Origin of the sequence: Thiocapsa sp. C2-2m, from assembly GCF_041903745.1 — a bacterium.
Taxonomy (GTDB): Bacteria; Pseudomonadota; Gammaproteobacteria; order Chromatiales; family Chromatiaceae; genus Thiocapsa; species Thiocapsa roseilacustris.
Genome location: NZ_JBBWVD010000001.1, coordinates 1 through 57,671 on the forward strand (window position 1 = coordinate 1; position 57,671 = coordinate 57,671).

Here is a 57,671-nt window from a genome sequence, read left to right on the forward strand (position 1 = left end):
CCCCTCCGCCGCCGCCGGAAGAGCCGCCGCCGCCCCCGCCCGAGCTGCTGCCGGGCGGCGTCGCGGATGACGCAATCTGACGGCTCAGGGTCTGGCCGAGCGAACGACTCATGCGCGAGAGATCTCCGGCGTTGCCGCGCCCTCGATACCAGTGTATGGCCCCTGCGGCGGCAGCCGCAGCCGCGGCGCCGACGGCCAGCGTGAACTTGCGGGTCCAGGCATCTTCGACATCCAGGGCCAGCGCATACGGCAAGAGCGCCTCGTAGCGTTCAGCATCCAGCATGGACGGCACATCGCTGCCCGGTCCGGGGAGCGCCTTCAACTCATCGCGCTCGGCGACACTCAGGTAGAGCTTCAAACCCTCGATCCGGTCGAGCAGCCGTCTCCCCTCGGTGGTCGGGGCCTTCAGCAGCCAAGCAAAGAGGCCATGGGCACCGACCGCGAGCCCGAACAAGACGAGCATGGCCGGTATCCCGTGTCCGCCCGCGACCATCCAGGCCAACACCCCGTAGAGCACGGAGAAGGCGATTCCTAAGCCGAGCTTGCCGCCGTTGACGAGAAAAAAGCGCGGGCTGTAGAGCTGCGCGAGGCTCTGCGTGTGTCCGCTCTGCGCCGGTCCGACCCGATCCGCCTGCTTGTTGGTCAGCACCAGCTGATCGCCCTTGGCGAAGAGCAGCCGGAGCAGGGTCGCTTGACTCGGCGTGAGTGCGGCCGGGTCGGCGCCGCGCAAACGCTCGAGACGCCACGCCTCGCGCCAACCGGCCTTTTCCTGATGGATCACCACATGGCCCTTCACGGCCATCTCGACCAGATCGGCGGCAAAGCAGCGGTGATCGTAGCCCATCCGACTCAGATAGCGCAGACCTGCGGGTGAATGTCCATCCGGGGGACGGTAGTGCGGAAAGATCGGGCCGGCCTGCGGATCGCGGCCGACGCGCCACCAGGTGGTCCCGTAATAGGCGAGCAGCAGATTCAGCCCGACCAGGGCGACCAGCACCCCGCGATTGTCGTACAGCAGCCAGCCGAGGCGCCGGGCATCCGTCGGCTCCGCGATCAGACCTTTCGGGAAGCCGGCAACGATGGTCAGACCCTCGGCAACACCCAGGGGTCGCGTCGTCGCAAAGCGGATCTCGTCGGGCGCGACGACCTCGGCGACCAGGTCTCGACCGACGGCGCCCTGAGGCCCGGTATAGCCCTCGGCCGTGAGGTCCGCGATCGGGACCTCGGCCGGAAGCCGCACCCTGGCGCTCGCCTCGAGGATCGGAAAGATCCAACCGGTGCCGGTGACATTCCAGTAGAGCTCGTCATGCCCCTCGAAGAAGCCGAGCTGACGGGTCGTGCGATAGCGAATGCGGTAGGTATAGGTCGCCGGGACCGCGAGAAAATCCTCGTTGCCGGTGTTGATCTCCACGCCGTTGGAGACGCGCTCGATGAAATGGGGCTCCGGCATGCCGTCGCGCTCCACGCCGAGCAGCTCGAAACCGACCCGGACCTGGTTGCCGAGCCGGTCGCGATAACGGGTCGGAAACTCGCGCACGATGCCGCGGCGGATCTCGCGGCCCTCGGCGCGAATCGCGATGGTCTCGGTCACCTCGAGACTGCCGTCGGGCTGAATCGAGAGATCGCTGTGGAAGGAGAGGATCTCCTCGGCGGCACCGGCCTGTGCGCTGACCCCGAGCAGGAGCAGGGGCAGGAGCATGAGGAGCCATCGCCTCCTCGGGGTAAAGCATCCCTGTATCCGGGGCAACGCGATGCACCCGGCAACCCGAACGGGAAGGCCCTCGATCATGTCTTGTCCTCAAGTCGCGGTGCCGCACGCTCGGACTCGCGGGCCAGATAGAATTCGGCCGATGCAAATCCGAACAGCCGGGCGATCAGCAGGTCCGGCACCTTTTGAATGCCGTCGTTCAGCTCGCGCACCGCGCCGTTGTAGAAACGGCGTGAGTATTGGAGATGCTCCTCGACATCGACGAGATCGCGCTGAAGGCGCAGGAAATTCTCGCTCGCCTTCAGATCCGGATAGGCCTCGTCGAGCAGAATCAGTCGACCGAGCGACTGCTCGAGTGCCGCCTCCAGGGTCGCCAGCTCGGCGGGACTTTCCGTCGCCACCGCACGGGTGCGCAGCGCCGCGACGGCCTCGAAGAGTGTCTGCTCATGCGCCGCATAGCCGCGTACCGCCTCGACCAACATGGGGATCAGGTCGTGACGCCGAGTGAGCTGAACGTCGATATCGCTCCAGGCCGCGCGGACGCGATTGCGCAGGCGCACCAAGCGATTGAAGACCCAGAGACCCCAGACGAGCGGGATCAGCAGGAGTGCCGTGAACCCGTAAACCATGTGCCGAGACTCCTCCCGAGAGCTGTCGACGATGTGCCGTCCCTAACAAGAATCAGGGTCGACCGGTCGCGCCCAGCTCGAACATCGGCTTGCTCTCCGGACCCACTTCGTGAAGTGCCGGATTGAGGCGCCGCAGATCGAGCGTCGGCTTGACCTTGAGCGACAACAACGACGGATCCAGGTATTTTTTCATCAGGCGCCGCCCCTTCCCTAAGTCGCGCGTCCCGCGCAGGGTCCGCACCTGATTCAAGGCCACCTGAGTCGGCTGAGTCCCGCCGTTGCGGCGGTAATAGGTAATCACCGCCTCGGTGTAGTTGAGCGTCTCGAGATAGGTCACCTGGCTGTTGGTGCGATCGACCACGCCTTCGCCGGCGTTGTAGGCCATGATGACCCGACCGTAGTCGTTGTTGTATTTGCGCAGGAGACGCTTGAGGTGACGCGTGCCGGTGTCGAGGTTGATCTTGGGATCGAAAAGATCGGCGAGAGAGGTGACCCCGTAGTCCGCCGCCGTCGGCGGCATCAACTGCATCAGCCCGACCGCGCCCGCGCGCGAGACGGCGTGGGCGTTGTAGTTCGACTCCGCCGCAACGACCGCGCGCACCAATTCCTCCTCCACACCATGTCGCCCGGCAACCGCCGGGATCATGGCGATGACCTCCGCACGGCTCGGACGCGGTCGATTCGGCGCGACCGGCAACGCCGGCTTGGCGGGAGCATCCTTCGCTGGCTTTAGGATGTCGGCCTCGATCTTGGCTGACTCCGTCCTGGCCTGCGGCGTCTCGGCTCCCTCCGTCGAGGTCAATTTACCGGCCAGGCTGGCCCAAGAGACGAGCGGCCAAAAGGCCAGCGCCAGAAACGCCAGGCGTCGGACCGGCTTTCGATCGGAACCGAAGGATGTCATGTCCCCTCCACCACTGAGGTTGGCAAGGCGGCGCCCGTCGAACCGGCATGAGCGACCCGGGACGCATGACCCGCAGGACGGAGCCGGTGTACCAGAAGGGGCTCCAGTAGATCCGCCACCTCCGCAATGCCGGTCGGCTCCACGGCAGGCGGTCGATCGGCGGTGCGCAACGCATGAATTGCCTCGGCGAGGTGTCCCGCCAGAAGATCCTCCCGCGTGATCTCGCGCGTCGGCATCCGCTCTGCCAGCCAGGGTATCAGGGCGGCTTCCTCCGGCCAATCGCCGCGCTTGACATAGAGCACGGGGATTCGGTTGACGGCGGCCTCGGCATAGCTGCCGTAGCCGGGCTTGCACAGCATGAGATCGCAGGAGGACATGACGTCGTCCGGCACCCGCAGTCCAACCGAAGAAATCCCGGTCGCATCGCGCCTCGGACCGCCGGGGAGATCTTGAGCCAGCCAATGGACCTGGTCCTGCTCGGGCCACATCGCGAGCGGATCGAACCCCTGGAATCCACCGAACTGCATCAGGGCGAAGGGGCGATCGGGGGGCACACCGCAGCGTGCGCGCAACGCATCCCGACGATCCGGATAACGGCTCGCGATGGGGCCGACATCGATCGCGTTCGGCAGCCAGGACATCGGCATCGAGGGGGCCGGTCGGATGAAGCGCTCGGCCGCGGCATAGACCGCCCGCATTCGCTCCATCACAGGTGCGGGGACCCGATCGGCCACCGGACTCTCGAGCAGGATGTCGTACCAGTTGAGCGAGCAGAGTGCTACCGCCGGGATACCCACCCGCCGCGCCGCATCCAGCGGCAGCCAGGGCACGTCGGCCAAGACCAGGTCAGGCGCCTCTCGGCGCAACAGTGAGGTCTCGTGCTCGAGTTGCCGTTCGTAGTCGGCCTCGAAATCCGCATATCGGATCAGGCTTTCCAACCAGCGGGTGCCGAGCGGACCGTCCATGAGCAGACCGATATCCGTCGCCTCCTGGATCTGCGTAAACCCGGGCGGCAGTCGGCTGCGCGCCAAGCTCGGATTAATGTCGCTCTGCAAGGTGATCCGCAGACCGGGCAAACGCCGCGCCAGCTCATGGACGACCGGCGCCGCCTGCGCCAAATGACCGTACCCGTGGGCGGTTACGGCAAGGAAGAGATGGGACATGAAAACGCCTCCGGTTCGCTTCGGGCTCGCGTCAGGACTCGCGGTGCTCGGACACCGCGGCGGGGCGGCCGAGCCGCTGCCCGAGTCGAACCTTGCTGCCCGGCACGAGCGACTCGTCCAACTGCACCCGACCCGGCTCGAAGAGCAGGATCACGGTCGAGCCCAGATTGAAGCGGCCCATCTCGGCGCCGCGCTCGAGCCGGACCGATCCGACGCCGGCACCCGAACCGGTGCCAGCATTCGAGGGCAGATCCCTGCCTCGTGCAGGCGTGACCTCGCCGGCCCAGACGGTCTCGATCCCGCCGACGAAGATGGCCCCGACCAGGACCATCGCCATGGCGCCGACATCGGTCTCGAATCGGCAGGCAACCCGCTCGTTGCGGGCGAACAGACGCGGCACCAGATCCGCGGTGACGTTGTTCACGCTGAACAGCCGTCCCGGGATGTGGTGCATCCAGGCGAGATCGCCGCCGAGCGGCATGTGGATCCGGTGGTAATCGCTCGGCGCGAGATAGATGGTCGCAAAGGTACCGCCGTCGAAGACCCGGGCGCGCTTGGGGTCTCCCCCGAGAAGCTCCTCGACGCTGTAATCCCGACCTTTCGCCTGGATCACACGGCACGCGGTGATCCGACCGCTCTGACTGATGGTGCCGTCGACGGGGCTCACGATCGCCAGCGGATCCGGATCGATCGGGCGTGCGTCCGGCATCAACGCGCGAGTAAAGAAGGCATTGAAATGCGCATAGGTCTTCGCATGCGGCTGAGCCGCCTCGGTCATATCGATCCGGTAGAGGCGCAGGAAGGTCGCGATCAACAGATCCTTGAGCGGACGCCACCGAACGCGCGCCAGCCGATACATGAGGGCCGACAACAGGTGCTGTGGAAGGACATGCTGAAGGGCGACGAAGAGCCGCGCCCCCAAGCCCAGGACTGTTTCCGTCATGGTGGTTCCGGCAACAAGGTGTCGGAGCCGGCATGGATGGCCTTCAGATCCACGGCCATTTGTGCGCCACCTTGGGTCTCGGGAAGGAAGGCGAGCAGGTATCCACCCGGCGCAACGACGAAGATCGCCGCCGTGTCCGACGCGCCGAGGCCGATGTCTGCGCGGAGACGTTCGATCTGCTCGGCCTCACCGCCCAATATTCTCAACGCGGGCATGAGACCGGAGAAATCCCGGTGAAGGTTCGAATCATCACCGGGGGTCACGAGCACGAGGCGGAGTTGTTTACGCAAGGCGCGCTCGTCGGCTACCCGGTTGTAGACATCGATCAGACGCTGGACGGCGAGTTGTCCCGATGCGCGCGACAGATCGCCGAAGGCGAGCAGGGTCCAGCCTTCCGATAGATCCTTGTGGCCGAACGGACGTCCGAGGGCCTCCCGAAGCTCGAAATCCGGCAGGCTCGCGGGCGGGCGGATCAGCAACCCGCCGATCACCGGAGGCGCATCGCTGCGGCGCTGGTACTGATTCCCCCACTGGTAGGCCAGGACGAACAGCGAGATGGCAGCGAGCATCAGGACCAGGCGGATCCAGATGGGGTGTCGGTTCCGCAGGAACATCTCAGGCAAACGCCTCGGGTGCAAACGCCGGATCCGCATCGGTCGACACGGGCTTCGCGTCTGGCGGGGGACTGCCTGGGTCGCATCGTGCGGACCGGCACAGCGGCGAGTGGACATCGCGGCGATGCGACCCCATTAGCTTCGTATTAGAGGCATTCGTGACCCCGATCACGCCTCTGATACGGTAGGGGTGTCCAAGCGCTGTAGGCTGGACAAGGCGCGCGCTCGGACGCTGGCGATTGGCGAAGACGTTGGTCGCGCCGCATCCACCAGACGCCACTCCGGTTCGGCCACCGGCGCTCCCTGCCAGCGGGGATGGTGGATGCGCTACGCTCATCCACCACGCACAATTGGTCGCGTAGGGTGGATAAGGCGCGCGCTCGGACGCTGGCGATTGGCGAAGACGTTGGTCGCGCCGCATCCACCAGACGCCACTCCGGTTCGGCCACCGGTGCTCCCCGCCACCGGGGATGGTGGATGCGCTACGCTCATCCACCACGCACAATTGGTCGCGTAGGGTGGATAAGGCGCGCGCTCGGACGCTGGCGATTGGCGCAGACGTTGGTCTCGCCGCATCCACCAGACGCCACTCCGGTTCGGCCTCCAGCGCCGGCGCCGGGCACGGTGGACTCCCGTCTCGCTCGTTGACCCTTCCGAATGGTCTCGAGCACAAACCATCAGGGCGGGGCGACACGGATAATGTCATGATTGGGGTGGGATCGAAACCAAGTGGCGATCGGGGTCGCGAAACTTCAAGATTCGGACCGGAGTGTGCGGTCAGTATAAGGGTCGCCTCGGCCGAGGCTCAAGCCAATGCGGCCCATGATCGATTCGATCTTCGAGCGGAACGTCGAAACCAAATCTCATGAGGTCACGATGGGTCATAAAATCGAGAAGACCGATCTCGAATGGCGCGAAACCCTGACGCCGGAGCAATTCCGTGTCTGCCGGGAAAAAGGCACCGAACCGGCCTTCACTGGACAATATCATGCATCCAAGGAGCCGGGCCTTTACCGCTGCATCTGCTGCGGCGAGCCTCTGTTCGACGCAAGCGCGAAATTCGATTCCGGCTCGGGCTGGCCGAGCTTTTGGCAGCCGTCCGCGCCGGATGCCGTCGCGACCGAGGACGACATGAGTTACGGAATGCGACGCACCGAGGTCATCTGCAACAGTTGCGGCGCCCATCTCGGGCATGTCTTTCCCGACGGGCCGAGACCGACAGGGCTCAGATACTGCATCAATTCGGTGTCCTTGGCGTTCGAGCCCGAAGCCTGATCGGGTCTTCGCCGCATCAGCGCGGACCGATGGCGTCGACGGCCGTGCCCCAAGCGAGCCGTCGTCTTCGACGATGGCGATTCCGACGATCTCACGGAGTCCCGCCGCAAAGGCCGGGGCGCCGAGGAGCAACGCTACAAGTGCACCCGCGAGGGCCGCACCCGAGAAGCGGTCGGTCCTCCGTCGTCTGCTCGGTAAGTAAGGCTCGGCGGGCCATCCGGTTAGCGGTCACTCGCCCGGTGGTCTTGCGCGGACCCGTTCGCAGGCGAGTCCCCGGAGGCTGCTTCCTTGGTGGATGCCTCGGGAACGGCCGGGTTGCCCGGATCCTCCGGAGTGAGCATGTCCGGAATGATTTCCCCTCCATTTGAGCCGGAGCCTGTTCCGAGCATGCCGGCCTTCGCACTTTTCCCGGGAAACTCGAATCGCATCTCCGGCCAGATCGCGAGCCCCTTCGCCGCCGACACCGTACCGCCGGTCGACTCGTTCATCGCGGTCCCACTCAATGCGGTACGCACGATCATGTCGCTCTGACCGGTGATCCCCGCAAGGCGTCCTGTTCCGCCCGTCAGCGTGAAGGTACCCGCGCAGGATCCTGGCTCGCCGTTGCAGTTAAATTCCGCATACACGTAATCGCCGGTCGGACTTTCGATGGTGCAGTAGCCCTGCCCATCGAGCTCATTGCTCAGAACATGGATGATTTGGGTCGATGGACAGGTAAAGAGCGCGGCATCCAGCAGCCCGTCCCCGTGCTCGATATACATGATGCCCTCGAACGTCCCGATGAACTGGAGTTTATCCACGGCGATCTGGAAGAGCTGACCGTTCGCCTCCCATGGCGCGAGGATCTTGGCTGTACCCTGATCGGCAACGGCGGCACGAACCAACGGCAGAGCCAGGAAGAGCAGGAGGGTCGACTGGATCAATTTGCGCATAAATGCCTCTGAGATGGGGGGTGCGAGCTCGTGCGAGTCGGTGCCGAGTCTAACAGCCCCCATCAAGGCGCGGGTCTGATAACATCGATCATCGAGGATTCAGGACGAGCGATGCGGAGAATCGAAGTGAGAATTGCGCGGGTACACGCTGTTCCAAAGGTAAGACCGTGATCCCCGGCGAGTATCCCGAGACCTTGCTGCTGGGCTGGCGCGAATGGGTTGCCCTGCCGGAGCTGGGGCTGAGCCTCGTCAAGGCCAAGGTTGACACTGGGGCGCGCACCTCCACCCTCCATGCCTTCTATGTCGACGGCTTCCATCGGGGTCGCGAGCGCTACGTGCGCTTCGGTGTTCATCCGCTGCAGAAGTGCACCGACGTGGTCATCCACTGCGAGGCGTCGGTCGTCGACCAACGGCGGGTCACCGACTCGGGCGGTCACCGCGAAGATCGCTACATCATCCGCAGCCGGCTCATGCTGGCCGGGCAGGATTGGCCGGTCGAGATGACCCTGACCAATCGCGAGACCATGCTGTTTCGGATGTTGCTCGGTCGCACCGCACTTGCCGGCCGTGCCCGGGTCGATCCGGCGCGCTCCTTTCTGACCGGGCGGGTGACACGGCCCCGGGAGCACTACGACTGAGGTCCTCAGGTCGGTATTCGCTGCGCCGGCGCCTCGCCCATCGCCTCCCAATCGAAACGGGGCAGGTGGTCGAAGACGCCGCGGATGCCCTCGTTCCAACTGTACGACAGCGACCGCAGAGCCGGCGAATCGGCGGTCAGCTTGAGTCGGTGGGTCAGGGTCAGACCGTCCTTGGCGTAGATGGCGACCTCGAACGGCGGCCCCACCGTCACGTTCGAGCGCGAGGTCGCGTCCAGGGAGACCACGCACAAACGCGCCCCATTCTCCAGCGACAGGTCCGGCTCGGCGATACGGTCGAGCGCCGGCTTGCCGTATTTTGTCTCGCCGATTTGCAGGTAGGGCGTCTGGGGCGAGGCGGCGAAATAGTTGCCCTGCGGATAGATCAGATAAAGACCGTGCGGCTGACCGGCGATCTGCCCCCCTAGAATGAGCGTGGTCTCCGCGCTCACGCCGCTTTGATGCAATGTCGGGGCATGATCGCGCTGCACCCCGACGCTGACCCGCCCGACATAGTCCGCCGCCTCGAAGAGATAACGTGCGCTCAGCAGATCGATCCGCGAGCGCTCAGGGTGCGGGTCCGTGATGGGTCCTGCGTCACGCGGCTGGTCGAGATCACGTCGGATGCGGTTCAGCACCTCCTGCGTGGTCGCCAGGTTGCCCGCGGACATGAGGATGAAGATCCGGTCCTGCGCAGGTTGGAAGACGTGCAGCTTGCTGAAGGTGGTGACATAGTCGACACCGGCATTGGTACGGGAGTCGGCGGCCATTACGAGGCCCTCGTCGAGGGCGAGTCCGAGGCAGTAGGTCATGATGATCGTGTCTGTGTGGTCGATATCGGGTGGTCAATGTCGGGTGGTCATGTCCGGGTGGTCGCGCGACCGCGATCGGTTGCGTGAGTCTTGGGCTTGCATGTGCGAGAGGATGCAGCGCACGGTCGAAGACCTGCATACGAGACAAGCGCCTCCGCAGCTCGTGAGCGGATAGACGTCGCCGCCCTTGTCCAGCATACTCCGAGCATGAGGTTTCGAGGTCGCTCCCCTATTGATCGGCGTCGCAAATCGTTCCGGCCGAGCCATCCCCGCCACCTGGTCTGCGAGTGAGTAGCATGAGTATCGATTGGAATGCCTACCCCTCCGAGGGTTTCTACGACGAGCTGGTCGCCGGCAACGGGCATCGGGCAATCGCCGGCCTGCTCGCCGATCTCGAGGCACTCGGCCCCGAGGAGCTGGTGGCCCGCCAGGAAGCCGCCGATGTCTCGATCAAGGAGATGGGGATCACCTTCACCGTCTATTCGGAGGAAGGCGGAGCCATCGACCGGACCTGGCCCTTCGACATCATCCCGCGGATCATTGCACAGTCCGAGTGGGAGCGTGTGGACGCGGGACTGCGCCAGCGCGTAAAGGCACTGAACCTCTTCATCGACGACATCTACCACGATCAAAAGGTCATCAAGGACGGCGTGTTTCCGGCCGAGGTCCTCGCCAAATCGGTGAACTTCCGCCCCCAGTGCGTCGGTGTCGACCCGCCCTTGGGGATCTGGGCGCATATCTGCGGCTCGGATCTGGTGCGCGACGCGGACGGGACCCTCTACGTCCTCGAAGACAACCTGCGTGTCCCCTCGGGTGTCTCCTACATGCTGGAGAATCGTCTGGTCACCAAACGCGTGCTGCCCGAGCTGTTCGAGCACTACGCACCGCTGCCGGTCGATGACTATCCGTCGGAGCTCTTCGACACCCTGGCGGCACTCTCGCCGCGCCCCGCGGACTATCCCGCAGTGGTCGTGCTGACCCCCGGCATCTACAACTCGGCCTATTTCGAGCACTCCTATCTGGCACAACAGATGGGTTGCGAGCTGGTGGAAGGGCGCGATCTCTTCGTCGACAAGGACGACTGCGTCTACATGCGCACTGTCGACGGGCTCGCCCGCGTCGACGTCGTTTATCGCCGCATCGACGACCTCTTCCTCGATCCCGAAGCCTTCCTGCCGGACTCCGCGCTCGGCGTGCCCGGACTCATGCGCGCATGGAAGGCCGGCAACGTCGCCCTGGCCAATGCGCCCGGCGCCGGGGTTGCGGACGACAAGGTCGTCTATGCCTTCGTGCCCGAGCTGATCCGCTATTATCTCGACGCCGATCCGATCATCCCGAACGTCCCGACCTACCGCTGCATGGAGGCGGACGCACTGGCCTATACGCTGGAAAACATGGAACGGATGGTGGTGAAACCCGCCAACGAGTCCGGCGGCTACGGGATGCTGGTGGGTCCCGCATCGACCAAGGCCGAGCGCGAGCACTTCGCCGAGCTGATCAAGAAGGATCCCCGCAACTACATCGCCCAGCCGGCGCTGAAGCTCTCGACCGTGCCAACGATTATCGGCAAGAAGCTCGAGCCGCGTCATGTGGATCTGCGCCCCTTCATCCTCTCGGCGGACCGCCAGCAGGTCACCATGGGCGGGCTGACACGGGTAGCGATGCGCAAAGGGTCTTTGGTCGTGAACTCATCCCAGGGCGGCGGCAGCAAAGACACCTGGATCGTGCCCGAGCCGCCGCAAGCCGACGAATGAGCGGCCGAGCCTTCGGCAGGGACCGAAGCGAATCCAATCGAGCATAGGGGTCGGAACACATGCTCTCGCGTGTTGCAGAAAACATCTACTGGATGGCCCGCTATGTCGAGCGGGCCGAGAACACCGCCCGTATCGTGACGGTCAACGCCAACCTCCTGCTCGACCTGCCCAAGGGCATCGCACCGGGCTGGCGGCCCTTGGTCGACATCACGGGTGCGAACCCGCTCTTCGAAGAGCACTACAAGGACTACAGCGAGCGCAACGTCGTGCGGTTTCTGCTCGCCGACGAGCGTAATTCGGGGTCGATCCTGGCGGCTCTGGTGGCGGCACGCGAGAACTGTCGCACCATACGCGACTTCGTCCCGCGCGAGGTCTGGGAGCTGCTGAACGAGATCTATCTCTTCGCCCGCGAGGATCTTCCCAAAGGGATGACGAAAGGCGGTCGACACGCCTATCTGAAGCGGGTTATCCAAGGCGCCCAAAACATCAACGGGCTGCTCTCGGGCACCATGCTGCACGATCAGGGTTACGATTTCTTACACTTGGGGCGCTTCCTGGAACGCGCGGACATGACCACCCGCATCATCGACGTGCGCTCGGCTAATCTGCTGCCCGAGGAGGCGACCGAGCTGCGACCCTTCGAAACCATACAATGGGTCAGCGTGCTGAAATCCATGACGGCCTACCAGGCCTATCGGCGCAGCGAGCAGATTCGCGTCCTGCGTGGACCTGTGTTGCGCTTTCTCTTTCAAAACGAGGTGTTTCCGCGCTCGGTCGTGCATAGCATCGAAGCGCTGCGGACCAGTCTTTCGAAGCTGCCGCGCAACGAATCGGCCTTGCGCGTGGCGGGACGGCTCAAGCGTAATCTCGAAGGGACCGAGCCGCGTCGACTCAATCAGCAACAACTGCATGCCTTTATCGACGACCTTCAGGTCGGGATCGGCGATCTGCACGAGGAGCTCGCACGGACCTGGTTCCCGCCGCCTCCGGAGACCCAGACCCAATCGCAAACGCAGGACTGAAGCTGAATCGCGTCCGCAGCGAGATGCGCGGTCGGTGTATCGGTTCGGTGTTGGATCAAAATACGGGGCTTGGTGCGACGCGATTCAGAAAGCGGGAAACCGGATGCCAACGTAAACCGATCGGCGGCAAGGTAGTGGTGCGGCTCCATCGGTTCGGATCGCGACCCTCATCGGGAGTCGATTGGACGCCTCGGGGAAAACCCTGGACCATGCAAGCTCCTTCTCGCCGAACCGGGAGCCAACGGTGACCCTAGACCCTCTGTCGATCGTGGATGCCTATCTCGCCGCCCAATTGGCGCGGGACTACGAGACGATGCGCGGCCTTCTCGCCGACACCGGGTTTTGCTATCGCAGTCCGATTGCGAGCTTCGATCGAGCGGATGACTTCATCCAGTACGCCACCCTGTCGAGCGGCATCATCCTCGACAGAGCGATCCGCAAGGTCTTTGTGGACGGGAACGACGTTTGCCATTTCATGACCTATCGGATCCAGATCTCCGAGAAGCTCGCCGTCGAGGCCGCGCAATGGTCACGCGTGCACGAGGGCCGGATCCAACGGATCGAGGCGATCTTCGACGCATCGACCTATCGCGAGCTCTTCCCGAGCAACGAGCCCGCACCCTGAGCCATCCTCAGGTCGCGACGGACAACCACCGCGCCAAGGTCTCGCGCAACTCGGCGAGCTTCACCGGCTTGGCGAGATAGTCGTCCATCCCCGCCTCCAGACAGGCATCCCGATCCCTTGCCATCGCGTTGGCGGTCATGGCGATGATCGTGGTGTGCGGACGAGCTTCCCGACATTCCCGCTCCCGCCAGTGGCGCGTCGCCTCGAGACCATCGAGCACCGGCATCTGCATGTCCATCAGCACGACGTCGAAGCGCCCGCTCGCGAGTCGCTCGATCGCCTCGGCGCCGTTCTGAACCAGGTCCGGCTCGATGCCCAACCGCATGAGCATCCCGCGCGCCACCTGTTGATTGACCGGATTGTCTTCGGCCAGCAACACGCGCCCCTTGAATGGCCGCTCAAGCAGCGGTGCCTCGCCTTGGGCCGAGATCGGCCTGCCGGTGACGAGGATCTGCGCGAGTGCATCGCGAAGCAAACCCTGCCGCACCGGCTTGCTCAGAATGAGATCCACCGGATCCGCAGCCTCTGCGAAGGGCTCCGGAGGCCCGCCCGAGGTCAGCAGGATCAGTCGGACGGCAGCAAGGGCGGGAATCGCACGAATCGCACGCGCGAGCGCGAGGCCATCCATCTCGGGCATCTGCAGATCAAGCACGGCGGCCTCGAAGGGGCGACCCTCGGCTTGTGCACGGGCGAGCCGATCGAGCGCCGTCGGCCCGTCGGGTACGGCCTCGTAGACCACACCCCAGCCGCTCAGATAGAGACCGAGGATCTCCAGATTGGTCGCGTTGTCGTCGACGCAGAGGATCCGCCGACCCTCGAGCCGCGCACCCTCGGTCGACTCGGCGGGATCGGGTTGATGCCCGAACGGCAGTTGGATGCGGAATCGTGAGCCCCGGCGGAAGGTGCTTTCAACCTGGATGTCGCCGCCCATCAGCTCGACCAGATCCTTGCTGATGGCAAGACCGAGACCGGAGCCACCGAAACGCCGTGTCGTGGAGCCGTCCGCCTGGACAAAGGGCTTGAAGAGACGCTCGAGCTGCTCGGGCGTCATGCCGATCCCGGTGTCCGAGATCTCGAAGCAGAATCGGCTCCACTCGCCCTCCTGCGCATAGCCATCGACCCGCAGCTGAACCTCGCCGGAATGCGAGAACTTCACCGCATTGCCCAAGACGTTGGTCAGGATCTGCCTCAGACGGTGAGGATCGCCCAGCACGCGGGCGGGCAACCCCGGCGGCACGAAGCAGACCAGCTCAATCTGTTTGCTGCGCGCGCTCGCCGTGAAGAGACCGGCGACATCCTCGACCAGACGACGCAGATCGAAGGGGATGCGCTCGAGATCGAGTCGTCCGGACTCGATCTTGGAGAAGTCCAGGATGTCGTTGATGACGTTGAGCAAACTCTCGGCGGAGGTGTACGCCACATCGACCAGCCCCTTCTGCTCCGCACTCAGGCGCTCTTGCGAGAGCATCTCCAGCAGGCCGAGCACACCGTTCATGGGCGTGCGGATCTCGTGGCTCATGTTGGCGACGAACTGACCCTTGGCGACGCTCGCCGATTCGGCCTGCTCCTTGGCGATCACCAGGGCCGCCTCGGTCGCGCGCCGCTCCTCGATCTCGCGCTCCAGATCCCGGTTCAATGCGGCGATCCGCTCCTTCTCCTGCGTCAAACTGGCGATCAGATCGAGATTGACGTGTCCCAGCTCAAGCGAATGGCGCAGGGTGCGATGGTAACGACGCGCATTCAGCCACATGAAAACAGTGAAGAGCATGATCAGCGCGAGAAAGGTAAAGGCCAGCTCGTCGCCGATGACGATCATCCGCAGCGCAAAGGGCACCAGCGCACCGAGCATGTAGAAGAGATAGGCGAACAGGTAGGCACTCAAGCTCGGGATCGCTCCGGCGACCATCCCGGAGATGACGAAGCCGAGAAAGACCTGATAGGTCAACACATCGCTGGGGAGCAGGAAGACCGAGAGGCCCCAGGCAAGGCCCGTCGCGGCGGCACCCAGCGCGAATCGACGGGTCCAATCGGCGGACGAGCGGGCCTCGCCCGCGCGTCGATAGCGCATCATCAGGAGCCCGCGGGCGATCAGGATCACCAGGATCGCGGCAAACCAGATCCAGGCCCCGACCGGGTCGGAAACCAGGCTCATCGCGGCCGCTACCAGCAGGGCGTTCGCAGCGGTGATCACGAGGCTGGCGGGAAGCTGCTCGAACAGCAGACGCGTGAGATCCGCCTCGATCAGTGCGTCCGTCGCGGGGTTATGCGGCAGACCGTTGCCACGGTGCGGCATCATCGATCAGCCCTGCCCGGAATCCACGAACGGAGCCGCAGGCGCGGACGTGTCGAGCGCACGGGCGAGGTCACGCAGCGTCATGCCGCCGAGCGCCGTGTCGATCGCCTGATCGATGCCCGTCTCGATCCGAGCGATCTCTCCGTCCGGGAGGGTACCTCGACAGCCGCTTTCGCGTTCTTCGAAGCAGCGCACGGCATCGAGCATCGCCTTGACCGAGATACCGTCGGTCGCACGCGCCGGGACGAAGGTTGGTGACTCCCCGGCGGTGCGAATCAGAAATCCCGATTCCTCGAGCACACCCAACATCCGTTCGGCATTGGTCTTGGGAACCTCGAGGTTCCGCGCAAGCTCCTCGCTGCTCCAGGGCGGCTCGCCCGACTCGTAGCGGCAGGCTACTTGCCCTGCAAGGATCAAGGCGAGACGCTCGCGCTGTCGATTGCTCAATTGCAGGTCGCGCGAGCGGATCCTCAGATACTCGGGGTGCTGGTGGTAGAAGGCGATGCTGGCGCCGATCAGCAGGATCAACCAGGCGATGTAGATCCAGATCATGAAGAGGATCAGGATCGCCAGGCTCGAATAGACGGCCATCAGGCGCGTCGAGCTAGCCATGAAGTAGGAGAACATCCCGCCGAGAACCTCCCACAGCAGCCCGGCGATGAGTGCCCCGACAACCGCGGAGAGGATGTGAACCCGCGTGTTGGGAACGAAGACGTAGAAGAAGGCGAAGGTGAGCGAAATCATCATGAAGGGCCCGAGCTGCCCCAACGCATGCCAAACATGTCCGAACGGCTTTGCCTCGATGATCGCTTGCACGAAGGGGTTCCCGCCGAGCGAGGCCGAGAGCCCGACAGCCGAGAAAAAGAGCACGGGGCCCACGAGGATAACGCTCAAATACTTGCTGAAACGCTGCGAGAAGGAGCGTTGCGTCGTCACACGCCAAGTGAAGTTGAAGACCTGCTCGATCTTCTGGACCAGGGAGATGACGGTGTAGATCAGCAGCGCGAGCCCGACCGAGCCGAGGACCCCCACCCGCATGTTGTCGACGAAGCCGATGATTTGGGTGGTGATCTCCACGCCGCCTTCGCCGAGCGGAGCGAGCGCCTTCAGGAGCAGAGGCTCCAATTGATTGTGGACGCCGAACCCCTTCAACACCGAGAAGGTCACCGCCAGCAGGGGCACCAGCGCCAAGATGGTCGTATAGACCAGACTCATGGCCTGAAGAGACAGATAGCCTTGCGTCAGGTCGCGCACGAGCGCGTAAATCAAGCGACCGAGCCAGATCGGCAGGGCTTGCCAGGGCGGCATCTCGTCGAGCCGACGACTCCAGAGCAGCGCGTCGATGCGCTCGGACACGGGCATGGCGTGGTTCATCTGCACTCTCTCGCGGAGGAGTCGGACGGCACTTCCGGCCGCCTGCCGTTGCGTCATTATATCGGGTTGGAGCGCCTTGTCGCCTCGGTACACCCTCGCAGCTGCGCCGACTTGAAGCCTGCTCGCGCCTTCTCCACCTCAGTGTATTGGAGGGCGTGACGATCCCCGGCCCTGCCCAAGCGTCGTCATCGATCCCCTTCGCGGGTCCTCGACAATTCTTCACCTAATCGACGAGCAATCCCATGCGTTCTTCCTGCAACTTCGTCGGAGCCCTAGCCATCCTGTCTTCGTCCGCCGCCTTTACGGCGGACGAGCCGCAAACCCTGATGCCGATGTCCGACGACACCCAGGCACCCGAGTTCGACCTCCAAGGGCCGGCCGGGGAGCCCCAACGGCTCGTCGATCATCGCGGCAAGCCGGTCATCCTCAACTTCTGGGCGACCTGGTGCCCACCCTGTCGCGCCGAGATGCCCTCGATGCAGCGCGCCCACGAAACCGTCGCCGTGGAGGGCATCTCGGTGATCGCCGTCAACGTCGGCGAAGACGCCGAGACCATTGCGCATTTCCTGAGCGAGACCGATGTCGCCTTCCCGATCCCGATGGATATTGATTCCGAGGTCGTTCAAAGCTACCCCGTCAAGGGTCTGCCCACCACCTTCGTCATCGATCCCCAAGGGCGCCTTGTCTACAGCGCCGCCGGCGAGCGCGAATGGGACGATCCCGCACTGCTCGATCAGGTGCGGGCACTCAAAGGACGGCCTTGAGCCGCGCGCGCTGCGCATCGCATGCGGTCCGCCGGCCCGTCGACGCGACCCGGAGGCGACCCTTTCGCCCACTGCGAATAAGCGCCGCCCGTCGCGACCGGTCCGGATGTGTTGACGCAGGCTCGCCCCGCCCGCACACCCTAATTGACGGGGAGCCGTCCGGGATCCTTGTGTCGGTGGCCGTAAGTCTTACTGTATAGCGTGACGAAGACTGGAGAAACGGGATTGGATGGCGCGAGGAGTAAGGGGCCGCTTCGGCCTGCACGGAGCGTATCGCCGCCGACATGACTCATCACATCAATGTCTTTCGGAGGATTGAGTGGAGACCCTTCGCTACAACTATGCTCAGCGACTACTGCACTGGTTGATTGCCCTGCTGGTTTTGGGTTTGCTTGCTGTCGGGGCCTTGTTGGGTAACCTCGGGTTCGACAAGCTGAAGGATCTGGTCGGCTTGGAGATGACCAATCAGCTCTACGGTTACCACAAGACGTTCGGGATCCTGCTGCTGGCCTTGATGATTTTGCGTGTTGCACTGAAGCGGCTTTTCCGGTCGCCGGCCTATCAACCCCCGTTGACCGGCCTCAATCGCGCGGCGAGTCTGACCGTCCACACCCTTTTCTATGTCGCGTTGATCCTGATGCCGATTTTGGGGTGGTTGGGCACTGCGGCCGGCGGTTTCCCCGTGCAGTTTTTCGACGTGACGCTCCCCGGCCTGATCGCCGAGAACAAGGAGCTGAGCAAGACGCTGTTCCAACTACACGGGATTGTCGGTTGGGTAATTCTGGGATTGATCCTGATTCACGTCTCCGCAGCGATCTATCATTGGCGCATCAAACGTGACGGTGTGATGAAGCGTATGAGTCTATTCTGATGCTCCGCCCGGAGCGCGATGTCGATGCATTTGGAGATCGACCGACGATCGGGTCGGCTCCTCGTGTCTGCATCCGATCGCGGATTTGCTCGGGCTCGCCGGGGATCAGGTATCTCGGGTTCTTGTCGCTCAGGATCTTTTCGCGCTATATTCCCCGGCTTCGCCTTTGAGCAGAGGCGGTTTCCCGTGTAGAGGAACCGCCTTTTTTGTTTTTTGGAGATGCAGCGGGGTCTGCCGTAATGACCGAACCCTTGATGGCCACCTATAAGCGTTTGCCGGTCGCCTTTGAGCGCGGCGAGGGTGTTTGGCTTTGGGATACGGACGGCCGACGGTACCTCGACGCGCTTTCGGGCATCGCGGTGTGCGGGCTCGGGCATGCGCACCCGGCGGTTCGTGACGCGCTTTGCGAGCAAGCGGGCCTGTTGGTGCATACGTCCAATCTGTACCGGATCACCGAGCAGGAGCGCCTCGGCGCCATGCTGACCAAGATGTCCGGCATGGATCGGGTCTTCTTCGGCAACTCCGGTGCGGAGGCGAACGAGGCCGCGATCAAGATCGCGCGTCTCCATGCCCACAGACGCGGGATCGAGAATCCTGCGATCCTGGTGGCCGAGAACAGCTTCCACGGCCGCACGCTCGCCACCCTCTCGGCGACCGGCAACCGCAAGGTTCAAGCCGGCTTCGAGCCGCTCGTGCAGGGCTTCGTGCGGGTTCCTTACGACGACGTCGAGGCGATCGAGACCGCGGCGGCCAATCGCCCGAACATCGTCGCGATTCTGTTCGAGCCCATCCAAGGCGAGGGCGGGATTCGCATCCCGGCGGCGGATTACGGGCAGCGTCTGCGCGCGCTTTGCGATCGGTACGGCTGGCTCTTGATCTGCGACGAGATCCAGACCGGGATGGGACGCACCGGGCGGTGGTTCGGCCATGAGCACGGCGGGACCCTCCCGGACGTGGTCACCTTGGCCAAGGGTCTCGCCAACGGCGTACCGATCGGCGCTTGTCTTGCACGCGGGGCCGCGGCCGAAGTCTTCGGGCCGGGCTCGCATGGCTCGACGTTCGGCGGTAACCCACTGGTCTGCCGGGCAGCGCGCGCCGTGCTCGAGACAATGGTTGCGGAAGGGCTGATCGCGAACGCCGCCGAGCAAGGCGCTTACTTGCTGGACGGTTTCCGCACGGGCCTGGGCGACGTGCCGGGCGTGGTCGAGGTGCGCGGGCGGGGTCTGATGCTGGGGATCGAGCTGGATCGCCCCTGTGCCGATCTGGTGGGGCAGGCACTTGAGGCCGGCCTGTTGATCAACGTCACGGCGGACCGCGTCATCCGGCTCCTGCCGCCCCTGATTCTGGCCCGTTCCGAGGCCGACCAACTTCTTGAAGGGCTGACTGCCCTGATCAAGCGCTGGCTGAGCGATGCCTGAGCAACGCTCCGCGGGAGAGACGATGTCCATGGATGCCGATCAGACACACCAGACGCACTGCCGACACTTTCTGTCCCTGCTCGATCTGAGTGCCGAAGAGGCCCGCGGGCTGATCGCGCGGGGGACCGAGCTCAAGCGGATGTTGAAGGCCGGCGAAGACTATCGGCCGTTTCCGAACCGCACCTTGGCGATGATCTTCGAGAAATCCTCGACGCGCACCCGTGTGTCCTTCGAGGTCGGCATGGTACAGCTCGGCGGTCACGCCTTGTTCCTGTCCCCTCGCGACACTCAGCTCGGTCGCGGCGAGCCGATCGAGGACAGCGCACGGGTGCTCTCACGCATGGTCGACGCCGTGATGATCCGGACCTTCGATCACGACAACGTCGAGCGTTTCGCCGCGCATTCGCGCGTACCCGTTATCAACGGCCTGACCGACCGTCTGCATCCCTGTCAGCTGCTGGCCGACATGCAGACCTATCACGAGCATCGCGGCGATATCCGCGGTCGACGCGTGACCTGGATCGGCGACGGCAACAACATGTGCCACTCCTTTATGGAGGCCGCGCAGGTGTTCGATTTCGAGCTGAAGGTCGCCTGTCCGGAAGGGTTCGAGCCGGATGCCGATCTGCTCGCCGCGGTCCAAGGGCGTTGCAGCATCCTGCGAGATCCCCGAGAGGCCGCAGAGGGGGCCGATCTAGTCGTCACCGACGTCTGGGCCAGCATGGGTCAAGAGGAAGAGCAGGCGAAACGCGAGGCCCTGTTCGCGCCCTTCCAGGTGGACGACGTCGTCATGTCGCGGGCCGCGCCGGACGCACTATTCATGCATTGTCTGCCGGCACATCGGGGCGAAGAGGTGTCGGCCTCCGTCATCGACGGTCCGCGCTCGGTTGTTTGGGACGAGGCCGAGAATCGGCTCCACGCCCAAAAGGCGCTGCTTGAGTTTCTCCTTCTGCGGCAGGCGTGACAGGCCGACAGCACAGGTGTAGCTTTCCGATTTCACTGACCGGAGTCACCATCGACCGCCTCGGTCACACGACTGCTCACGTCAACCCTGCGCTTGGCCGAGGATGTCCCGTGAGACGATTCGTACTCCTCTTCGTGTGTCTTCTGAGCATCCAGTCCGTGCCGATTCCTTCGGCGCTCGCCGCGACGCGCTATGTGACGGATTCGCTCGAGGTGACATTGCGCACGGGCGAGAGCAACCGCTACCGCATCATCCGCATGCTGCCGAGCGGCACGCCGCTCGAGGTCATCAGCGTCGACCAGGCGACCGAATATGCGCGCGTGCGCACCGAAGACGGGACGGTCGGCTACGTGCTCGAACGCGAGCTTCAAGACGAGCCGGCGGCCCGCACCCGGGTCGTCGAGCTCGAGAAACGCTTAGCCGAGCTTCAAGGCGATCCGGACAGCGTGTCGGCGAGGCTCGCCGCTGTGCAGGCCGCATACGACCGCCTCGATACCGACTTCCAAGCCCTCCAACGCGAAAAGGTCCGCCTGGAACAGGAGCTGGCCACCATTCGCCACGCCTCGACCAATATCCTCGACATCACCAGCGACCGCGAGCGTCTGCGCATCCAGGTCAGCGAGCTCACGCGTGAACGCGCCGAGCTCGAGCAAGCCAACCGCGACCTCGGCAACCGAACCAACCAGCGCTGGTTCATGATCGGCGCCGGCGTGATCCTTGTCGGTGTCTTGATCGGCCTCTTTTTGCCGCATCTGAGCTTTCGACGGCGGCGCGGGTCTTGGGGATCGCTTTGACGTCGCGTCACCCCAAGTCCGAGTCCGAGGCGAATCGGCGTCGGTCACCTGTCCCCGCCCCCGCGACCGCCCTGTGCCCGGCACTCCTCGCTCGAGGACCTGTCGATTGCTTGTTCGGAATCTCTGATTTGCGGCGAGTACGGCCCTTTCCGGACGGCTCTGCCGACACCGTTCGCTTCGGCGGGATTCCGTCGATGTTGGCTTGCCGGCCGATGCCGTGCTTCAATCGCGTCAGACCGACCTGATGAGTCCAGATCTTTCAACCGGCTTGCGTTGTTCTCGCAGCTCTCGATCGCCGTCGTTCACCGCGATCGGCCGCGCGCCAGGCGCTTTGCCCTTGCGCTCTTCACGATTGCGGCATGCACCAGCCTCTAGCTTGTGGCGCAGCATGCGACTCCCTGCAGCGGTGCGATCCGTGTTTCGGAGGAGGAGATCACGGGGGCTGTTTTAGGCGAGGGTCGACGCGCTCGGGGCCATCCTCCCGCGAGCACGCCGGGAGTGGTCCGGGACGGCGGACTCGAGGATCCCTTCGCAAAACTGAGTAATCGCGAAAAACCGCGTCATGAGATCATAGCGCCGGTGTAGTTGCGACAACATCCGAGGCATCGAGGTTGCGCGACGCTGCTTCGACCGGCAACCCGATGAGGTCGCGAACGATTCTTGCGGCGGCTGCCCCAGTCGTCCTGTTCCCGAGGTATCCTAATGTTAAGAAAGTGGTCTGAGATTTACAGAATCGGCATCGACGAAATCGATCGGCAACATAAAGGATTTTTCGAAGCATCGCACCGGTTGTACGAGGCCATCCTGAACCGCGAGGAAAGGGATGGCCTGATCGAGGCGATGGCCTTCATGCGCAGCTACGCCGAGACCCACTTCAGCACCGAAGAAGCTTTCATGCAAAAGCATGATTATCCGGATCTGGCCGATCATCTCAGGCAGCATGCCGCCTTTATGCGGAATCTGGATGGCCTGGATAACGATCTACGCAACTTCGGCCCCACCCAGGAATTGGCGGATCGGGCCTTGGACATGACCCAGGATTGGCTGATCGACCACATTGCCGACGAAGACATTCTCTATGCCCTGCATGTGAAGGCTGGCGAGCTCGGCGACCAACCCGTCGGACGTCGGGAACAATCGACGATCGGGCCTCGTCCGTAGCTGGCTGGTAATCTTCGACCGGCGTGCCGAACAACCGCCCATTGCCGAAGGCGCTGCCCGCGCGGAGCAGATGCGCCCCGCCGGTCGAAGGATCCATGTGGTGCGTTTTCGGAGCGGGGAGGCCGTTGGATAGGCAGCGCCTGATCTCGCTTGGGTGCCCCAGTCGCGGTCGCCGCGAATGCACACCGGCCAGTGCGCCAGCGGCAGGCGCGCGAGCACCTCCCACAGGCCCGGCAGGGCGGCGTTGATGGTGTCGCCGCGCAGGGCACTGATGTGGGCGTAGCGCTGATGCCCGGACAGCACCGCCAGGATGGCGGTGCCGAGCACGTCGCGCGTGCTCGGGGCGTTCGGGCTGGTCAGCCGCAGCGGGCAGCTCTCGACCCAGGCATCGAAGCGCCCGCCCATCCGGTTCGGCCAGCTTGCCTCCCGCCACCGGATTCGACAGCATCCACTCAAGCTCGACGTTGGCGTACCCGATCGCCGCAGAGAGTAGAGCCAAGTCCCGATTGATCGTCGTGCCGCTGACTGCCTGCTCCCGTCTGCGCTCTACCTACCCAGACGTTGGGGGTCGATGCCGGGTTGACGCGACCTGGTGGATGCATCCAAGAACATCACATACCGCGCTTGGCGCGGGTTAAATTTTTTTATTCTATTTTTTCGAATCTAGTGGCGGAGAGGGAGTCCGCATATTTCCCGTCTCAAAACGCCTTCCTTCATCCGGATAAGAATATTAAAAACAGTTAGATAATTCCTTTCATGTCCATACTCGTCCCTGAGCGTATGCTACAATCTCCGTCGCGATTGGGGGCAAAGTTGGGGGCAGACAGAGACGCATGGCTAGCCGTACGCAAGCAGGAAAAGTCGTCATCACGACCGCTCGGCAGGCAGAGACCGTCCCTCCGGGGAAATATACGACGAATGTGCGACGGCTTTTTCTGCGCGTTCGAGGCGGGTCGCGTGGCTGGTTCTTGAGGTATCAATTCGACGGCACCAGCAAGGAATTGAGCCTCGGAGCGCTACCCGTGACGTCGTTCAAACAAGCCACGTCGAAGGCCAACGAGGCTGCGGTTCTCTTGGCGGAGCACCTCGACCCGGCGAAGGCGTGGGCTCCTGCACCCGAGGTTTACGTCGAACCCGAGCCGTTGATTCCGACGTTCACACAAGCGGCAGCGGCCTTCATCAGGCTGAACCGGCATGGCTGGAGCAATCGCAAACACGCAAGACAGTGGACGACCACACTCAAGACCTATGCTCGCCCGACGCTCGGCAACAAGCCCGTGGACAAGGTCACGACCGACCACATTCTCTCGGTGCTCAAGCCAATCTGGATCACGAAGACCGAGACCGCCAAACGCGTCCAAGGGCGCATCGAGAACATCCTCGACTTTGCCGCTGCCCGGCAGTGGCGGGATACGGCGAATCCGGCCCGTTGGCGAGGTCATCTGGACAAGTTGTTGCCGAAACCGACCAAGGTTAAGACGGTCCGGCAGCAGCCCGCCCTTCCCTATCAAGACGTCGCTGCGTTTTTGGTGCAATTGCGCGGATTGACCAGCATCTCCGCCCGCGCGCTCGAGTTCCTGATTTTGACCGCATGCCGCACCGGGGAAGTCTTGGGTGCACAATGGACCGAGATCGACCTCGCGGCCCGCGTGTGGACGATACCGGCCGTGCGCATGAAAGCAAATCGCGAGCATCGCGTCCCGTTGAGCGACGCCGCGATGGCCGTCATCGAGACCCTTCCGCGCATCGTCAATCACCCTTACGTGTTCCCGGGCGCAAAGCACGGTCGACCGCTCTCCAATATGGCCCTGCTGCAGGTCATGCGCGGCATGGGGTTCGGCGTCGGCGGCACGCGGGGCGACGCGGTCCCGCACGGATTCCGCTCGTCGTTCCGAGATTGGGCCGGTGAAGTGAGCAGCTTCCCGAACCATGTCTGCGAGATGGCCCTGGCACATGTTATCGGCAACAAGGCCGAAAAAGCCTATCGACGCGGCGATCTGTTCGACAAGCGCCGCGCCATGATGCTGCAATGGGCGGACTGGTGTGCCGCAAGCGGCGTCACCGATGCCGAGTCGGAGGCATGCGCGGTTGGCGGACCAGAACGGCCTCGCAATCCCGTCGCCGACGCGCCTTCCGATCCGGTGCAGCGACACCGGGATCGCCAATGACAGAATGAAACCATGACCGAAATCCCCGTTCAGCCGACACCCGCCGACGACCTCGACACCCCGTGGAAGGACGCCGTTGAGCATCACTTCCCGGAGTTTCTCGCGTTCTATTTTCCGGCGGCCCACGCGGGAATCGACTGGACCCGAGGCCATCGGTTTCTCGACCAGGAACTGGCGCAAGTCTTGAAGGATGCCGCGCTCGGCAAACGCGTCCTGGACAAGCTGGTTGCCGTCCATCGGCTCGACGGGAGCGAGGACTGGGTCTACGTCCATATCGAGATCCAGGGCGGGCACGACACGCCTTTGCCAAGCGCATGTTCACCTACAACTACCGCCTGTTCGATCGCTATGATCGCCCGATCGCCAGTCTCGCGGTCCTTGCCGACGACAGTGCCTCCTGGCGTCCGGGCAACTTCGGCTACTCGTTGTTCGGCTGCCGGCACTGGATGGAGTATCCGTTGGTCAAACTGATCGACTTTGCCGATCGGCTCGAGGCGCTGTTGGAGGATGCCAACCCGTTCGCGATCGTCACCGCCGCGCATTTGCTGACCCGCCAAACCCGCGGCGACGCCGCGCAACGCTATGCGGCAAAATGGCGGCTTGCGCGACTCCTCTACGAACGCAATTGGGACCGCCAACGCATCATCGATCTGTTCGCCGTCATCGACTGGATGATGACCCTACCCGTCGAGTTGGAAGTGAAGCTGTGGCAGGCCCTGACGAACCTGGAGAGAAACAAGACCATGCCCTACGTAACATCCGTCGAACGCCTCGGCTACACGCGCGGTCATTCGGAAGGCCGTGAAGAGGGCCGTGAAGAAGGCCGGCGCACCGAGGCGGAGAGCTTGGTGCGCAAGCTCTTGCAACGCCGCCTCGGAGTCTTGCCCGGACAGATCGACGCGCGTGTCGGCGCGCTGTCGCTGGAACGAATGGAGGCGCTCGGCGAGGCGCTCTTGGACTTCGCGTCCGTGGATGACCTTGACGCCTGGCTCCGACAGCACTGATCCGGTGGTGCGCTACCCACGACCGACGCCGGTCCGAAAACCCGCCGATCTCGGATGACGAGATCGACCGACGATCCGGCAACCGGCGTCCTATGTCGATCCGATCCGACACGGACCCCGAACAGGCCCGATGATCCACACGCCGCGGGTCCGTCGCTCGGACGCGAGCACCGCTCGCCGCGTCCGATCGTGCGTCTCACGCGGCTTCCGGCGAAAGGGCTGGGTCAGGATCCGAGCGAGAGAACGCCGTCGCGGTGCGGCTGTTTCGCACGTTCGATGCGACGCTCGATCTGCTGAAGGCCGGTCCGTGACGACGCCGGCACTTCCGCCGAGCGGGTCACACCCGCTGGCCGCGCTGCCGAGTGTAGCGATCGCCGGACGTTTGGTGACCGTCAATCCGGGGATCGAGCGGATGGTGACGAACATCGCGGGGAACCCCACGATTCGCGTCCTGGTCCTGTGCGGAGCCGACTCGCCCGTCTTTCACGCCGCCCAAGGGGTCCGAGCGCTCCTGGAGAACGGTGTCGCCCCGGATCGGCGCATCATCGCCGCCCACGGGCACCTCCCGGTCCTCGGCAATCTGCCCGTCGAGCGGATCGAGCGCTTTCGTCGTCGGGTGGTCCTGGTGGATGCGACCGGCGTCACCGACAGCGCGGCGATTGCTCGGTCGGTTGCGGATGCGGTCTTACGGGCCGCGGCGCTCCCGCTGCTCTCGGCCGCGAGCGAACCCGATGGCGAGCGCGCCGAGCCGACTTTCAAGCGCATCCCTCGGGCGGTCATCGCGAGCCGATCGGATACGACCCCAAGGCATTCTTCCTCGTCACGCTGGATCGCACGGCCGGGGAGAGCCTCTGTCGGCACGACCTGCTGGACAACACCCCGGTGTATGCGATTCGCTCGCACTCGGGCGAGCGCAGTCTGCTGGGGCTGCCTGCGTGCGGAGCTGGTCTCGCAGCTCGGCCATGGGCTTTCTCGGCACCGAGTTCGCCAAGGCCGAGACGGCTCTGTTGCTCGGACTGGACTACGAGCAGGACCGACAGCTGATCGCACCGGGCGCTAGCGCGTGCGGCACGTGGACGACCGATCGCCGTGGTCCGCGGCGGCAAGATCCGCGATAGCGCGCGGAACCACACGACGCATCGTCGCTCCCGAGAGCCGGCGCCTGCCGAACTCACGTGTCGGTCTGCCGACGAGAGCGTCCCCGCATGATCGAACGCGGACGGCTCGCTCGGGTGGCGATAGCCGGGGGGGGTGTTGTTTCCAACATTATCTCGTCACAGATCTCTAAGATTCGCTCACCTGACTTCCGCCGATCTTTCCGCACTGCGGCACCGGCCGAGAGGCGGCGGAAGGGTCCGTTCTCGACCCCTATGTGAAGCTTCACATAGCGACCCAAAGGAGCCATTCGAGCGCCGGATGGCAACGACCGCTGTAGAGGGTTCAGCAGACGCCGGGAACGTCGTTGCCGGATCGGGTATTCGCTGCGCCCGAAACTGGACATAGACGTGTTCCCGACGGGCACGCCGCGCCGCCTCGCGTACGACGTCGATGCGGCATTATGTAGCAAACGCACATATTTACAGATCAATGGGTTACGCGGCGCTTCATGGAAATTCGATGTCATGCGGGTCGGGTGGTCGCCGGGATCTAACGGATTTCGGGGAGAATTCGGCTGCAGGGGCTGGCTAAGAACCGCAAGGCTGCGCCCAAGTCATTGAATAGATAGCCATGTGCGTTTGCTACATAATGCCGCGTCGATGAGCCCGATCAGCCGGTCTGAGCGTCACTCCAGCAGGCTGATGGTGTAGGACCAGGCTTCCCGCCAACCCGAAATCGCCGCCAGTTGAGCATGCCCAAGGTTGAGCCGACGTAGGGCGGATGCCCGACAGGGCGATCCGCCACGATGCAAGCCACCGAAATGCCGGAACCGCTATCGCGTTCCGCCCTACACGGGCTCTCAGTCCCACCGGCGTACACCGCCCCTGTACCGCTCCCCGGACGAGCCCCCAGTCGACGGGCGCTGTCGGCCAGGACCGGACACGGCGACCGCCGTCCTTGGAGACAGGCTGTAAGATTTTCTGACACCTTGCCCGCGGGTCCGGTCACGGCAGCTCCCGGCCAGGACCGGACGTGGCCACGGTCGCCTCCTCGGCCCAACTGTAAAATGTTCTGACACCCCCGCTCGCAGACTGCTCGTGGCCGGTTCCGGCCAGAAGCGGCCACCCTCCTCGTCCCCGCGCTGACCGCAAGACGCTGAAAGCCGACACGGCGGCTGCGAGGCTTGACGCAAGCATAACGGCTCGGATCCGCGGCGGGGAGTTTGAGGGGAGTGGCCCCTCTTGGTGGATTTGCGGACGATGGAATCGAGAACGCCAGGACCACCTGCGGCCTGAGAATTCAGGTACATCGAGTGGTTGGCGACTGCTTGGATTGCGTACCCATGGTGCTGCTTTCCACACATCCCGAAACATGCCCGTGCTTGCGTCGTGTCACGAGTGCCGGATCGCGAAGATAGCGGTTTATTGCCTGCTTGTTGTTGTACCGATACTGTGCCTCCAAGAGCGGCATGTAGTATTGCCCGAAGGCTTCGAAGTAACGTCGATTCACGAACGACAGAAACTTCTCGTTGTTGCGCCCGTTGGTACGGAAGCGGATATCGGCTATCCGATCAATGTCGAGGTCGAAGTATTCGGCAGGGGGCCGGGAAGGGCGTCCCGCCAGGGGCATGTACTCCTGGAGGAATGGAATCAGTTGAAGCTCGCGCAGCGTTGCAAGAATCGCGTACTCCTCCGCCAGTGTCTTGTCGAATCCGAACATGACAACCACCGTGACCTTCCCGCGTCCGAGTCGGCGCAGACAGTCCTGCTTTTCCCGCAAGACCGCCGCCTGAGCGGCCGAATTACAGCTAAAGTAGTACATAGGCTTCGTGAAGCGGGAATTGACCGACTGGACCTTCGCCAGGAGCGGAACCATCGCCTCGGTCAGGTAGCGGATATCCAAGGTCTGACTGAAATTGACGCGGTACCCGCGACGGATCATCTCCTCAAGCAGCCCGCACGCATTCCTCATCGCGAGGAGGTTGGCATCCAGCAGCATGACGTTCGACTGCCCTGGCGGGACGAAATCCTCAAAGCTCGCGTAGTCCTCCCTCAGCCGGCCTTCCTTCTCGGGGACCAGACAGAACGGGCAACGGGCATTGCATCCGCGTGACAGAAAGCCGACCGCGTATCGTTGCCACTCATACAGCGCGTAGTCGGGGAAGCAATTATCCACGTCCGGAGGGAGTGTCACTTTGATATCGACTCCGCTTCCCCCGATGACCAGATCGTCGCGCAAACGCGTTCGCAGGGTGGCGACCGCGCGGTTGGCCACGGGATGGTGGAAGACACAGGAGGCAAAGTGCCGACTTGCCGGCACTGGCGACGATACGTCCTTGCATAGAACAGGTCGATATCCCTTGCTTCGGTAGTACGCGCTGAGCTTCATCAGCGCCAGATTGGGAATTCTTCCGCCAACATCGTAGAGGGCAACAGTCTTCATGGTCGGTTGTCTCTGAGCCATCGCGGGAACTGACGCGGCGGGTGTGCGCGCCCTGCGACACAGGTTGAGCGAAAACGTGGGATCTCTTGCTCCGCCACCGTCGTCCCGCGCGCCAAGCTTCTGGTAATACCGGAGACGGATGGCTTTCAGGCCGCCGTGGCGGCTGCGGCGCGGAGCCGCGCCTTACCGTTGGAGATCGGGTGTGTGAAGGTCCGGGGGTGGCCGACTGATGACGTTTCGCCGGCGCTGACATTGGGCACCGCTCATCGGCCGGCGACGCCTCAGATCGGACCTCCCGGGGGCTGATCTGGCAGGACTCCTGACGTCTCAAAGGCGCTCCAGCGCCATCCCAGAAGCTGGGGCCGCTCTCAACCCACAGCGGACATGACACCCGGGACATTCTGCTAGAGTTTCCAGGTAACAAAAAAGGTTGCGTTTGCATCCGCAGTGATTAACGTCATGATTCCCTCCTTTCTCGGGTCATAGCTGTCAAGCAGTTTTGCTAACCGCGCTTGGGAGTCTGGCTCGTCGAATACCTCCAACATTTCTGCTCTTGTCCTGTAGCTCTCCTTTCCTGGCAGGCTTCCCTTGATCACGTCTTCGGCATACATCAACAAACCACCTTTTCCCAACGCAAGGAAGCATGCCTTGTAGAGTGTACGTAACGCCGTCAAATGGGCGTTGAGAATCGCTAACGCTCTGTCCCGTTGGGTGGTAGCGTGCATGTTGGTCGCCCAAAATTAGTCAAACGGTGTCTTCGGCCCCAGATTTCCGCTCACGACTCCCAGAAGCAATACGCTTCCCGGTTTGTACACTGGCTCTGATCGGAGAGACAACAGCGGCAGCGCCGGTAGCGTGCGCTTGCGCCGGCCTGCGCGCCACTGTTTACTCATAGGTTTGCTCGTATTTCTTCTTTAGGTCTCGGTGTAACTCAAATAGGAGCACATATCCGTCGCTGTTCTTATCAGGATATTCTTTCTCGTTATCGAGAGCCATGGAAAGCACATCAAGGATACAGTCCAGGTCCCAGCGATAGAACGATATTGGCCGAATCCCCTTATACGCATCAATTTTGGCGTCCAATCCAAAGGCCTCGCCCATATTCCAGGTATGTCTTTTTAGTTCCGTTAATGTTGCGTCTGTAATCTTGACCTTGACAGGTATATCTCTTCGTCCTGGCTTCATCACGTGTCTCTCAGAGTCGGCGAACCAAAAGGGGCACTTGAAAGTCTGCTCTCGCTGTACCGGACGTTAGTGCTCTCCTGCATCCTGCATCAACCCTTATCGGGGTTTGGCCGGAGAAGCGTCGGGATGTCGTCGGGATCGACCAGAATCTCTATTGATCGCGGCTCGCCCGGCTTCCGGCTAATTAGCTGGAGCTCGGCCAGCTTCAGCACCATCTGATGGATGGTTGGCGGCGTTTTTCCGAAGAACCGCGCCATATCGGCTTCCGAAGGGGCCTGCCCAGCAAGCACGGTGTAGTTGTAAACGAAGGCCAAGTACTGGCCTTGTTTTTCGGTGAAGTGATTCGCCATGGGACGGTATTCGTCGTTGGTAACCCACCGCAGCAGACGTTGCGGAAAGTCCGCAAGAGCCTCTCTTGGGCACTTCAGTAAGGGCGGGAGCCACTCGTCAGCAGTGACTCTACAGGACCTTGCCGGCGATGGCATCCAGGTCGGCCTTAGGGCGCGTTGTTCATCGGGCGCACGCCTTCCGGCGCCTTGGCCTCGAAGGCTTCACGCCGTTTGATGAAGTCAATGAGCTCCTCCAGCCGAGCGCGGGACGGCCCGTTGAGGCCGGTTCCATAGTGCGGGTCGTAGTGGACGCAGTAGGCCGCCGCGAGCTTGTAGCCGAGGGGCGGGGAGTCGCTATGCCAGAGGTAGAGCGCCAGCGCGTCCTCGATGAGCAACAGGTTGGCGTTGGCGATGATGCGGACGGGGCCCCACTTCGCGCGCTGATAGGTGCTCTGGAAGGCCGCCAGCCGCCGGTGGAGGCGCTCCGCCGCAAACAGGTCGATTCTGCCCCTGGCCTCGCCGTCCTGCAGCAACGCCTGGGCTTCGCCGAAGAACTCCGCGGCGGGCGCCGCCGCGGCACGCCCGTTCGCCGTGGCACGCGCGGCTACCCAAAGGGCGAACGCGGCCAGGCGTTCCGGGCGCGCGAACCACTTCTTCAGCACCGTGAGGCGCAACTGGTCGGCGCTTCCGCGCTCGTCGATCTGCACGAAGATCGCGGCGAGCTGATCGGTGACGGAGGTGGGCATGGCGGTCGACGGGGGCGCGATCGGTGGCGACGGCAGTTCTGTCCGCTCGCCGGCGGTCGGATCGCGGAGCGGGCGCTTGGTGGCGGGAAGCGCTCCGTCGCCCGGACGCCGACCTTGGGAATAATCTCACACTTGATCCGTTCCGCCATCCCCGGCACCTTGATGCCCGTTGCGCGCTCGACCTGGCGTTGTCGCAGAAGGAGCGGCAGCGTCCGGCAGTTCTGCGTGCGCTGGTCGATCAGGGTGGCCTTGGTGCGGCGGCGCGAGTGGGTGCCGTACATCGGCGGGTCGCCGAGCATGAGCCCGACCCACTCGGCGACCTTCTGCGGCATACACTGGTTCGCCCGAGGACGCTTTCGCCATGGGCGAGATCGCGCACCCGAAGCCGCACTAGGTCACAACCCCGCAGCTTGCCGTCGAGCGCGAGGTTGAAGAGCGCAAGCTCGCGGGTCCGGCCGGCCATCTGCAGGCGGGTGCGCAAGTTCCAGATCTCCTGGAGCCGGAGCGGGGGTTTCCGCCCGATGAGCTTGCCCTTGTTCCACGGGGTCGCGGGCTGGGCAGAATCGGTCCGGTCCGCCATCGTCTGTCTCCGTTTCGGTTGGGTGGAGACAGCAGCGTGGACCATCGTGCCAGGACCGCTGGCCACCCCAAGCCGGTCATACGCTCGCCCGCTTGCGCGACGCCGAGACGCTGATAGCGGACACGGCAGCTACGAGACTCGGCGGGTGCATACGACCCAAGCCGGCCACCGAGCCGAGCCAGCCGACCGATCCCTGTGCCCCACTACCGGTCACTGGCAGCAAACATCGGGCCAGCCCCGAGTCAGCCAGAAGCTGCCACTCGCCCCTATCCTGTCGAGCGGCGGCTCTGGACGCGTAGCGGACACTGATGATCACCCTCCCGTTGGGTCGGTTAGGACGCAGAACTTCCGCTCGGCGCCTGGTTCTGAGCGTCCGCTGTAGCTTCGTGAGCGAACGGATGTTCGGGTCGTCTTACCTCAGGGCAACGAGAAAGCCCCTGGGTGCAAGGGGGGACGCCAAGCCCTTGATCGAATGCACTCCCTCCCCCTTGGCGGGCGGGTTGGGGAGGGGGGAACGTATACGTTGGCGGTCGGACGAATCGATGATATGCCGCCGCGGCATAGCGGTTCATCGATAGGTCGGTTTTCGAATCGAGACAGACCGCGATGATCCGACCGTCAAGCTCCTTTCGACGGTGTTGAGAGGCGTCCCTGCCTCGACTCAAAGTCCCCGCCGAGGCGTGATGGTCAGAGATTGTGGGCGTAGAGAACCTCGATCTCGTCGAGATAGGTGATGCCGGAGAAGTTGTCGAAGTATTTCTTGGCGATCTTGTCGGCGATCTCGCGTGCGACCTCCTCGCTCGCGGTGATGATTTCGAGCTTGATGTTGGAGAAAGTGTCGGAGACGGCCGGTTGACCGGACGAGCGCGTGTTGCGGCTGCCCTTGCCGCCGGCGGCCATGACCGTGTAGCCGGTCGCCGCGCTCGACTCGACAATCTTGGCGATGTCTCTCAGGAGCACCTTCTCGGTGATGACCACGAGCTTGGTCGCTTGCTGTGCCATGACGGATGACCTCCGGTCGCTTGTTGACGTTGATTCAGGGGCGACAGTTCGTGCCGCATGATGACGGCACGGACTGCCCGAGGCTTTGTGGACCACCGTCCGTGGGCCGATGCAGCGGCGTTTAGATTCCGAACACCACCTGGCCGAGACCGATATAAAGCGGTATGCCGATGGCGATGGCAACCGGCGTGCCGACACTGGTCGAGGCGCCGACGTAGGCGGACGGGTTCGCGGACGGAATCCCGGCGCGCAAGGTCGGCGGCCCCGAAATGTCGGAGCTGGAGCCGGCGATGACGGCCAGTAGCACCACGCCGCCCGGGCTGAAGCCTGTCAGGATATGGGCGATATAGCCGAGCCCGAACGCGATCAGGCCATGTGCCAGAGGCGCGACCGCTGCATAGACCGCGTACCAGTGGGCAACCCGGCGCAACTCATTGAGCCGCGTATAGGCTTCCATACCCATGATCAGCATCAGCACCGAGAGCAGACCCTTGAACAGGGGATCGTAGAAGCCGTCAAAGACGCTGTCGGGTCGGGTAAACAGACCGATAACGATACCGAGCAACAGGGCTGACAGCGCCGAACCCTGCAGGCTCTCTTTGACGATCGGCCAGATCCTCACCTTTTCCGATGAGCCGTCCCGGCGCTTTAGATAGAGGTTCGCCAGCACGATCGCCATCACCAGTGCGGGGATGTCCATGAAGGGATACAGCGCTGGCGCCCAATGCTCATAAACAATGCCTTCGTTTTCCATCACGACGATCACCGCTGCCATGGTCGAGCCGCTCACGGCGCCGAACAAGCCTGCCGTTGCGATGCCGTCCTCCGTTCGGACGCCCGGCAGAAGTGCCAGGGTGAATCGGCCGATGACGACCGCCATCACTCCGACCAGGACCGCGAAGAAGGCCGGCAACAGCATGTCGACGAGGTTTGCCTCGCGGATCGACATGCCGCCATCGAGCCCGATGCGCATCAGCAGCATGAAGACTACGAACTTGTAGATGGCATCCGGGATCTCGAGCCTGGACCCGAGCGCGGCGATCACCATTCCGCCGATGAGGAACGCCAGGGTTGGCGATTGAAATTGCGTTAAAAAGCGGGTGAAGAATTCCAGCAATGATTCCAAGGGTTCGCTCCTCATGTCGAGTATCAGCCAGGTGTGCCCCGGCTGATTTAGAGCGTAAGGGCATTCTCCGCCGAACCCCTATCGTTTTTATTCGACCGATGTATAGGCGAACCGTCATCGATTCGGTAAAGCCCACGGGATCCGCAGGAAAAAGCGAGTTTGAAACGAGCGTGTCGGGACCGATCCTGTTTTCGAGGCGTCATGTCGTGTGGTGGCCAAAGCGGTCGGCGCCTTTCTTAAGGCGTATTTTAGAACAAGAGGAGTCGGCAATGAATCAATCGCGATCGATGAAACACGTCTTAAGCGTGATGCTGAGCGCCGTGCTGACCGTGCCATTGCTCACCGCATCGCCATCGCTCCTGGCTTGGGGGCCGAGCGCGCTTTATCCGACCCCGATGGACCCGTTGATGCCGAGTCCGGAACGGGCTCAACAGTTGCGCCTCGAGATTCCCCGGGTGCTGGAAACTCTGCGCCAAGCCCATCGGCAGTCCGCGAGTCAGGAGTGGACCGGTGTCCCGGCGCAAGAAGGTGGGGCTGGCTCACCGCCGAAAAGGAACCCGCCTCCGAGTCTTAGCGAACCCTCAAGACAATGACGGCGAGCGCAGCCCGGATCGGCAGCGATCCCGAGTTGGAATCCTGGTGGCGGTTCCGCTCCGCCGAGATCGCCCTCCTGCCCCAGCCTGATTCAGAGGCACTGACCTGAGCCACCCTAAGCGGCGACGCCGTCTCAACGCCCCGGATCGCGACGAGCGAGACCTGGAAAGACAAGCAGGCCGGCGAGCGGATGGAGGAGACCGAGTGGTTTCGGATCATCCTCTGGCGTCGACGCGCCGAGAGCGCCCAGCAGTACCTGCGCAAGGGCTCGAAGGTCTACATCGAGGGCAGCCTCACGACCCGGAAGTGGACCGATCGATCGGGTTAGGTCCTATACATGAAATGACTTCATAGGCCGAGCAGTCGAAGGCCGGATGCGGGGCAAGCCCCGCTCCCTCCGAGGGTCGCAAGCTCCGGGTTGCGTGCCGTCCGGGGGGATCCTCCGCGGGGGTTGCGGTGAGCGTTGCAGCGATCAGGCAAGGTCCTATCGGCTCTCACGTTCTACCGGACCCGGCCGATTCACCCGAGACACACCGTTCCGGCATTCCGCCGGAGTGGTCTCGTGCGGTCGGTCGAGCTCAGGCGCCGTTATCGCGGTACTCGCCCTCCTGCGGACCGCAGCTCACCCAGCCCTGCCCCGGCACGCGCCGCTGGATGCTCCCGTCGCCATCGTCCAACCGGAAGAGATGCAGCCAGCCGTTGTCCAGCAACTGACGCACCAGATCGTGGCGGGCGATGATCTCCTCGATCGGCGCTTGGGGGGCCTGCAGAACGACACTCAGACGCAGCGGCTCGTGGATCCAGCGCCGGCCGTCGTGCAGCGATTGCATCGGCAGGCCCGTGCGCAGGTCGCCGGCGTTGCCTTCGAGCACCCCGATGGCGCCCCCGACCACGTTGTGCAGGACCTTGTTGCCGCTGCCGAAGCGCCGGTTGTCGACGGTGGAGCCGTAATACTGCAGGTTAATCCAGGACGCGACCACCATGGGTGCCGTCATGATCAGCTCCAGGGTCGTGAAGCCAGCATCGGCGTGCCAGTCGTAGTCGTGCAGGAAGGCGCGACCGCCCAGATCCAGACCGCGGGTGCGTGCGCGCGGGGCGGCGATGAAGGCGGCATTGCCGGCCAGCCCCCACTCGGGGCGGACCTGGGACCAGTCGCGGCTGCGCCGCCGGATGCTTGCCTCCAGCGCCTGCCCGCGCTGCCCGCCCAGCCCCAGCAGGGTGGCCCGTTGCATCCGCGTCAGCTCCCCGGCCTGCGCGAGCCAGCTCCGCAGCTCGGCGAGCTCCTCGGCGTAGCCCGCGGGCAGCACCTCGGTGTCGAAGAGGTGTACATCGTCGAGCGTGGTGTCGTGCAGACCGGGCAGGAACCAGGTGTCCGCGGGGACCGCCAGCCCCCGCTCGCGCAGACCGCGGCGCACCGCCGGGTCGTTGAGGAGCGCGGCGACCACGCGGGCGCTGGCCTCGCCGGTCTGACCTGCGCAGGCCCCGCAGTCGAGTCCGGTGGCATGGGGATTGTTCACCGAGCTGCTGCCGTGCCCGACCAGCAGCACGAGGCGTGCGAAGCCCTCGGTGAGCGACATGGCGCGCAGAATGCCCTCGGCGAGTGCGATCCGATCCGCCGGCGGAATGCCGGCGCGCATGCCGTCGAGCGTGCCGTTGGCTGCGCAGGTTCCTGCGTGGTCATGGGCGTGGTTGTGCGCATGCGGCCGGGGCGCGTGCGAGGGCGCGTCGAGGGTCGGTCCCACCCGGCACGCCTCCAGCGCATCCAGACGCAGATCGTCGGGGGACGGGACGGGCCGACTCCACCCCAAGGTGTCGCCGATGAGCTTGGGCGCGTAGAGCCAGATGCCGGCCGACTCGACGAAGGAGAAGCACGAGGAGGCGCCCATCTTGAACGCCTTCCAGGATTTGCTGATCCCGAAGCGGCGGCGTTGCACGGCCAGGGCGCGATCGGCTTCCGCGGGGTCGGCCCCGTGGATTTCGGAGCAGATCCGGTAGGTCGGCGTAAGCAGGACCGGCACATGGGTGCGTGCAGTGACGGCACCGAGCGGGACATGCTCGATCAGCACGCCGAAGAAGCCGGCGAAACCGAGTGTGCGCGCCTGCGGGCAGACGGTCTCAAAGGCGCGGCGTATCACCTCCGAGCGCACGTCGATGCAGAAGGCCGCCTGCACCGCGGGGCGGACCAAAGTGTCGCCGTTCGCCGCCGTGCGCAATTGCCCGATCAGGCCGCGCTGATAGGCGAGCTCCGCCGCGCTCAAGAGCACCAAATCGATCTCGGGGTTGCCGGCGTCATCGGGTGCGTCCCCGGTCGCGGTCGCTTCCGCAGCCGTCGGGCCCTTGCCCAACTCGGCGCAGACCCGGCGCCAGCGTTGGCGCAACTCCGGGCTGGTCTTGTGCTCGTAGACCAGCACGTCCCAGGCCAGCCGGATCGCGAGCAACTGCTCGATGGTGTCGTCGCGCCCTCCGGCCAGCTCCGCCTGCCAGCGCAGCAGACGGGTCCAGGCGGCCCAACCGCCGATGTCCATCAAGGCCGCGTGAAGATAGTCGCGCGCGCCGGCGGCGGGGATGCCCAGTCGGTTCAGGGCCGAGCGGATGCAGTCGCGCGGTGCCTCGGGCAGGGCCTTGACCCGCGCGCGCATGCCGCCTTGCCCCATCATGGTGGCGCTGAAATCGAGCGCCGCGAAGCGTCGCCAGGAGGCGTACAGCGACAGGCCCTGCCAGGGCTGCTTCCAGGTGGCCTGACCCATGTCGAAGAAGGCCGCGCAATGCTGGCTGATGCGCTCCACCACGAAGCCGGACCAGTCGTCGGCGTCCAGCGCGTCGAGCACCGCGGTCAGCAGCGGCACGCGCCCGGCCGGTGGCGGCTCGACATCGGCGGCGCGTTGCAGCGTCGCGGGGTCGAGCCGGCTCCCGCACAATGCGGCGGCCTCGCGCAGATCATCGTCGGTGATCCGCCCGGCGGCGATCTGCTCGCGATAGTAGGCCCTGGGCATGTATAGACGCGCGCCCGCCACCCGCCGCAGCATCGCTGCGGCCTCCTGGAACGGCAGATCGCGCAGTCCGTGGAAAGGGTTCACCGCCACAAAGCGATCCAGCGGCCAGAGCGGGGCAATACGCTCGCAGGCGGCTGCGACCTGCGCGTCGAGGCCCGCGGCCTCGGCGGCGCTCGCCCGTTCGGGTTCCGTAATCGGGTCGATCGCCGGCGGCATCGTGGCCGGTGTCTGCTCGAGCGTGTCGAGAGCATTCAGGTTCATGGCTTCATCCCCCTCAGTGGTCGGTGGACGCCGGGCGCAGAGGCCACAAGCGTGTGATCAAGCGGGTCACCAACACATCGACATAGAGCCCGTTGTAGAGATGCACCTGGATCGCCTGACGCAGCGACGGTGCGATGCGCATAAAATAGTGTTGCAACAGCAGCAGGCCGATGAACACGACGACGACGGCGATACTCAGGATCAGATCAAAGCGGCTGGCGGACGGCGCCACCGCGCTCATGCTGTCGGCAACGGCGAACGCGAAGGCCGCGTGCAGACCGAAATACCCGAAGCACACCAGGACGCCGATCGCGCTTGCCCGCAGCAGCAACGCGGCGTTGTCCTCCAACTGCAGGGCCTGCAGCAGCAGTTGCGCGACGGCGACTGCGATGATGGCCCCGGTCACGATCAGCGCGGGTTCCTGGACCGGATCCACCCCGAACACGAACCCCGCAACAATGGCCATCAAGAGCGCGCCCTGGAAGGCTACCAACCAATGCCAGGGCTGCGGACCGCCGTCCCGGAACTTGGGTGTCGCCGCCCGGAATCCGTCCACGCTGCTGCCGGAGGCGAGGAAGGCATGCGCCTTGTACAGCGAGTGGGCGACCAGGTGCAGCAGCGCCAGGCTGTAGAGCCCGAGACCCGCCTCCAACAACATGAATCCCATCTGTGCGGACGTGGACCAGGCCAGCGAGACCTTGATGCTGGTCTGGGTGAGCATGACCAGCGAGGCGACCGTGAGCGTCACTAAGCCGATCACCGCCAGGGCATCCAGCGCCGGACCGGACAGCGACATGATCGGCGCCATCCGAATCACCAGGAAGGCACCCGCATTGACGATGCCCGCGTGCAGCAGGGCCGACACCGGGGTAGGCGCCTCCATGACCTGCAGCAGCCAGCCGTGGAAGGGAAACTGCGCGCACTTGAGCGCCGCGCTCAGCACGATCAGCCAGGCCGCCGCCTGCAGCGCCGTTGGCAGCGGACCCTCCAGCGTCTCCATCGCCGCGTAGACACCGGCAAACTCCAGCGTGTGCAGACTCGACCCGATCAAGAGGACCGCGATCAGCAAGCTGGCATCGCCGATCCGGCTGAAAACGAACTTCTTATGCGCCGCCATCACCGCGGCGGGGCGCTCCGGATAGAAGAGCAGCAGGCGGTGCAAGCTCAGGCTGGTGGCGATCCAGGCCAGCACGAACATCAGCAGGTTGCCCGAGACGATCAGCGTCAGAATCGACGCCAGCGTCAGCAGCAGCCACTTATGGAAGTGCCCCTCGGCGGGGTCGCCGTTCAGGTAGTTACGCGCATAGGTCGACACCAGCGCACCGACGAAGGAGACCAGCGTGAGCATGATCACCGTGACGGCGTTGACATAGACGCCGATGGCGAAGGCGCCGTTGTCGAACGGCAGCGCAATCGACACCAGGGTCAGCGACTGGGCCGACCCGAAGCCATGCCCCAAGAGCACCGTCAGGGCCAGCCCGAAGGCCGACCACGACAGGACATTGGCGAGGCGCGCCATCCGCGACCCCGAACGGTTTGCGATCCGGCTAGGGATGGCCCCGGCGAGCCATAAGACTAGCGGCGCGGCAACCGCCGCCGCAGTGACGAGTGTGAGAGCGGACGACATCGAGGCCTCCCGGGCTCGCGCCCAGTGATTTAGGTTCGATGTGGACTTGTGGGCAAGTCGATGCCTTGAAAAATCTATCTTTTCGATCCAACCTATCGGCTATTCTCTAAGTGTGGTGGGCGGCGTCTCGCATAAATGAGCCGAACTGCGAGCGTGCCCGGGTCGACCGTTTCTGGCTGGGGTTTGATGCGTTGCGTGAGGGTGGCGACCTACTTGATCGCCTTTTTCGCTCAGAGGTGAGCCCCGGACTTCTGCCGCAGCAGATGTTTCACGTCGCCGCCCTCCTTGCGGAGGGCATGGATAACGATCAAATCGCTCACCAGAACGACAGCCATCCCTTCAGCCAATCGACCACATCGTAGACCCGTCCAAAGAAAACATCTTTTGGTCGATAGGCCTTCGCGGCCGCTGGGCTCGTTGCGGCCTCGATGGCTTCGGTCAACTGAGTGAGACGACGTGCGTGGATACCGCAACGCGCCTGCACGGGGTCGTGCAGAAAACCCGAAAAAGCGGCGACGATCGCAATGGTGACCGTCACGGCGAGCAGGGTAACGACGAGGACGGTCGGTGATGGATGAACCGGGAAGATCGTGTAGAAAAGGCGCCCGGCCACCTCGCCGAGCGCGAACGCGGATATCGCCTGTTCCCTGGCGACCGCCCGGGCGATCGCTGCACCGGCGGAGATCGAGCCCGGCGTGAACTGACTAAACGCGACAACCCCCACGATCGCCGCGAGCGTCCCGGCCGTTATGTCGGCGGCCACGTTGCGGGTCTGCACATAGATCGTCATCGGTTCCTTAGCGGCGGCGACAACACGGCGAAGAAAGGGATCCGAAACCTCCCCCGCGGAGATCGGCAATGCCAGCAGGTCCTCCATGAGACTGCGTGTCAACGCCTCCTGAACCTTCGTCCGAAAACCGAGATGGCGCCGCAACAGCCAACGGGCGGCCCGGCGGGCGCGCATCAGTTCCAGCAGGAGTGCGAGCACACGCAGGATGAAGTTGGGGAATCCCATCAGGAAATTGATCGGCGCGACCAGCACGTCGATGCCCCATGCGCGCCGGTTTAATGCCAGAGCGCCCGGCCAACCGTAGTTGGACTCCACGAACGCCGGGATCCTCCGCCGGCAGGCGGCAAAATAGCGGTCCGGTGGGAAATCTGTGTCGGTGAGGCGCTCTGTCACTGCTTTCGCCGAGGGTTCGACAAAGGTTGTTTGCTGGCACGTCGTCGGTGGGGCGGTGACACCGGGCAAGGCTCAATCCCAGCGTGACTCCGCCTCCCGCCGAGAGAAAGTGACCATCCGCCCATCGGTCAACAGCTCGCGGATGCGCCATGGTACCCCCTCCTCGTCGATCTCGACCAGACCGATACCGCTGCCGTTGAGCAGGCGGCGGCCGTGCGGGCTGCCATCGGGTTTACGCGGAATGACCCGCATGTGCCGCCGGCGCGTCAGCCAATTCAACGGCGAGCGCGGCGAATAGAGCCATCGGTTGGCACGGTCGAGCACCTCCAGCAAACGCGGCGGAAAGGCGTTGCGTAACCCGCTGCTGCAGATCTGCCAGATGTCCGGCCCACGCACCCGACCGCGCAGCTCGACGTCGTAAACAAACGAATAGTGGACATCGCCCGAGAGGACCACGAAGTGCTGCGGGGTCTTCGGGTGGCGGAAGATGTTGAGGATCGCGTGGGCGGCGCCCGGATGGGCCATCCAGTTCTCGGCATCCACCATCAACGGTTGACCGAACCAGGTGAAGATCCGCTGGATGGTCTCGATCAGCTTGACGCCGAAGATCGGTGTCGGCGAGACGAGCAGCACGGCCGGCTGCCCGCGCAGCGTCTGCTGCAGGTCGGTCAGGGCCTCCCAATCCATCAACCCGGAGGGTTTGCGGGCCGCCGATTCCGAGCGCCAGCGGTGGGTCCGGGTGTCGACGACCACCAGCGGCGGCGTGGTCGGCCAGCTGTAGTGCCAGTGATCGAAGCGCAGCAGGCGGTCGATCAGGTCGTCGTGCGCCTTGCCGCCGGGTGCGTCGAGACCCGCCTGGACCTGGTCGAGGACTTCTTGATCGAAGGCATCCGGGCTGTTGCCCCATGCCTGGTTGAGCAGGTAGCCGAGAAGGGCGTTGCCGATCACCCGCTTGGAGAACGGATGGCCATAGGCCACCTCCTCCCATTCGCGGCTCAGGTTCCAGTCGTCGGTGATGTCGTGATCATCGAAGATCATCGCCGTCGGCACATGTGCGAAAAGTCGGCGGACCTCCGGCAGCCCGGCCACGAACTCTTCGATCGCCAGGCGTTCGCTCCGGTACAGGGACCGGGAGGCGACATCCAACCCGGGCGGCGGATCCAGGTCGATCAGCGGCCAGAGTGCCGGTGACCAGACCAGCAGGTACATCGCCAGCGCCTCACCGAGCGTGATCAGGTGATTGTGCGCGCTGTTGGTCGTGAAGACCGGTTTCTCGACCCCGCCGAACAGCACCTCGATCAGGGCGTCGTTGCGCTTGCGGCGCGGCAGCAGCGTCTCGCGCCGGTAAAAACCGGCCGGATGACGGTAGAGGGTCTGTGCACTGTCCAGCCAGGTCAGGTCGGCGCCGGCCAATGGCTCGTCGGGCAGGTCCAGCATCGCGACCACTTGGTGAATCGCCTGTAGCATCGGACCGGCAACATCGTCCGCATAGACCTGATCCCCGGTCAGCACCAACACCGAAGGCCAAGCAGGCAGCTTATCCGGGGCGACCGTCTCTGCTGCGGTTTCCCGTCCAGTCGGCAGAGCGCCCTGCTCGAGGCAGCGGTTCAGCAGCCGATCGGCCTCGACCAGACCGTCGCCCCCGGTGTGGTGCGGCTTACGGCACGACCCGTGCAAAAGGCTACCGACCCGCGACGGCAGTATGAAACCGGGCGAGGTCTTTCCCGGATAGCAGAGGTCGGGGGCCAAGTCGGCGCAGTCCAACCAGCGGCCCTCGGGTGACGCCAGGGATTGCAGGTTCACCACATAGCTGATCCAGCGATCCTGCGGCAACGGCTCGTCGAACTGCAGATCGACCAACAGATAGTGCAAATGCGCACCGGCCGTCAGACAGTGCAGGCCCGCCGGGCCGGGCGCGAGCACCCGGTCAAGCGGTTGACCCTCGTCGGGAGCAATCGTGATCCGCGCGCGGACCGGCTCGCGAACGGCCAGCCAGAGAACCAGCCGCTGCGGCGAGCACCGGCGCAGCATCGGGCCGGCAAGAACCAGCGGCAACGGCGTTCCGGACGCTGTCATGGGTTCGATTCCCCATCAGGCGGGCTTCGCAGGGTCATGTCCTTTCTCCACCACGAAGATAGGATCCGCACATCGGCGGCACGCTTGCTCGCCGGGCAATAAAAGGTTCACATCACGAGGTTGACCAGTTACTCGACAGTTGCATGGTGACCGGCCGCTCCTGGCGCTGTCCTTCCCCTCCGACATTCCGGATCCAGTGACCGGTCATGGGGCAGACCTGCCGCCGGCTCGGGTCATGCCAGTGGCAGCAAGGGGTCGTAAGCGCGCGCCAAACTCAGAGTCGTGAGTGACAGCAACGCGCGTTGAAGAGTCACTCGGCTTGACTTGACGTGCGACGGCTCCTGGCCAGCTGCTGCCGTTAGGGTCGCCTGAACCGACCCAAGACCAGCTGGACGGCAGGCAGCCGCAAAAGCGGTGGACGAATCCGGTAGGGTCAGCGCGGATTACTCTGAGGAATTCTCGTGGAATAAGTTGACCGACAACAGCCGGGCTCCTCATCCGATCCGCTCCGGAGCGACGCTGCCCGGCGAAGTCGATGTCGAGGACGTCGTTGTCGCGCACGCGGACGATGCGACCCTCGCCGAACACCCGATGGCGGATCCGATCGTTGTCCGCCCACCGCGACGAGCCCTCCCCCGCTCGACGCTGTGGGTTGCGCTTCGGCACCGCGTGGCGGGGGATGCCGACCGCCTCCGGATCGCCATTCAGCAGGCCGGTCGCTTTGGCCGGTGTATCGGGCAGCTTGGCAGCGGGTTCGGTTCAGGAGAGCCGTTTGAACGTGGCATCCCCGAGCGAGGCCACGGTCCGGAGTCACGCTTCGAAGACAAACCAGACGCCGCGGCATCACCAAGGCCCCGGGCGGGCTCCATGGCACCCTGATCGAGCGCGCGAGAGGCGGACCCGGACGAGCGACTCACTACCGGCTTCTGCTGTCCGCCGCAGAAGGATCAAGGGTGCCAGGAATCGGGAACACCAGTCCTGGGGCGAGGGCATGAAAACGGGGTCTCCGGGAACCCTGTGCAAAGCGCAGGGGAACCCAGTGCCCTATCCGGAGGAGGGAACAGCGTGCCCATGGGTAGGGAACACCGTGCCCATGGGTAGGGAACCCGGTTCCGTCCCTAGGGAACCCGGTTCCGTCGGTAGGGAACAGAGTTCCTTTTGATAGGGAACACAGTTCCCCCTAACCGGTATATTAACCGTCATAGAACCGTCAGTAAGTCGACGTCGTCGCGCGCGACCCCCGCTTATCGAATCACACCTCGAAACGCAGACCCGATCCGGCGCGACCGGGTCCACGCCCGTATCGACGAGTTCGTCGCCCCCTGGTCCGACACCGGGGCACACCGCACGCGTCGGGACGCCACCGTCATCCAACGCCGGCAGACGCTTCGGCACGCGGACAAGGCCTCGACTCGGCCGGTCGGCACCCGCCACTCGCACAACGCACACGCCACCCTCCCCGGATCCACCGCGCACGATCGCGCACGGGATCGCCGGGACAGTCCGGACCCGGGCATTCTGCGACCGGCCGGCATTCCGCCCAGCCCTGTCCGGCGCTTAACCCGCTCGAGCACAGGTTATCCACACGACCGACCACAGGGATTGTGAACAAAAAGGCCGTCGGCGCCGGGAGAGCCTCCCCGATGCGCCGTCTGCGCAGCGTCCGACACACCTGCGAGTAAAGCCGCGTTTTCGAGCGCTTAGCGCCGTCGCCGTCACGCCCGTCGGCCGGCACTCTGTCCGCACCTTCACGGACAGGGCAGTGGCATGCGACAGAACCTCGATTCACCCTTCGACGAGACGCCCGGGCGTCTGGCCCGACACCTCGCCGCCTCGCTGGCCGCCCTCGGGTTGGCGGCGGCGTCGCTGGCGAACCCCGGCATGGCCGAGCCGTTGCCGAGCACGTCGATCGCGCGCATGGCGCAGCTGCCGTCCGGCGGGTTGCAGGCGGTGGAGACCACCGGCGGGGAGCTGCTGTTCTTCTCCGAGAACGGACGCTACGTGCTGCGCGGCAGTGCCGTGGATCTCTGGCACGGGGCCAAGCTCACCGCGTTCGATCAGACCCAACACCTCGCCGGGCGGATCGATCTGGCGCGACTGAAGCTCGACGTGGCCGATCTGGGGGCGATCGACGTCGGCGAAGGCCCCGAGGTGGTGATCTTCGTCGATCCATTCTGCCCCCATTGCACGGCGCTGTATGACGATCTGGCGCCGCTGCGCGCGACCTATCGCTTCCGGCTGGTCCCGATTCCGGTGCTGGGCGAGGCCTCGCAGCGCGCCGTGCTCGCGCTGGCGTGCCTGTCCGGGAGTGATCCCGAGCAGGCGCGCGAGGCGCTGCTCGGCGGGCTGACGGCGGATCTCCCGGAGCCCGCGGCGGGATGCGGCGAGGCGGTCGCGCAACGCACCCCGATCGCAGCCCAAATCCTCGGGATTCGCGGCACGCCCTTCCTGATCGCGCCGGACGGGCGCCTGCGGCAAGGTCGCCCCGACGACCTCGCGACCTGGCTCGCCGCCGTCGAGGAGCGTGCCGAATGATCCACGCCACGCCCCTGCTGCTGTGCGCGGCCCTGCTCGGGGGCTGCGCTTCGGGCAACCCCGAATACGCCTGTCCCGGCTATCCGGGCAAACCGCTCTGTCTGCCGCCGAGCGCCCTCTACAGCCTCAGCGACGGGGACGGGCCACCGCCCGCGTCCGTCGCACGCGCCCTGCCGGTCGAAACCGAAAGCGGGTTTGCCGCCGGCTCCGGTTGGGCCTGGACCACACGCCTGCGGGATTAGGAGACCGCCATGACCTCACGCCTCACGTTGCCGCTCGTGCTCTCGGCGCTCGCCGTCCTGAGCGGCTGCGCCACCCGAGCGCCTGCTCCGGATGCCTTGGCGGCACAGGACCAACGCCCCGCCGAGTATCGACCCACACGCGCCGCCGCCGCGTCGATGCAGGCCTGGATCGCCCCCTGGGAGGATGCGACCGGCGATCTGTATCCGCCCTCCACGGTGTACATCGAGGTGCTGCGCGAGCACTGGCAGTACGACGGTGCACCGCACGGGCGTTTGACCGTGCTGCGGCCGCTGCAGGTGCAGCCGCGCTCGCCCGTGCCGAACGATGCCGCGTCTCCGGTGATGCCCCCGGATACGGTTCCGACGGATCCGGCAAGCGTACCCATGCACCTGCCGCGGGCGGACAAGCGCGGCGCCTGAACACCGTGGTCCGGTGCAGACCGGACGATCGGCCCACCCGAACCCGCGCGGCGCGGGTTCCTCAACCTTTCGGAGAAGCTGATCATGTTGTCCCCGCCCCCGTTGTCCGGTCGCGACCGCCGGACCCTGCTGTTCGCGGGCATCGCCGCGACCCTGCTCGCCCTGGCGCTCTCCGCGAGCGCCACGGCCGGCACCACCGGGACCGAGTTCTCGGCCCTCTACACCCTGCTCACCGGCTGGATGACCGGTTTTCTCGGCCGGGTGGTGGCCGTGATCTTCATCATCATCGGCGTCATCGCCGGTGCCGCACGCCAGTCGATCATGGGCTTCGTCCTGGGCATCGCCGCCGGCGTGGGCATGTTCCTGGCCCCGGCGATCGTCGACGGCGTCGTCACCGCCACCCTGCCCGTCCTCTGATCGGAGCCTTCCGATCGCCCGGACCCCGACCATCGGGTCCATTGCCGGGTCCCGACCACGGGACCCCTCAACCACGCGAGGTCTTCATGATCGGATTCGACAGGCGCGCCGTCGCCGGCGTGGCCCTCGTGATGGCGGTCGCGGTCGCGCACGCCGGCGACGCCCCGCGGCTTCCCGAATCCCTGATCGGCGCGTTGCCCGGCGTCGGCGATCTCGTCGTCTATCCGCGCTCGGGCGACGTCCACGTCTGCCGCCGCATCCCCGCGCGCGCTTCGGCGGTCTGCACGAGCGCGCGACAGGTCATCGACGGCGCGCTCGCCCATCGCGACGCTTGGCTCGCGGGTACCGCCGATCTGCTCTACCCGACGGATCCGGACATCGCGGTGCTCGATCGCGCGATCGCTCTCGCCGCGGACGGCGCGGACGGTCTGTTCCTGGTCGCCTACCGACTGGCAGGGCACCACGCCGACGGCGTTCCGTCCCGGTCCCGGACACTCGTCGTCACCCGCTGTGCCCCGCACCGGGAGGCCGACCGCGGATCCTCCGCAGGAGCCGGGCCCACAGCGCTCTGCAGCGAAGCGGAATATTCCTTTGCACCGACCGGCGAACCGCAGGCGGCGCACGCACGCGACGGTGCCGGTCACCTCGCCGTCGCCACGACCGCGAACGGCGTGGCCATCCTGCTCCCCGACGGACGCGCGCTGTTCACCGCCGACGCGGTCGACCCGCTCGCCTGGAGCGCGGCGCACATCCGACGCCACCCGCAACAGGTGTTCGCGCCGACCTCGGCCGCCGAGCAGCGTATCGAAACACGCGGCGCCGTCTTCCGGCTTCATGCGTCGGCCCGCGACGATGCGCTGATCGTCACGCGCGAAGACGCCGCCGTCGACGGCGCGACCCAGGTATCGCTCGGCGTCCTGCCTGCCGACCCGAGCGATCCCAGCCCGATGCTCCGACTCGCGGAGACCCGCCTGTTCGACCGTGCGCAGGGGCCGCGACCATGAGCCGATCCCGCACCGCCCCGGTCCAGGTGCGCTCGCCCTCCGGCAAACCCCTGAGCGACTGCGCCCGCCGCCGCGCCAGGGAGATGGTCCGCCGGGGCCGCGCGACCTGGATCTCGACCACGCCCCCGATCATCCGCCTCACCGAGAAGCCCTCATGACGACACCGCGCCGGTTCACCGGCTCGCGCGCCAACGCGCTCTTCCCGACCCTGGCCTACGACCCGGACAGCCATCTGTTCCTGCTCGACGACCAGTCGCTCGCCTTCGGCTATCTGTGCGAGCCCCTGTCCGCCGCCGATCAGTCCAACGCCGACCGCCTGCTCGTGCTCGGCAATCTCGACTGGCCGCCCGAGACCCTGCTGCAGGTCGCGCTCTGGACCTCTCCGGATATCGAGGAGACGGTCGCGCGCATGGAAGGGCTGCGCATCGAGACCGCCACCGCGCTGTTGCGCGAATCCACGCGCCGCACCGCCGCCTATCTGCGCGCCGGCAGCACCGCCCCGCTCTCCCCGGCCGGGGATCTGCGGCTGCGCGAGCTGCAGGTGTTGCTCACGGCCAAGCTGCCGCTCGCCGCCCCGCAGCCGAGCGCGCACGAGTTGCGCGATGCCCGCGAGCTGCAGGCGACCGCCCTGCAGGTGCTGGTCACCGCCGGGATGCGCCCGACGAGCCTCACGGCCGACCGCCACGTGCGGATCATGACGACCCTGCTCAATTGGGGAGCGCAGGCGGGGTGGCGCGACCGCATCACGCCCGAGTGCGATGCCCGGCGTCCGGTGCGCGATCAGTATCTGGACTACGACGTCGGCATCGATGTCGACGCCAAGGGGATCACGCTCGGGGAGCAACGCATCCAGACCTTCTCGGTCAAGCGCTTTCCCGACCGGGCCGGCTTCGGGCTGGCCGCGCGCTTCCTCGGGGATCCCTTCTCGGGCTCGCGCGGGGTGCGCCACAATGCGTTGATCACCCTGAACCTGCATTTCCCGGACCCCGAGGCGACGCGGGTGAATCTCACCTCGCGTGCGCAGTGGGCGGCCCATCAGGTGAGCGGCAATCTTTCGCACTACATGCCGCGGCTCGCCCACAACAAGCGCGACTTCGACGCCTTGTTCGTCCGTCTGGACCACGGCGACCGCCCGCTGCAGGCGTATTTGGGGATCGTGCTCTTCACCGCCCCGGAAGAGGCCGCGGGCGCGGCCTCGAATCTGCGCACCTATTGGCGCGAGCTCGGCTTTCAGGTCTTGACCGACCGCTTCTTCGTGCTGCCGCTGTTTCTCAACTGCCTGCCGTTCGGGGCGGATCGCGGGGCGATCCGTACCAGCTTTCGCTACCGCACCCTCTCGGCCGCCCATGCCGTCGCGCTCATGCCGGTCTTCGGCGACTGGAAGGGCACCGGCACCCCGGTCCTGAACCTGGTCGGGCGCACCGGCCAGCTCGTGGATCTGAGCCTCTTCGACTCGGCGACCAACTACAACGCCGTCATCGCCGCCTCCTCGGGCTCGGGCAAGTCGTTCCTCGCCAACGAGCTGCTCTCGACCAACCTGAGTGTCGGCGGGCGCTGCTGGGTGATCGACGTCGGGCGCAGCTACGCCAACCTGTGCGAATCCCTCGGCGGGCAGTTCGTCGCCTTCACCGCCGACTCGGACATCGTGCTGAATCCCTTCGAGCTGCTGCAGACGTGGGAAGAAGACGCCGACGTGATCGCCGCCATGGTCACCGCGATGGCGGCCCCGACCGAGCCGCTCGGCGATTACCGTACCGCCGGGCTCAAGCGTGCCCTGCGCGAGCTGTGGGACACCCACGGCACGGCGATGACTGTCGATCTGATCGCCGCGGCCATGCTCGCCTGCGCGGACGAGCGCCTGCAGGACGTCGGCGTGCAGCTCTACCCCTTCACCTCGCGCGGGGAATACGGTCGCTGGTTCCACGGGCGCAACACCATGGACTTCAGCGCGGACCTGGTGGTTCTGGAGCTCGAAGAGCTCAAAGGGCGCAAACACCTGCAGCAGGTCATCCTGCTGCAGCTCATCTTCCAGATCCAGCAGGCGATGTACCTGGGCGAGCGCGCGCGCCAAAAGCTGGTGCTGATCGACGAGGCCTGGGATCTGCTCACCCAGGGGGATGTCGCGACCTTCATCGAGCACGGCTACCGGCGCTTTCGCAAGTACAACGGGGCGGCGATCACCGTCACCCAGTCCCTCGCCGACCTCTACGCCAACCCCACCGGGCGGGCGATCGCCGACAACAGCGCCCACACCCTCCTGCTCGCCCAACCCGGTCACGCCATCGATCGGCTCAAGGCCGATCACCGTCTGCCGATGACCGCCGCGGGTGCGGAAATGCTCAAGACCGTGCACACGGTTCCCGGCGCCTACTCCGAGATCATGACCTTGACCGACAGCGGCGCGGGGATCGGCCGGCTGATGGTCGACCCCTTTCGCCAGCTGCTCTACTCCACCAAGCCCGCGGACGTGGCGGCCATCCGGCGTCTGCGCGAGCGCGGGATGAGCGTCGAGGAGGCGATCAACCGCTTGCTGGCGGGGGCCGAGACGGAGGCGTCCGATGCTGCCTGAGACCACCGTCCCCGAGGTTCGGCACCCGGAAACCCGGGTTCCCGCGGATCGCCGTGCAGGTTCCCTCCTGCTGCTCGCGGCGATCCTGCCGGCGGCACTCGCCGGCGGTTACCTCGGTGCCGAGATCGCGGCCCAGCCGCTGCGCGAGGCCATCGCCACCCGCCCGCCGGTGCTGATCATCGATGTCGCGGCCGCCCTTGACGGGATCGCGCCGGAGGACGTCGGCGAGGCGATCGCGGACCTCAGGACAACCGCCGTGCGTCTCGCCGACGGGGACGTTCTGGTTTTGGACGCCCAGGCCGTGCTCGCGGCACCTGAGGATGTCTATGTCCGGCAGCGCGATGTGCCGTCGGGGACGCAGCCATGAGCGCAGGCACCAACATCGCCACCTCGCCCGCGGCCCGCCTCGCACGCACCATCCGGTACGGTCTGCCGGTGCTGCTGGTTGTCCTGGTGTTGATGGTCTATTTGGGGACGCGCTATCGCATCGCGATCGACGATCAGGTCGACAAGTGCTTGCCGCCCTACACCCTCTTTCTGGTGGATCGCCACGACGACGCGATCGAGCGCGACGGCCTCTACGCCTTCCCCGCCGGCGAGCGCATGGCACCGTACTTTCCGATGCAGATGCAGGTGATCAAACGGGTCGTCGGCCTGCCCGGAGAGACGGTCTCGGTCACTGAACAGACCACGCGGGTCGACGGGCGAACGGTCGGCGAAGGGCTGGATCTGGCCGGCACGCTCGGCACGCCAGCAGCGACGTTCGTCCGCGAGGTCATGGTCCCCGCCGATGCCGTCTGGATCATGGGCGCCACCCGCGACAGCTTCGACTCGCGCTACTGGGGGCCGCTGCCGCGTCAGCAGATCATCGGGCGGGCCTATGCGGTGTTCTGAGTGTCGGTTCCCTACCCTGTTGGTTCTATCGCTTCAGCTCGTCGCGACGGCCTCCGCCCAGTCAAGCGAGCGCGCCGACCTGCGGGCGCTGCGGGACCAGGCCGGCGCCACCCAAGAGGCGGTCTCCGGCACGACGCTTCCGGACTGGCTCCGGCCGGGCTCTTCGGCGTCGGCGCGTGCGGGCGAGGCGCTCGGCGCGGCCGAGCGCGAACGGTTGCACCGACTGACCACCGCGCAGATGCCCGCCCTCCCCGACGCGCAAACGACCGCGACCGCAACGCCGAAGCAGACCATCACGCTCCTGGTCTCGCGCGCGCTGGGCGCGGCTGCCCTGCGCGACATCTTCGCCACCGCCGCCCGACCCGACGTGCGGATCGTCTTTCGCGGGGTGGCCGAAGGCGAACCGCTGATCGACTTCATGCGCGGGATCCATGCCGAGCTGGACGGTCTCGATCCGATGCCCGCGGTCGAGCTCGACCCGACACCCTTTCGCGAGACCGGCGCCGAGGCCGTCCCGCTGATGATCCTGTCCGGTCCCGACGGGGAGATCGCGCGGGTCGCCGGCCTGTCGGATCCGGCATGGCTGCAGGCGCAGGTGGCGGCCGGCCGGACCGGCGACCTGGGCGTGCGCGGACCGGTCGAGACGATCTCCGAACCGGACATGCTCGAGGAGATCGCGCGCCGGGTCGCCGCCCTGGATCTCGCGGCACTGCGCGAGCAGGCGCTCGCGCGCTATTGGACACGCGCGGTCTTCGAATACCTGCCGACCGCGCGGGAGCCCCGCACGCGGGTGATCGATCCCGTGATCGAGGCGAAGGTCGACATCGCCCTGCCGGACGGGACCCTGTTGGTGCGCTCCGGCGAGAGGCTCAATCCGCTCGATCGCCTGGCCTTCGGGCTGCGTCTGGTGGTGTTCGATCCGACCGAGCCGGCCCAGGTCCGCACGGCGCGCACGCTGGGCGAGAGCGCCGGGCCGCTGCGCCCGGTCTATCTGGCGACCCGTTTGGAACGCGAGGCCGGCTGGGAGGGCTTTCGCGCCATCGAGGATGCCCTGGACGAGACGGTCTATCTGCTGACCCCGGACGTGCGCGAACGCTTCGCCCTGGAGCGCGTGCCGGCGAGCGTCGAGTCCGCCGGTCGTGTCTTCCTGGTGCGCGAGCATCCGCCCGAGGAACCCCGATGAAGGCTTTGAAGGCACCCACCCTGCCCCGCCTCGCCGGACTGCTCGCGGTCGTCCTGACGCTGTCGCAGTCCCCCGTTCGGGCCGCCGACCCCGCCTGCCCGGACGCCGAGCTGTTCTCGGGCAAGCTGATCACCGATGTCTGCTGGGCCTGTCTGTTTCCGATCCGCATCGCCGGCATGCCCCTGTTCGGCGGCAGCGCACCGGCGGGTGCGGCCTCCGCACCGTTGTGTGCCTGCAACGACGGCCTCGGCGTGCCGCATCCGGGCTTCACCGTCGGGATGTGGGAGCCCGCGCGGCTGATCGAGCTGGTCCATGCCCCGCGCTGCGCGCCGGCCTTGGGCGGGATCCGTTTGCCGCTCGGCAGTCGCCGTCTGCTCGGCACCGCGGGTCAAGCCGAATACGACGCGAGCGATACCTCCTTCTACAACTTTCATTGGTACGCCTTCCCGCTGCTGATCCTGCTGGATCTGTTTTGGGACGACCGCTGCAACCCGGACGGCTATGTCGATCTGGACCTGCTCTATGTCTCCGAGCTGGATCCGACCTGGAACCACGACGAGTTGGCCTTCTTCACCAACCCGGAGGCCGCCTGGCTCGCCAATCCGGTCGCCCTGGCCGCCTGCCTGGCCGATGCCGCCGCGGCGACCGCGGGCACCCCGATCGATGCGCTCTTCTGGTGTGCCGGGACCTGGGGCAACCTTTATCCCTTCACCGGGCGGGGGCCGACCGTCGGCTCACGTGCGCGCGAAACCAGTCTGGCCTCGGCCCGGTCTCTCGCCGCCCTGCATCGGCGCGGACTCGCGCGTCGCACGATGGGCAACGACGCCCTGTGCGGTTCCCCGATTGCGCCCTTCCTCCCGAAGAGCCAGTACAAGCTCTCGATGTTCTACCCTCTGCCCGAGACGCAGCGCGCCCACGTGATCGGCGAAAGCCCGTTCACCTGGGGGGAGTGGCGCAACATCCCCGCGGTCGGGGAGGACCATCTCTATCTGCTGTGGCGTTGGAACGACTGCTGTGCGACCTTCTGAGCGGTATCTCCTCCCGGTCCGGGTCCTGACCGGCCTCCTCTGCATCGCCCTGGTCTGGACCCCGTGGGCGTTGGTGTGGGGCGACGACTTCGCCGACGCCATCGACGCGGGCAAGCAGGCGGGGCGCGAAGCGACCGGCGCACTGACGCTGCCGGCGCTCTCGGGCGATACGCTGACGCTGCCGGGCGGGGACCTGCGTCTCGACGCGCTCTTTCCCGGCGCCGCCGGCGGCGACCCGGCGAGCTTCTCCGGCCTCTACGGCAATCACCACGGCACCCTGATCCACGGCCAACAGGCCCAAGGTGCCCTGATCACCGAGGGCTCGGCGACCGGCGAGGCGTACCGCACCCTGCGCGGCTCGGTCGAGCGCTCCCGTCCCGACATGCGCATCGACCCGCTGTAGGCGCAGACCGACGACGTGCTCGACACCTTCGAGGCGATCGCCGAGACCTTCGGACACTGCGAGACCGCAACGACCTTCGACAACGGCGCCCGCGAGGTCCAGGTTCCGGATCTGCGCACCTGCGATCGGTTGACCCCGCAAGGCGGCTCCTGCTCCTGGTATCACGACTACGCGCTCCCGTCGCAGGAGAGTCTCGTGACGGTCGGCGGCAGTGCGGCGCTGGAGAGCTGCGGACCCGGCTGCACGCGGGTCGTGCTCGAGCGCGGCGGATCCTGGAGTGAAATCGACGCGAGCTCCGGCGCCGTCCCCGTCGACGCTCCCCCGTTGGAGGGCGAATTCGCCGTGAGCGATCCGGCACGCGTTGAAAGCATCCAGGTTACGCTCGTCTTCGGCGATCGACCGGATCACGAGGCCGCCGAGGGGTGGTTTCTCCAGGGAACGCGTTCCTGGTATTCGGCGCGCTTTCCCGGGGTCGATCGCGCGCGCACCACGCCGGGCGACTGGTTCGACGCGACACCCATGACGGAGAACCTGCGCAACGGCGGTCGGTTCAGCCTGCGCCACGACCAGACCTGGACCTACAGCGATCAGGGCGGACCCACCGAGGCGTGCCCCTTGTGCAGGGAGCAGTTCAGCTACCCCGTCTATTTCGGGGCGATCGCGCTTGCGGTGGAGATCCGTTACACCTCCCGGCCGCTGCGCAGTGTCTGGGGCGCGAACGACGGCTGTTACGACCTGCTCGAGACCCTCGGCAGCGACTTCTGCAGCGGTACGGTCGAATGCTTGGGCTCGCCCCCGCTCGCCGCGGACAGCTGCTACGAGCACGCCGACGTGCGGATCTGCCCGGACGCCATGGCGGCCCCGCCCGTGGCCGGTCAAAACCCCTTCTGCACCGAGATCAAGGTGACCGCGAGCTGCTCGGGGTTCAACCAAGGGCAAATGCAATGCTGGACCGATCCGCAGGGACAGCTGCAGTGTCCCTACAACGACGGCGATCAACCCTCCGACTGCATCGCCTTGGAGGCCGATCCCGCCTGCGGCTTCATCAAGTCCGAATGTGTCGAAGGGGCCGTCGACAACCGCGGGATCTGTTTTCTGTTTGAAGAGACCTGGGACTGCGGCGCCGCGCGCACCATCCCGTTCCTGGAGCGCAACCGCACGCTCGACTGTGCCGGTCCGGTGCGCTGCCTCGGCACCGACTGCGCGGAGTTTCCCGAGGAGCAGTCGGCGGACTTCGCCAAGGCGGTCGGCGCGTTGCAAACGGTGCAGATGGCGGTCTCGGACATGCAGTGCACGCCGGGCGGCAGCTGTCGGGTGTTCTCGGGCAGCGCCCATGAATGCAAACGCGCGGTCGGGGGGATCGTCAACTGCTGCACGCGACCCCAAGGGGTGTCGCTGGCGGATTACGTCGGTCTGATCTTCGCACTCGGCAAGATCGATGCCGCGATCATGGGGCTCGACAAAGGGGCCATGATCCGCGGCTCCTGGGAGACGTTGCGCCAGCCGGTCACCGCGACCTGGAGCGCGGTCAAGGAATCGTTCACCAGCGTGGCCAACAGCTTCACCGGCAAGACCGCGGCGGCCGCGACCGATGCCGCGGCCGAGGTCGGACTGAATGCGGTCAAACAAGCGCTTCTGAAGCAGACCGCGGAATGGGCCGCACAGCTCTTCGGCGATGCCGCGGTCAATGCGCTCTTCTCGACCACAAGCGGCGGGGTGGCGGTCACCGGAGGAGTGGTGGCCGAAGGCTCGGTGCTGCAGCTCGGCGGCGGCACGGCCTGGCTCGGCACGGCCATGGCCTGGGCGATGTACGCCTACATGATCTACACCGTGGCGATGATCCTGATCCGCATCATCTGGACCTGCGAGCAGAGCGAGTTCGAGCTGGGTGCGAAGCGGGAGCTGCGCGCCTGCCATCGCGTCGGATCCTACTGCAAACAGGAGGTGCTGACTTGGTGCGTGGAGAAGCGCGAGAGCTACTGCTGCTTCAACACCCCGCTCGCGCGGATCCTCAACCAGCAGATCCGCCCGCAGCTCGGGCGCGACTGGGGCGAGGCGCAATCTCCGGAGTGCTCGGGGATCGACATCCGGGATTTTGCGCGCGTCGACTGGACCCGGGTGAATCTCGACGAGTGGCTGGCAATCCTCTACGAGACCGGACACTTCCCGACCCTGGAGACCCTCACCGTCGAGGATCTGACCGGCGCGGGCAGCGCGCTGACCGTCCGCAGCGAGGGCCGGGCGGATGCGGCGACACGCACCGTGCAACGCAGCGACGGACTCGACAGCGAGGAGGTCCGCAAGGAGGCCGAGTCCGAGCTGTGGCGGGAGACGCTTCCGGCCCTGCCGGCCGAGTAGGCGCGGGTCGGGATCGTTCACCCCGAGATCCTTCGCCACCGAGCCGTGAATGCGCCCGCTGCCCGCCTCCGCGCGAGCGCTTCGGCATCTTGATGCCGTCCGGAAAAGCCACACCGGTCGATCGTTCACGGAATTCGAACACAGGTCAACGAACGGCCTGCCATCTTCCGCATCATTCGGATCTTACGTATCATATCGAAAAGACAGATCTCGAGGACGCAAGGTTATGGTCACCATTAGCTCCGCCGAATTTCAGAGACACTTCGGCCGTTATCAGGATGTCGCCCTCACGGAGCCGGTCGCGGTCACGCGCAACGGACGCGAGCGGCTGGTGGTCTTGTCGGTGGATGAATACCAACGGCTGAAGAAACGTGACCGTCAGGTCATGCAGCTGGCGGATTTCACCGAGGCCGACCTCCAGGCCCTCCGCGCCGTCGAGGCATCACCGCACGCCGCCACCTTCGACGCTGAAGTGACCGGCTAGAACAGTGACATTGCCGGAGCCAATCCCGGGTCTGGTGATTCGCTACGCCTACTTATGGGGTGATGCACACCGACGCGGCCAAGAGGAAGGGCTCAAGGACCGCCCCTGCGCCGTGATTTTGGTCACGACAAACCAGGAGGGAGAGCGAATCGTCACGGTTCTGCCGGTCACCCACAGTCCGCCGGCAGACCCGTCCCTGGCCGTCGAGCTTCCGCCTGCGACCAAGCGCCGTCTCGCACTGGACAACGAGCGATCCTGGGTGATCTTAACCGAGGCCAACCGATTGACGTGGCCGGGTCCGGATTTGCGCTTCGCGCGTCCCGGCGACTTGGCGAGCGTGGCCTATGGCGAGTTACCCGGGGTTCTGTTCAAGGAGATCAAGACCAAATTGCTGCGAGCACTCGAGGCCCGCCGCGTCGGTCTTGTGCCGCGAACCGAATGAGAATGCCATGACCAAGCGTGTTTCGCTGCTCGCGGCATCCGCCGGTCCCGGCCGACCCTCCATCGGCAAAGCCGCTACCGGAGTTGGAAGCAACTCGACGCCATGATGCAGGACCAGTGAAAGGATTCCGGCAGCCGGGTCGATGAAGACGACGATCCGACGAGAGCGAGCCGGTCGCATGCGCAGGTCGTTCAACGCCCGTCCGGCGTGGCCGCGCATTCTCCTCCTGGCCCTTCTGCTGCCGGCTTCGAACGCGCTCGCCGCGGACTGGACGCCTGCCGGGGAGTCGCAGCGGCAGGACATCAGCGCGGACCTCGCCTACGCCAAGCGCACCGCGGTGCGCCCGTCCGACGGCAAACAAGTCAGCGCACACCTCGCCTTCTTCACCTCGCGAGCGTTCCGCTTGGAGGTCATCGATCTTGGGGCGGGCCCCGAGGCGGCCAACGCGACGCTGGAGTCCGCCTTCCGCAGCGAGGGCTGCGTCGCCGGGGTCAACGGCGGCTTCTTCCATCCGGATCGGCAGCCGGCCGGGCTCGTGATTTCCAAAGGACAACGGATCAATCGCTTCGAGACCGCAAAACTTCTGAGCGGCGTAATCTACAACGACGAGCGCGGCATCCACCTCG

52 protein-coding genes and 1 pseudogene (1 of these 53 running past the window's edge) are annotated in these 57,671 nt (G+C 65.3%); 31 read left to right on the forward strand and 22 right to left on the reverse strand.

Translation table 11 applies throughout. The features are described 5' to 3' along the window. The 6 genes from AADX97_RS00005 to AADX97_RS00030 form a co-directional block, all read right to left on the reverse strand. Positions 1–1,699 (reverse strand): DUF2207 domain-containing protein (locus AADX97_RS00005; protein WP_374239264.1); only part of this gene is annotated, 1,699 nt, incomplete at its 3' end. 86 nt (positions 1,700–1,785) lie between these two features. Continuing rightward, complete coding sequence (locus AADX97_RS00010; RefSeq protein WP_374232970.1) at positions 1,786–2,337, reverse strand: LemA family protein; 552 nt, start codon at positions 2,335–2,337, stop codon at positions 1,786–1,788. 52 nt (positions 2,338–2,389) lie between these two features. Then, positions 2,390–3,238: a lytic transglycosylase domain-containing protein gene (locus AADX97_RS00015; RefSeq protein ID WP_374232968.1), complete on the reverse strand. Its 849-nt coding sequence runs from the start codon at positions 3,236–3,238 to the stop codon at positions 2,390–2,392. Continuing rightward, on the reverse strand, positions 3,235–4,401 hold the full coding sequence (locus tag AADX97_RS00020) for a hypothetical protein (protein WP_374232966.1): 1,167 nt from the start codon (positions 4,399–4,401) through the stop codon (positions 3,235–3,237). The genes AADX97_RS00015 and AADX97_RS00020 overlap by 4 nt, the downstream gene beginning before the upstream one ends. 31 nt (positions 4,402–4,432) lie before the next feature. After that, the gene (asd, locus tag AADX97_RS00025; protein ID WP_374232964.1) at positions 4,433–5,344 is read right to left on the reverse strand and encodes an archaetidylserine decarboxylase; all 912 of its coding nucleotides are present in this window, start codon (positions 5,342–5,344) and stop codon (positions 4,433–4,435) included. Next, entirely contained in the window at positions 5,341–5,958 is a 618-nt protein-coding gene (locus tag AADX97_RS00030; RefSeq protein ID WP_374232963.1) for a hypothetical protein, read from the reverse strand. Before AADX97_RS00030 ends, asd begins: the two co-directional genes overlap by 4 nt. 876 nt (positions 5,959–6,834) lie before the next feature. On the opposite strand from AADX97_RS00030, the gene msrB reads away from it, so the two are divergent. Then, complete coding sequence (msrB, locus tag AADX97_RS00035) at positions 6,835–7,233, forward strand: peptide-methionine (R)-S-oxide reductase MsrB (RefSeq protein ID WP_374232962.1); 399 nt, start codon at positions 6,835–6,837, stop codon at positions 7,231–7,233. Between the two features lie 221 nt (positions 7,234–7,454). Here the strand turns inward: msrB and AADX97_RS00040 are convergent, their stop codons facing one another. Next, positions 7,455–8,165 (reverse strand): hypothetical protein, encoded by a 711-nt coding sequence (locus tag AADX97_RS00040; protein WP_374232961.1) that lies wholly within the window; start codon positions 8,163–8,165, stop codon positions 7,455–7,457. A gap of 167 nt (positions 8,166–8,332) precedes the next feature. Between AADX97_RS00040 and AADX97_RS00045 the strand changes: the two genes are divergently transcribed. Continuing rightward, a complete protein-coding gene (locus tag AADX97_RS00045; RefSeq protein WP_374232959.1) occupies positions 8,333–8,803 on the forward strand; it encodes an ATP-dependent zinc protease in 471 nt (156 codons plus the stop codon). Positions 8,804–8,808: 5 nt separating this feature from the next. On the opposite strand, the gene AADX97_RS00050 is transcribed toward AADX97_RS00045, so the two are convergent. Next, a complete protein-coding gene (locus AADX97_RS00050) occupies positions 8,809–9,612 on the reverse strand; it encodes a 20S proteasome subunit A/B (protein ID WP_374232957.1) in 804 nt (267 codons plus the stop codon). Between the two features lie 296 nt (positions 9,613–9,908). Here AADX97_RS00050 and AADX97_RS00055 point away from each other — a divergent pair, with 296 nt between their 5' ends. The 3 genes from AADX97_RS00055 (at position 9,909) to AADX97_RS00065 (ending at position 13,013) form a co-directional block, all read left to right on the forward strand. Beyond that, positions 9,909–11,366, forward strand: a complete 1,458-nt coding sequence (locus AADX97_RS00055; RefSeq protein ID WP_374232955.1) for a circularly permuted type 2 ATP-grasp protein — start codon at positions 9,909–9,911, stop codon at positions 11,364–11,366. 59 nt (positions 11,367–11,425) lie between these two features. Beyond that, positions 11,426–12,388 (forward strand): alpha-E domain-containing protein, encoded by a 963-nt coding sequence (locus tag AADX97_RS00060; protein ID WP_374232953.1) that lies wholly within the window; start codon positions 11,426–11,428, stop codon positions 12,386–12,388. Between the two features lie 244 nt (positions 12,389–12,632). Further along, positions 12,633–13,013 carry a hypothetical protein gene (locus AADX97_RS00065; RefSeq protein ID WP_374232952.1) on the forward strand — a complete coding sequence of 127 codons (381 nt, stop codon included), beginning with the start codon at positions 12,633–12,635 and terminating at the stop codon, positions 13,011–13,013. 7 nt (positions 13,014–13,020) lie between these two features. Here AADX97_RS00065 and AADX97_RS00070 read toward each other — a convergent pair whose 3' ends face one another. Then, positions 13,021–15,309, reverse strand: a complete 2,289-nt coding sequence (locus AADX97_RS00070; RefSeq protein ID WP_374232951.1) for a response regulator — start codon at positions 15,307–15,309, stop codon at positions 13,021–13,023. 3 nt (positions 15,310–15,312) lie between these two features. After that, positions 15,313–16,680, reverse strand: a complete 1,368-nt coding sequence (locus tag AADX97_RS00075) for a YhjD/YihY/BrkB family envelope integrity protein (protein WP_374232948.1) — start codon at positions 16,678–16,680, stop codon at positions 15,313–15,315. A gap of 242 nt (positions 16,681–16,922) precedes the next feature. Between AADX97_RS00075 and AADX97_RS00080 the strand changes: the two genes are divergently transcribed. The 9 genes from AADX97_RS00080 (at position 16,923) to AADX97_RS00120 (ending at position 26,884) form a co-directional block, all read left to right on the forward strand. Beyond that, positions 16,923–17,444, forward strand: coding sequence for a TlpA family protein disulfide reductase (locus AADX97_RS00080; RefSeq protein WP_374232946.1), 522 nt, complete (start codon positions 16,923–16,925; stop codon positions 17,442–17,444). A 319-nt stretch (positions 17,445–17,763) separates the two neighbouring features. After that, positions 17,764–18,315 (forward strand): cytochrome b, encoded by a 552-nt coding sequence (locus tag AADX97_RS00085; protein WP_374232944.1) that lies wholly within the window; start codon positions 17,764–17,766, stop codon positions 18,313–18,315. A 239-nt stretch (positions 18,316–18,554) separates the two neighbouring features. Next, positions 18,555–19,733 (forward strand): aspartate aminotransferase family protein, encoded by a 1,179-nt coding sequence (locus AADX97_RS00090; protein ID WP_374232943.1) that lies wholly within the window; start codon positions 18,555–18,557, stop codon positions 19,731–19,733. 28 nt (positions 19,734–19,761) lie between these two features. Then, the gene (gene argF, locus AADX97_RS00095) at positions 19,762–20,697 is read left to right on the forward strand and encodes an ornithine carbamoyltransferase (RefSeq protein WP_374233061.1); all 936 of its coding nucleotides are present in this window, start codon (positions 19,762–19,764) and stop codon (positions 20,695–20,697) included. Between the two features lie 110 nt (positions 20,698–20,807). Beyond that, a complete protein-coding gene (locus AADX97_RS00100; RefSeq protein ID WP_374232942.1) occupies positions 20,808–21,491 on the forward strand; it encodes a TIGR04211 family SH3 domain-containing protein in 684 nt (227 codons plus the stop codon). A 702-nt stretch (positions 21,492–22,193) separates the two neighbouring features. Beyond that, positions 22,194–22,652, forward strand: coding sequence for a bacteriohemerythrin (locus AADX97_RS00105; RefSeq protein WP_374232941.1), 459 nt, complete (start codon positions 22,194–22,196; stop codon positions 22,650–22,652). A gap of 833 nt (positions 22,653–23,485) precedes the next feature. Then, positions 23,486–24,820, forward strand: coding sequence for a tyrosine-type recombinase/integrase (locus AADX97_RS00110; protein WP_374232940.1), 1,335 nt, complete (start codon positions 23,486–23,488; stop codon positions 24,818–24,820). Between the two features lie 314 nt (positions 24,821–25,134). After that, entirely contained in the window at positions 25,135–25,824 is a 690-nt protein-coding gene (locus tag AADX97_RS00115; protein ID WP_374232939.1) for a DUF4351 domain-containing protein, read from the forward strand. 307 nt (positions 25,825–26,131) lie between these two features. Beyond that, the gene (locus tag AADX97_RS00120) at positions 26,132–26,884 is read left to right on the forward strand and encodes a hypothetical protein (protein ID WP_374232938.1); all 753 of its coding nucleotides are present in this window, start codon (positions 26,132–26,134) and stop codon (positions 26,882–26,884) included. A gap of 1,337 nt (positions 26,885–28,221) precedes the next feature. On the opposite strand, the gene AADX97_RS00125 is transcribed toward AADX97_RS00120, so the two are convergent. The 8 genes from AADX97_RS00125 to AADX97_RS00160 all read right to left on the reverse strand — a co-directional run bounded on the left by AADX97_RS00125 (position 28,222) and on the right by AADX97_RS00160 (position 34,332). Continuing rightward, on the reverse strand, positions 28,222–29,364 hold the full coding sequence (locus AADX97_RS00125) for a hypothetical protein (RefSeq protein WP_374232937.1): 1,143 nt from the start codon (positions 29,362–29,364) through the stop codon (positions 28,222–28,224). A 404-nt stretch (positions 29,365–29,768) separates the two neighbouring features. Continuing rightward, positions 29,769–30,089: a hypothetical protein gene (locus AADX97_RS00130; RefSeq protein WP_374232936.1), complete on the reverse strand. Its 321-nt coding sequence runs from the start codon at positions 30,087–30,089 to the stop codon at positions 29,769–29,771. A gap of 160 nt (positions 30,090–30,249) precedes the next feature. Next, complete coding sequence (locus AADX97_RS00135) at positions 30,250–30,549, reverse strand: hypothetical protein (protein ID WP_374232935.1); 300 nt, start codon at positions 30,547–30,549, stop codon at positions 30,250–30,252. Between the two features lie 89 nt (positions 30,550–30,638). Then, positions 30,639–30,899, reverse strand: coding sequence for a LexA family protein (locus tag AADX97_RS00140; protein WP_374232934.1), 261 nt, complete (start codon positions 30,897–30,899; stop codon positions 30,639–30,641). Positions 30,900–31,045: 146 nt separating this feature from the next. Beyond that, positions 31,046–31,624, reverse strand: a complete 579-nt coding sequence (locus AADX97_RS00145; RefSeq protein ID WP_374232933.1) for a hypothetical protein — start codon at positions 31,622–31,624, stop codon at positions 31,046–31,048. 238 nt (positions 31,625–31,862) lie between these two features. Beyond that, entirely contained in the window at positions 31,863–32,204 is a 342-nt protein-coding gene (locus AADX97_RS00150) for a hypothetical protein (protein ID WP_374232932.1), read from the reverse strand. Positions 32,205–32,891: 687 nt separating this feature from the next. Next, on the reverse strand, positions 32,892–33,206 hold the full coding sequence (locus AADX97_RS00155) for a P-II family nitrogen regulator (protein WP_374232931.1): 315 nt from the start codon (positions 33,204–33,206) through the stop codon (positions 32,892–32,894). A gap of 121 nt (positions 33,207–33,327) precedes the next feature. Further along, a complete protein-coding gene (locus AADX97_RS00160) occupies positions 33,328–34,332 on the reverse strand; it encodes a sodium-dependent bicarbonate transport family permease (protein WP_374232930.1) in 1,005 nt (334 codons plus the stop codon). 718 nt (positions 34,333–35,050) lie between these two features. Between AADX97_RS00160 and ssb the strand changes: the two are divergent. Then, positions 35,051–35,254, forward strand: a pseudogene (gene ssb, locus AADX97_RS00165) (single-stranded DNA-binding protein); the annotation flags it as partial. 250 nt (positions 35,255–35,504) lie between these two features. Here the strand turns inward: ssb and AADX97_RS00170 are convergent. The 4 genes from AADX97_RS00170 to AADX97_RS00185 form a co-directional block, all read right to left on the reverse strand. Further along, positions 35,505–38,180, reverse strand: a complete 2,676-nt coding sequence (locus AADX97_RS00170) for a YbcC family protein (RefSeq protein WP_374232929.1) — start codon at positions 38,178–38,180, stop codon at positions 35,505–35,507. A 13-nt stretch (positions 38,181–38,193) separates the two neighbouring features. Continuing rightward, entirely contained in the window at positions 38,194–39,807 is a 1,614-nt protein-coding gene (locus tag AADX97_RS00175) for an NADH-quinone oxidoreductase subunit L (RefSeq protein ID WP_374232928.1), read from the reverse strand. Between the two features lie 316 nt (positions 39,808–40,123). Beyond that, positions 40,124–41,059 carry a DUF6635 family protein gene (locus tag AADX97_RS00180; RefSeq protein WP_374232927.1) on the reverse strand — a complete coding sequence of 312 codons (936 nt, stop codon included), beginning with the start codon at positions 41,057–41,059 and terminating at the stop codon, positions 40,124–40,126. A 3-nt stretch (positions 41,060–41,062) separates the two neighbouring features. After that, a complete protein-coding gene (locus tag AADX97_RS00185; RefSeq protein ID WP_374232926.1) occupies positions 41,063–43,066 on the reverse strand; it encodes an alkaline phosphatase D family protein in 2,004 nt (667 codons plus the stop codon). A gap of 1,767 nt (positions 43,067–44,833) precedes the next feature. On the opposite strand from AADX97_RS00185, the gene AADX97_RS00190 reads away from it, so the two are divergent. From AADX97_RS00190 to AADX97_RS00265, 16 genes are all read left to right on the forward strand, one after another. Continuing rightward, complete coding sequence (locus AADX97_RS00190; RefSeq protein WP_374232925.1) at positions 44,834–45,601, forward strand: DsbC family protein; 768 nt, start codon at positions 44,834–44,836, stop codon at positions 45,599–45,601. After that, positions 45,598–45,843: a conjugal transfer protein TraV gene (locus tag AADX97_RS00195; protein ID WP_374232924.1), complete on the forward strand. Its 246-nt coding sequence runs from the start codon at positions 45,598–45,600 to the stop codon at positions 45,841–45,843. Before AADX97_RS00190 ends, AADX97_RS00195 begins: the two co-directional genes overlap by 4 nt. Positions 45,844–45,852: 9 nt before the next feature. Beyond that, positions 45,853–46,263: a TraV family lipoprotein gene (locus AADX97_RS00200; RefSeq protein WP_374232923.1), complete on the forward strand. Its 411-nt coding sequence runs from the start codon at positions 45,853–45,855 to the stop codon at positions 46,261–46,263. Positions 46,264–46,347: 84 nt separating this feature from the next. Next, positions 46,348–46,680, forward strand: coding sequence for a TraA family conjugative transfer protein (gene traA / locus AADX97_RS00205; protein ID WP_374232922.1), 333 nt, complete (start codon positions 46,348–46,350; stop codon positions 46,678–46,680). Between the two features lie 86 nt (positions 46,681–46,766). Further along, the gene (locus AADX97_RS00210) at positions 46,767–47,684 is read left to right on the forward strand and encodes a hypothetical protein (RefSeq protein WP_374232921.1); all 918 of its coding nucleotides are present in this window, start codon (positions 46,767–46,769) and stop codon (positions 47,682–47,684) included. After that, positions 47,681–47,842 carry an RRXRR domain-containing protein gene (locus tag AADX97_RS00215; protein WP_175534686.1) on the forward strand — a complete coding sequence of 54 codons (162 nt, stop codon included), beginning with the start codon at positions 47,681–47,683 and terminating at the stop codon, positions 47,840–47,842. Before AADX97_RS00210 ends, AADX97_RS00215 begins: the two co-directional genes overlap by 4 nt. Further along, the gene (gene traC, locus AADX97_RS00220) at positions 47,839–50,253 is read left to right on the forward strand and encodes a type IV secretion system protein TraC (RefSeq protein ID WP_374232920.1); all 2,415 of its coding nucleotides are present in this window, start codon (positions 47,839–47,841) and stop codon (positions 50,251–50,253) included. Before AADX97_RS00215 ends, traC begins: the two co-directional genes overlap by 4 nt. Next, positions 50,243–50,620 (forward strand): hypothetical protein, encoded by a 378-nt coding sequence (locus AADX97_RS00225; RefSeq protein ID WP_374232919.1) that lies wholly within the window; start codon positions 50,243–50,245, stop codon positions 50,618–50,620. The genes traC and AADX97_RS00225 overlap by 11 nt, the downstream gene beginning before the upstream one ends. Next, positions 50,617–51,147 (forward strand): signal peptidase I, encoded by a 531-nt coding sequence (gene lepB, locus AADX97_RS00230; RefSeq protein ID WP_374232918.1) that lies wholly within the window; start codon positions 50,617–50,619, stop codon positions 51,145–51,147. The genes AADX97_RS00225 and lepB overlap by 4 nt, the downstream gene beginning before the upstream one ends. 19 nt (positions 51,148–51,166) lie before the next feature. Continuing rightward, positions 51,167–52,330: a TrbC family F-type conjugative pilus assembly protein gene (locus AADX97_RS00235; RefSeq protein WP_374232917.1), complete on the forward strand. Its 1,164-nt coding sequence runs from the start codon at positions 51,167–51,169 to the stop codon at positions 52,328–52,330. After that, positions 52,327–53,358, forward strand: a complete 1,032-nt coding sequence (locus tag AADX97_RS00240) for a TraU family protein (RefSeq protein ID WP_374232916.1) — start codon at positions 52,327–52,329, stop codon at positions 53,356–53,358. The genes AADX97_RS00235 and AADX97_RS00240 overlap by 4 nt, the downstream gene beginning before the upstream one ends. Next, complete coding sequence (locus tag AADX97_RS00245; protein ID WP_374232915.1) at positions 53,345–53,761, forward strand: hypothetical protein; 417 nt, start codon at positions 53,345–53,347, stop codon at positions 53,759–53,761. The genes AADX97_RS00240 and AADX97_RS00245 overlap by 14 nt, the downstream gene beginning before the upstream one ends. A gap of 15 nt (positions 53,762–53,776) precedes the next feature. Beyond that, complete coding sequence (traN, locus tag AADX97_RS00250; RefSeq protein ID WP_374232914.1) at positions 53,777–56,119, forward strand: conjugal transfer protein TraN; 2,343 nt, start codon at positions 53,777–53,779, stop codon at positions 56,117–56,119. Between the two features lie 226 nt (positions 56,120–56,345). Continuing rightward, the gene (locus AADX97_RS00255) at positions 56,346–56,603 is read left to right on the forward strand and encodes a type II toxin-antitoxin system Phd/YefM family antitoxin (RefSeq protein WP_374232913.1); all 258 of its coding nucleotides are present in this window, start codon (positions 56,346–56,348) and stop codon (positions 56,601–56,603) included. 4 nt (positions 56,604–56,607) lie between these two features. After that, entirely contained in the window at positions 56,608–57,045 is a 438-nt protein-coding gene (locus AADX97_RS00260) for a hypothetical protein (protein WP_374232912.1), read from the forward strand. Between the two features lie 178 nt (positions 57,046–57,223). Then, positions 57,224–57,671 carry the 5' portion of a phosphodiester glycosidase family protein gene (locus tag AADX97_RS00265; RefSeq protein ID WP_374232911.1) on the forward strand. It continues 368 nt past the right edge of the window, so only the first 448 of its 816 coding nucleotides appear in the window; it begins with the start codon at positions 57,224–57,226; its stop codon lies off the right edge, out of view.

Bases quoted from the DNA above. Each gene is read 5' to 3' on its own strand.
- AADX97_RS00010 (WP_374232970.1), bottom strand. From the start codon at position 2,337: ATGGTTTACGGGTTCACGGCACTCCTGCTGATCCCGCTCGTCTGGGGT.
- AADX97_RS00015 (WP_374232968.1), bottom strand. From the start codon at position 3,238: ATGACATCCTTCGGTTCCGATCGAAAGCCGGTCCGACGCCTGGCGTTT.
- AADX97_RS00020 (WP_374232966.1), bottom strand. From the start codon at position 4,401: ATGTCCCATCTCTTCCTTGCCGTAACCGCCCACGGGTACGGTCATTTG.
- asd (WP_374232964.1), bottom strand. From the start codon at position 5,344: ATGACGGAAACAGTCCTGGGCTTGGGGGCGCGGCTCTTCGTCGCCCTT.
- AADX97_RS00030 (WP_374232963.1), bottom strand. From the start codon at position 5,958: ATGTTCCTGCGGAACCGACACCCCATCTGGATCCGCCTGGTCCTGATG.
- msrB (WP_374232962.1), top strand. From the start codon at position 6,835: ATGGGTCATAAAATCGAGAAGACCGATCTCGAATGGCGCGAAACCCTG.
- AADX97_RS00040 (WP_374232961.1), bottom strand. From the start codon at position 8,165: ATGCGCAAATTGATCCAGTCGACCCTCCTGCTCTTCCTGGCTCTGCCG.
- AADX97_RS00050 (WP_374232957.1), bottom strand. From the start codon at position 9,612: ATGACCTACTGCCTCGGACTCGCCCTCGACGAGGGCCTCGTAATGGCC.
- AADX97_RS00055 (WP_374232955.1), top strand. From the start codon at position 9,909: ATGAGTATCGATTGGAATGCCTACCCCTCCGAGGGTTTCTACGACGAG.
- AADX97_RS00060 (WP_374232953.1), top strand. From the start codon at position 11,426: ATGCTCTCGCGTGTTGCAGAAAACATCTACTGGATGGCCCGCTATGTC.
- AADX97_RS00070 (WP_374232951.1), bottom strand. From the start codon at position 15,309: ATGATGCCGCACCGTGGCAACGGTCTGCCGCATAACCCCGCGACGGAC.
- AADX97_RS00075 (WP_374232948.1), bottom strand. From the start codon at position 16,680: ATGAACCACGCCATGCCCGTGTCCGAGCGCATCGACGCGCTGCTCTGG.
- AADX97_RS00080 (WP_374232946.1), top strand. From the start codon at position 16,923: ATGCGTTCTTCCTGCAACTTCGTCGGAGCCCTAGCCATCCTGTCTTCG.
- AADX97_RS00090 (WP_374232943.1), top strand. From the start codon at position 18,555: ATGACCGAACCCTTGATGGCCACCTATAAGCGTTTGCCGGTCGCCTTT.
- argF (WP_374233061.1), top strand. From the start codon at position 19,762: ATGGATGCCGATCAGACACACCAGACGCACTGCCGACACTTTCTGTCC.
- AADX97_RS00105 (WP_374232941.1), top strand. From the start codon at position 22,194: ATGTTAAGAAAGTGGTCTGAGATTTACAGAATCGGCATCGACGAAATC.
- AADX97_RS00110 (WP_374232940.1), top strand. From the start codon at position 23,486: ATGGCTAGCCGTACGCAAGCAGGAAAAGTCGTCATCACGACCGCTCGG.
- AADX97_RS00115 (WP_374232939.1), top strand. From the start codon at position 25,135: ATGTTCACCTACAACTACCGCCTGTTCGATCGCTATGATCGCCCGATC.
- AADX97_RS00125 (WP_374232937.1), bottom strand. From the start codon at position 29,364: ATGAAGACTGTTGCCCTCTACGATGTTGGCGGAAGAATTCCCAATCTG.
- AADX97_RS00130 (WP_374232936.1), bottom strand. From the start codon at position 30,089: ATGCACGCTACCACCCAACGGGACAGAGCGTTAGCGATTCTCAACGCC.
- AADX97_RS00135 (WP_374232935.1), bottom strand. From the start codon at position 30,549: ATGAAGCCAGGACGAAGAGATATACCTGTCAAGGTCAAGATTACAGAC.
- AADX97_RS00140 (WP_374232934.1), bottom strand. From the start codon at position 30,899: ATGGCGAATCACTTCACCGAAAAACAAGGCCAGTACTTGGCCTTCGTT.
- AADX97_RS00145 (WP_374232933.1), bottom strand. From the start codon at position 31,624: ATGCCCACCTCCGTCACCGATCAGCTCGCCGCGATCTTCGTGCAGATC.
- AADX97_RS00150 (WP_374232932.1), bottom strand. From the start codon at position 32,204: ATGGCGGACCGGACCGATTCTGCCCAGCCCGCGACCCCGTGGAACAAG.
- AADX97_RS00155 (WP_374232931.1), bottom strand. From the start codon at position 33,206: ATGGCACAGCAAGCGACCAAGCTCGTGGTCATCACCGAGAAGGTGCTC.
- AADX97_RS00170 (WP_374232929.1), bottom strand. From the start codon at position 38,180: ATGAACCTGAATGCTCTCGACACGCTCGAGCAGACACCGGCCACGATG.
- AADX97_RS00175 (WP_374232928.1), bottom strand. From the start codon at position 39,807: ATGTCGTCCGCTCTCACACTCGTCACTGCGGCGGCGGTTGCCGCGCCG.
- AADX97_RS00185 (WP_374232926.1), bottom strand. From the start codon at position 43,066: ATGACAGCGTCCGGAACGCCGTTGCCGCTGGTTCTTGCCGGCCCGATG.
- AADX97_RS00190 (WP_374232925.1), top strand. From the start codon at position 44,834: ATGCGACAGAACCTCGATTCACCCTTCGACGAGACGCCCGGGCGTCTG.
- AADX97_RS00195 (WP_374232924.1), top strand. From the start codon at position 45,598: ATGATCCACGCCACGCCCCTGCTGCTGTGCGCGGCCCTGCTCGGGGGC.
- AADX97_RS00200 (WP_374232923.1), top strand. From the start codon at position 45,853: ATGACCTCACGCCTCACGTTGCCGCTCGTGCTCTCGGCGCTCGCCGTC.
- traA (WP_374232922.1), top strand. From the start codon at position 46,348: ATGTTGTCCCCGCCCCCGTTGTCCGGTCGCGACCGCCGGACCCTGCTG.
- AADX97_RS00210 (WP_374232921.1), top strand. From the start codon at position 46,767: ATGATCGGATTCGACAGGCGCGCCGTCGCCGGCGTGGCCCTCGTGATG.
- AADX97_RS00215 (WP_175534686.1), top strand. From the start codon at position 47,681: ATGAGCCGATCCCGCACCGCCCCGGTCCAGGTGCGCTCGCCCTCCGGC.
- traC (WP_374232920.1), top strand. From the start codon at position 47,839: ATGACGACACCGCGCCGGTTCACCGGCTCGCGCGCCAACGCGCTCTTC.
- AADX97_RS00225 (WP_374232919.1), top strand. From the start codon at position 50,243: ATGCTGCCTGAGACCACCGTCCCCGAGGTTCGGCACCCGGAAACCCGG.
- lepB (WP_374232918.1), top strand. From the start codon at position 50,617: ATGAGCGCAGGCACCAACATCGCCACCTCGCCCGCGGCCCGCCTCGCA.
- AADX97_RS00240 (WP_374232916.1), top strand. From the start codon at position 52,327: ATGAAGGCTTTGAAGGCACCCACCCTGCCCCGCCTCGCCGGACTGCTC.
- AADX97_RS00255 (WP_374232913.1), top strand. From the start codon at position 56,346: ATGGTCACCATTAGCTCCGCCGAATTTCAGAGACACTTCGGCCGTTAT.